The sequence below is a fragment of the Candidatus Diapherotrites archaeon genome (assembly GCA_040755695.1).
Taxonomy (GTDB): Archaea; Iainarchaeota; Iainarchaeia; order Iainarchaeales; family 1-14-0-10-31-34; genus JBFMAK01.
This window is the reverse complement of record JBFMAK010000003.1, coordinates 54305-110544: the sequence shown is the minus strand read 5'-3', so window position 1 is coordinate 110544 and position 56240 is coordinate 54305. Positions and strand designations below refer to the sequence as shown.

Genomic DNA, 56240 nt, shown 5'->3' with positions numbered 1-56240 from the left:
AGTGCATTTATAATAAACAGTTTTTGCGCCGTCTCCTGCGCTTAATGTCCAGCTTTTTGTTGCAGTGAAGGGCGTTGGGCTTCCGCTGTAATTTGAATTTGAGTCGTTTGCGTAATCGCAGTTTACGCTTTGATCGTCTGATGTTAGGGTTAAAGTTACTGTGTTGTTGTTTGTGTATTGTGCGCCTGAATTAATTGATATTGTTACGCTTAAGGCGCTTGCAGTGCCTATTAATTGGGTTAGTGTTAGAATGCATAGTGCAAGGAAGACTTTGTTCAATTTTTTTCACGCTTGAGAATTAAATGTTATATTTTAGGTGAAGAAAGCTTTTTATTTGTTGCCAATTCTTGGGCTATTTGTGTTTTCTTTGCCTGTGTTTTTTTGCGCTCCAGAAGAAGGCGGTTGCTGCTGCAATTATGATTATTATTATTATCATGTCCACTGCTTCAGTGAATTTGGTTAACTGCACCCAATTCTCTTTAAGTTTGATGCCTGCAAACACTAGGATTGAATTCCATCCGAGGGCGCCAAGGAATGTGTAGAAGCTGAATTTCAGTAAATTCATTTTTGCTGCTCCTGCTGGAATTGATATGAGGTGCCTTATTACTGGAATGAATCTGCTGAAGAATATTGTTTTTGTGCCGTGCCTGGAAAAGAATTTTTCTGTGAGCTCAAGATGGTGCAAATTCAGCAGTACATATTTCCCGTATTTTTTGATGAAGGGCTTTCCTAATTCTCTTCCAATCCAGTAAGATATAAGTGAGCCAATAATTGACCCTGCAGAGGCAATTAGTATTACTGTGAGTAAGTCCATTCTTCCTGCGCTCACAAGGAATCCGGCAAAGGGCATGACCAATTCTGATGGCACTGGTGCTGCAGTGCTCTCTAAAAGCATTAAAAGGAATACCCCCCAGTATCCTGCCATTGCAATTATTTCTGTGAATGTGCCTATTCCTATTCCTGCGAATGCTGTTATTGTGCTCATTGGATTTATTTTCTGGTTATGAAAAGCTTTTTATTATATTCGTGAGCAATAGGTATAACGGAGGTTTTGTTTAATGGCTTTTGATTTTGTTTCATTGATTTCAATTGTAATACTGGTCATAATAGTAATTGTAGTTCTAGTGCTAATAGCAATCTTCAACGGCCTTATAGTGAAAAGGAACAGGGTGAACAATTCCTGGAGCCAGATTGACGTCCAATTGAAGAAAAGGTTTGATTTAGTGCCTAATCTTGTAGAAACAGTGAAGGGCTATGCAAAGCATGAAAGGGAAGTATTTGAGAAGGTGACCCAGGCAAGGTCTCAGGTTGCTAACGCCCAGGGAATGAAGGACAAGGCTGCGGCAGAGAACTTTCTTACTGGGGCATTGAAGACTTTGTTTGCTGTGGCTGAAGCCTATCCTCAATTGAAGGCAAACGAGAACTTCAAGCTTCTTCAAGAGCAGTTGGATGGCATTGAGTCAAAGATTGCTTACGCAAGGCAGTTCTACAATGATTCAGTTTTGGATTACAATAATTCTATTCAGACTTTTCCTTCAAACATTGTTGCAGGAATGTTCCAGTTCACTCAAAAGGAATTCTTTGAGGTCGAAGCAGGTTCAAGGGAGCCAGTCAAGGTTTCATTTTAATTCCTCTCCCTTTTTCTTTTTTTTGTTTTTTAATTATTAATTGAATTACGGTTTAATGCAGTTCAAGTGTTTTTTTATGGCAGAAAATGTTTACGGCAGGATTTCCTCAAACAAGAGGAATTCAGTAATCCTTTTCGTTCTCTTTGTTGTATTAATTGCTTTTCTTGGCGTTGTCCTCGGGGCAGTGTGGGGAGACATATTTTTAGGAGCAGGAATTGCAATTGTTGTTTCAATAATTTTTGTTTTGATTTCCTACTATAATTCTGATTCAATTGTTCTGGCAATAAGCAAGGCAAGGCCTGCTGACCCAAAAGAGTTTCCTTTCCTTTACAACAGCGTTGAAGGCCTTGCAATTGCAGCAGGAATTCCAATGCCTAAAATTTATGTTATTGATGATACAGCAATCAATGCCTTTGCTTCTGGAAGGGATCCAGAACATTCAGTTATTGTAGTTACCACGGGCGCAGTGCAGAGGCTCAAGAGACTGGAATTAGAGGGAGTTATAGCCCATGAGATGAGCCACATAAAGAATTATGATGTCAGGTTCATGACAATAGTTGTTGTTCTTGTGGGAATTGCTGCCCTTGTCTCTGACTTGATTTTAAGGTCAATGTTCTGGGGTTCAAGAGGCTCAAGGAGGGAGGCAGAAAAAGGCTGGTTTGTTCTAGTAATAATTGGAATTGTGCTTGCAATTTTAACTCCAATTATTGCCCAGTTAGTCAAGTTCGCTATCTCCAGGAAGAGGGAGTTCCTTGCGGACGCTGACGGCGCTTTGCTGACGCGTTACCCTCAAGGCCTTGCTGACGCATTAAAGAAGATTAATGCAGACAAGGAACCGTTAGAGGCAGCGAACAAGGCAACAGAGCACTTGTACATCTCCAATCCGTTAAAGGCCCACGGCGGCTGGCTTGACAACCTGTTCAGCACTCACCCGCCAATACAGGAAAGAATCAAGGCATTGGAAGCAATGTAAAAAAATTATTTTTCATATATATTGTCGTGATGGTCAAAAATAAGCATTTTTACTGTTTTTAAATTTTCATTGATTTCATAAGTTAAAACAAAGCTTTTAAGGATGTGAACTCTGTGCTGGCCTGCAAGATTATATTTTAGTGGCTTGAATCTCTGCGGGTTTTCAAGGATTTCTGAAATCTTGTTTTTTAAGGCTTTTTCCAGTTCTTTGTTTTTCTTGCATGCTTTCTTTATTGCTTTCTTGCATGAAGGCTCAGATTCAAGAGAATAAGCCATTGAATCACTTGAATAATTTATCAACAGAACCTACTTTTATCGCTTTTTCTTTTTGTGCTTTCTTTATTCTTTCAATAAAAGATTTCTTGTAATTCATTTCATCTACTGGGTGCCAATCAATGGAGTCCATCCATTTCCAGTCCTCGTCAGCAATTTCTTTTTTTTCCATATACTTTTGCATTATTTCAAGTTTTCTCATTTTAGTCGCCTCTTCAATCATTGCCCTTCTTGCAATTTCAGTCCATTTTATTTGCGGGTTCCTTCTTATCTCTTTTTCCAAAACACCGCTAACAGACATAGTCACATTCATCTGACCACCACATAATTATGTTAATCAAATAATTATGTTAATAACATGATATAAACTTATGCCTTATTGTATTGCGCTTTTTAATGCGTCCTTGCATTCGCATTTCCTTTGCTCTGGGATAAGTGGAATTGCTTCTTTTACAAGCATTTGCATTTTGTGGACGTTCTCTTTCATTATTTTCACTACTTCTGCTCCTGTGGCATGGCTGTCCTTCCAGCAGTCGTAGTCTGTTACCATTGCTATTGCTGCATAGCATATTTCTGCTTCTCTTGCAAGGACTGCTTCAGGGCACAAGGTCATGTTTATTATGTCTGCACCCCATGATTTGAAGAGAATGGATTCTGCTTTTGTTGAGAACCTTGGGCCTTCAATTACAATGCATGTTCCTTTCTCGTGGAATGGCAGGCTTAGTTTTTGTGCTGATTCAATCAGTATTTTTCTCAGTTCTTTGCAGAAGGGCTCTGCAGTAGAAATATGGCATACTTGCGTGCCTTCATAGAAAGTGTTTTTTCTGCCTTTCGTTAAATCAATGAATTGGTCAACTATTACAAGCTCGCCTGGCTTCATTTCTTCTTTTAGTGAGCCTACAGCGTTTGCTGCAATTATTCTTTGGACGCCTAATTCTTTCATTGCCTGGATATTCGCCCTGTAATTCACTTGCGATGGGTTGATTGAGTGTTTTGCCCCGTGCCTTGGAATGAATGCAATCTTTTTTTCTTCAAATTCTCCCGTTGTAACCAAATCGCTTGTCGCACCGAATGGCGTGTGCACTTTTTTCTGCTCTGTTTTCTTGAGCATTGCCGTGTCATAAAATCCTGAGCCTCCAATCAATCCAATCATTTTTTTTCCTCCTATTTTTATCAATCATTCGCTTTCATAGTCTACAAGAGAGAATACATCGTATCCCTTCAGTTTTTTTCTGCCTTTAAGAAAGCTTAATTCTACAAGGCAGCATATGCCTGCAACTTTTCCCCCTAATTTTTCGACTAATTTTATTATTGCCTCTATTGTTCCTCCTGTTGCAAGAAGATCATCTGCTATGAGCACCCTGTCGCCTTTTTTTATTGAGTCCATGTGCAGTTCGAATGCGTCTGTTGAGTATTCTGTCTTGAATTCCTGCTTTATTGTCTTCCATGGAAGTTTCCCTGGCTTTCTCACCGGCACGAATCCTGCGTTAAGTTCATGCGCTAGCACTGCTCCGAATATGAAGCCCCTTGATTCAGCGCTTGCAACCTTGTCTATAGCAATCCCTTTTTTGGTGTAATACTCTTTAAATTCGTTTATTACTGTCCTGAATGCCTGCGCGTCCTGCAGCAGGGTGGTAATGTCCCTGAACATTATTCCTTTTTTCGGGAAATCCGGCACAGCCCTTATTTTCTCTTTCAGAAATTTTTCTTTCATTCTCTGCTCCAGTAATTTTTTGTTCCAGGAATGTATTAAAAAGCTTTTCAGATAAATTAGTTTTCTGTTATGCAAAATGGAATTGACTGTTTTCTGGTTGACATTGATGGGCCTGTAACTGGGGCCTTTGCCAATGTAAAGCCAAAAGCAGTACTTGAGTTCATGAAAAAAGCAAATGAGGGCCACAAGGTTTTCTTTGTTTCAGGGCGTTCGATTGACTGGGTTCAAAAAAACCTGCTGCCGGTAATCAATTCTTTTGAAGCAAAATTTCCTAATGCGGTGAATAACATTTCTTTTGTCGGCGAGCACGGCCTTGTTACAGCAAGAATTTCTGGCGGAAAATTAATCAGGGAAATTAACAGAAGAATTAGTGTTCCAAAAAATATAATGGAAAAGGTTAGAAGGCAAGTGAAATTAATTCCTGGCGTGTTTTATGATAAAACAAAACAAGCTGTTGTGACAATTGAGGCCATTCATGAAATCAAAAGAAAGAATCCAGTGCTTGTTGAACAAGGACTTAAGAAAACAGAAAAATTAATGAGAGAAATTTCTTTAAAACACAAAGGATTTCATGTAGTGAGAAGCCTTTATGCCGTTGACCTTTTGCCTTTTGCTGTGAGCAAGGCTTTTGCTGCAGACCAGGCTCTCGGAATGCTTGGGCCTCAAAGAAGGAGAGTAAGGTTTTACAGGCTTTTCGGGGACAGCCCTTCTGACTTGAGAATGATTGAGCCTTTAAGGAAAAGGAAATTAAGTTATGAATTCTATTTTGTAGGGGATAAAAGCAAAATTAAAACTGAGAAAATGAAAGAAATTAAAAGGATTCATTTAACAAAAAGAAAATTGTTTGAGGGAACAATTGAGGCATTCAGGGAATTCAGGAAAAGAAGGCTTTCCTAAATGTTTGCTCTCCAGTAGTCAAGCAGGTCTTTCAAGGTTTGCTCGAATGTTATTTCAGGCTTCCAGCCTGTTTCTTTTCTGAATTTGTTGCTGTCTCCCAGAAGATTTAGCACATCGCTTGGTCTCATTCTTTTTGGGTCTTGCTCTATTTTGATTTTTTTGTTTTTGCTCAGGTTGATCAATCTGTCTATGATTTCCTTTATTGCGTAGCTTTTGCCTGAACAGATATTGTATACTTCTCCTGGTTTGCATTTTTGCGTTGCAAGCCAGTAAGCCCTCACCATGTCTCTAACATCAGTGAAGTCTCTTTTTGCTTCAAGGTTTCCAACATATAATATTGGCTCTTTCTTTTTTGCTTCGATTTCTGCTATCTGGTGCGCAAAATTGCTTGTGGCGTATACTTCGCCTCTTCTTGGGCCCGTGTGGTTGAATGCTCTTGTCCTGACAATTTTCATTCCGTAGCTTTTGAAGTATTGATAGCCGAGCATGTCCATTGCTACTTTGCTGACTCCGTAGGGGCTTAATGGTCTTAGCGGGTTGCTTTCTTTTATTGGGATTTCGTCCTCTTTAACCAGGCCGTATTCTTCGCTGCTTCCTGCTATTTGGATTACCGGGTTGGAATTGCTTTTCCTTACTGCTTCAAACAAGTTCAGTGAACCCATGATGTTTGTGTTTAATGTCTCGAAAGGAGAATTCCATGAGCTTGGCACAAAAGCCTGTGCTGCAAGATGGAATATTACCTCTGGCTGAACTTCTTTTATTGTTTCAGAGATTGCATTTAAATCATTAATATCTGCTTCAATTAATTTAATTTTTTCTTTTATATTGGATAAATTTTTTAGTGATTCATGTTTGTTTCTTAAAACTCCATTCACTTCTCCTAAATTGTTGTTCAATAAAAATTCGCTTAGATGGCTTCCAACAAAACCATTGACCCCGGTAATTAAAATTCTTTTCATTTTTTTACCTCCTAATTTATTCCTTTCCATTCCTTTAGTGCTTTCTCGTATCTTTCGAAGGTGTCTGTGGGGAACCATTGGCCTTTGTAGATGTAGCCATAAAGCTTTCCTTGAGCTGCAAGTTTTGGGAAGACTGCTTTCTCTATCTGGGAAAAGCCTTTTGGCAGCATGTCAATTATTTCAGGCTTGAGTATATAGGCCCCAGCATTCACTAAGTTGGATTTAGGGTTTTTTGGCTTCTCTAAAAATTCTATTACTTTGTCTCCCTCTAGTTCCATTACACCGAAATTTGACGGGTCTTCAACAGCCTTTAATGCAATTGTAGCGAGAGCATTGTGCTTTTTGTGGAATGAAATCATTTCCCCAAGATTGATGTTTGTGAGGTTGTCTCCATTAAACATTAGAAATTCTTCTTTAAGCAGGTCTTTTGCTAATTTTAACGGTCCTCCTGTGCCTAAAGGCTTTTCTTCTTCAATGTAAGTAATTTTTACGCCGAATTTTGTTCCATTGCCGAAATATTCTTTTATTGAGTCGGTCTTGTGGCCCAAAGCGAATATTATGTTTCTCACTTCATGTTTTCTGAGCAGTTCAACCAGGTAATCTATTATGGGCCTGCCTTTCACTGGAATCATGGGTTTGGGTATTTCATCAGTAAAAGGCTTAAGCCTTGTGCCCTTGCCTCCGGCAAGGACGAAGGCAGTATTAATGGAATTCAGGTTCAATGCCTTTGTTATGAGGGACTCGAATGCATGGCTCCTGTTCCTTATCTCTCTCCCATTTATGATTTTATCCACTCTTAAGAGCAGTGCAGAGTCAATGTTTACTGTGACCCTTTCCTTTTCCTCTTTTTTCATAATTTTTCATAAATATTTTGAGTGCATTAATTTTTAAATTTAATGAAGTATTTCTTTCTCAGGTGCTTTGATTGATTGGATTGAGCTCTAGTTATTTTGCCACAAAAGGCTTTGGGTTGAGGGATTCAATTATCAATTGCTCTGAATTGGGTTTCAGTTTAATTGAATTGGGTGCAGCGCACAAGTATTCTGTAAGCGAAGGAAGCCCTTTTGCAGTAATTAAAAAAATTAGAAAGGGGTTCCCTGAAAAAGCTTTCACTATTCATGGCCTTTTTCCTCCCCTAGCAAAGCAGGTGTGGTTTAATCCTTCTCTGGGCCTCACAAAAGAAAACAAATTGATTGCAGGGGACATGCTTAAGGCAGCAAGGATTGTTGAAGCCGAAGCAATAGGCTTTCACCCAGGCTTTTTGTATGAAATGGGCCTTGAATGGAAGAAGGAAGGTTATGCTGAAGCAGTAAAATTGAGGGAATTAAACAAAGCAGAGTCATTTGAAAATTTGTTTGAGGTAATAGATTTCTTTTTCAAGAAAAATTCATCTGGAACAAGGATTGCGATTGAGAACATCAAGAGCCAGGACGGGGCATTAGTTTCAGGCTTTCAGGGATTCAAAAAAGTCTTTAAGGAATTCCCTGAATTAGGCCTGCTTTTTGACACTGGCCACGCGCAGTGCGACGGCACCTTAAGTGGGCTTTTGAAATTGCAGGAAAAGATTTTTGAAGTGCACTTGCATTCAAACAGGAAAGGCCAGGATGTTCACGCTCCAATAAATTCAAAATTTTTGTCCAAACTAAAAAGCATAAAGCGCATAAAGAAAATTCCAATTATCCTCGAGCACTTCAGCAACGTGAAGGAAGAAGAAATACTAAAAGAAAAAAGGCTTGTGGAAAACTGGATGGAAAAGAATTAATTTTATTTTCCTGTTTTTTCAAGTTCTTCGGCATAGATTGAAAGGCATATGAGTGCTGTTTGGGTTAGGCTCTTTTTGTTTTTTTCAATGAATTCTTTTATGCTTCTTGAATTTCTTGGAATTTTGGCGGCGTACTTCATTTCCCACGCGTCTTCTGCTTCTTTTACTCTTAGCATTCCGTTTGGAAGCTCACTAAATTTTTCTTTCAAAAGCTTGTCTGGCTCTTTTGTTTTTATATCAATCGCATATAATGGTTCAATTGTTCCATTGACAACATCCCTTACTATTGCAAGAGCAGGCGCTTTTTCTTTTGGAACAGTCTTAAATTTGGCTCCGTAAAAAGAGAACTTTCTTTTTGCAATTCCAATCTCTTTTGCTGCGCTCTGTACTTTAAACCACGGGAATTGTTTTATTTTTCCAGGGACTTTAAATCCAATTTCCTCAGCCACTTCTCTTGTTGCTGTTTCATGCGGCTTTTCATGCTGTCTCTGTTTTCCGGTGTGGGGATAAATATCTGCCATACCTGAAACAACATGATACTTGTTTGGGAAGGTTGCAACAGTTGCACTTCTAAAAGGAATAATTATCTATTTACCACCTATTGAAAGGACTCCTGCCCCTGCTGGAGCCAAGTGAGGATAAACTTTTTCAAGTTTTCCTTTTCTTAAAAGAATTTTTCTTCTCACACCTTGCCTTGCTAAATCTGTTTTTGCGTAAGCGTAAGGTGTATACTCTGATGAATAAATATGTATGGTTGTCCCATCCTTCCCCATAATAACTCTTTGTCTTTGTGTTTCTATGGCTTCAAAAACTTTTCTGGGTGGTTTTCCTTTTTTTATTCTTGTTTGCTGTCGCAGCTCAAAAATCTTTTTTCCCATTTCAATAGCCCTTGTTGTTCTTTTGGATTCTGGTAAGGCTTCTGGGTGAAACACAATTTTTGGGTTAATCCATGGGCCAATTGCCTGCGCATATCTCTGCCTTTTATCTTTTGCTCCTCCGCGCACGACATAAACATTTTTTGCTGAAATTTTTATTGAAGTGCCTTTTCGTAGTCTTAACATTTAATCACCTTTTTCAAAGCATCATTTTGGCTTTTTCGTAGTCTTCTCTTGTGTTGATGTTCAGGTACATTCCCTGGAAGCTGTAGCCGTGCAGTAAATTCTTTTCTGCTAGTTTGGGCAGAAGGTCTGATTCAAGTGAATGCATTTCCCTGCTCATGTGCTTGAATATTTCCGGCTCGAACAGCATGAAGCCCGCATTAACCAGAAAGCTTTCAGTGCCTTTCCTGGGCTTTTGCGTGAACTTCCTTATTTTTTCCCCTTCAAGCATTGCAACACCGTACTCCTTTGGATTGCTTACTGTTGTGAGGGCGATTGTTGCAATGGAATTGTTTTTCCTGTGGAAGGAAAGCATCTCATTCAAATTCAAAGAGCATAAGGTATCGCCATAGGCAAGGAGGAATGTGTCATTCAGGTAATTCTTTGCCCTTATAAGCGGCTCAATTGTGCCTGAGGGCTTTGCTGACTCAATGAATTGAAGGTTATAGGGCAGCCTTCTTTCTTCAAATTCTTTTTTTATTTTTTCTTTCATTGAGTCAGTGTAAACCAGAAAATTGCTTACGTGAAAGCTGTTGATTTGGTCAATAACCCTTTCAAGTAGGGGTTTGCCTTTTAAATCAAGAAGGAATTTTGCTGAATTTTTGCCGCCTGCAAGCACTAAAGCATTTTTGAGCTTGAAGTCAGAGAGGAGTTTTGTGAGCAGGAATTCTATTGCCTGGCTCCTGCTCCTTATGGAGAGGCCGTCAATGCTCCTGTCAACCTGTTTAAGGACATCATCCCTTATTGTGATTGTAATCCTGTCTCTCATACCTTATCATACTTAATATGATGTAATACTTTTTTTAAAGCTTTTCTTTCCCTTAATTCCTATTGTATTGTTTCAAGGTGATATAATTGAATGTTACTGTTGTCGGCACAGGATATGTCGGTTTGGTTTCGGGCGTTGGCTTGGCTTTAAAAGGCCATAAAGTCTATTGTTATGATAATAACAAGGATAAAATTGAATTGATTAGGAAAGGCAAGAGCCCTATTTTCGAGGAAGGCTTGGAAGAGGCAATCCAGAAGACTTTGAACAAAAATTTGTTTCCTGTAACTGATTTGAATAAGGCCTTGAATGATTCTGATGCGAGTTTTATTTGTGTTGGAACGCCCTGCGATGATGCAGGAAAATGTGACCTTAGCTTTGTGAAGAGCGTTGCAATGGGCGTAGGCAATTTTTTGAAGAATTCAAGTAAATTCCATATTGTTGTGATTAAAAGCACTGTTGTGCCTGGCACTACAATGGAGGAAGTAAAGCCTTTGCTTGAAGAATCCTCAGGAAAGAAAGCTGGAAGGGATTTCGGCTTGTGCATGAACCCTGAGTTTTTGAGGGAGGGCGTTGCATTGGATGACTTCCTTAAGCCTGACAGGATTGTTGTTGGTGTGGTGGGGGAGAAAGAAAAGAAGGTTATGAAGGAATTGTATTCGAATTTTAATTCTCATATTCTTTTCACTGACCCTACCGAAGCTGAAATGATCAAGTATGCTTCGAATTCTTTCCTTTCAACCAAGATTTCTTTTATTAATGAGATAGGCAATATGTGCAAGGCCTTAAACATTGACGTTTACAGGGTTGCAGAGGGAATGGGTTTGGACAAGAGGATTGGAAGGCATTTCCTGAATGCAGGTCTTGGTTGGGGGGGCTCTTGTTTTCCCAAGGATGTTAGTGCTTTGATCTCAAAAGCAAAGGAATTGGGTTTGGATGCTTCGCTTCTTGAGTCTGTGGTTAAGGTGAATGAAGGCCAGCCAAATAAATTGATTGAATTAGCGAAAAAGAAGCATTCGCTTAAAGGCAAAAGGGTTGGCCTTTTGGGGCTTGCATTTAAGCCTGGGACAGATGACGTGAGAGAGAGCAGGGCTATAAAGATTATTGAGGCATTGAATAAGGAGGGCGCAATAATTCTGGCTCATGACCCTCAGGCCGAAGAGAACATGAAGAAGTTCTTCCCTGAATTGAATTATTTTGATTCTGCCCAAAAGCTCGTGAAAGAGAGCGAGATAATTTTTGTTGTGACTGAGTGGCCTCATTTCAGTAAATTGGATTTTAAGGGCAAGCCGGTTTTTGACGGCAGAAGAATTTTTAAGGAGAAGTTCCCTAAGAATTACACTGGAATTTGCTGGTGAGCTTAATTGAAAAAGTCTTCTATTACTAAGGCAGTGATTCCTGCTGCCGGCCTGGGCACAAGATTTCTTCCCGCAACAAAGGCCCAGCCAAAGGAAATGCTCCCTGTTGTAGACAAGCCTGCAATCCAGTACATTGTTGAAGAAGCTGTTGCTTCCGGAATTGATGACATTGTAATTATCACTGGGCGGACTAAAAGAGCCATTGAGGACCATTTCGATAAAAGTGTTGAATTGAATTCTCTGCTTGAATCAAAGAGGAATCATTTAATGCTTGAGGAATTAGATAAGATTGAGAACATGGCAGACATTTATTATGTAAGGCAGAAAGAACCATTAGGTTTAGGCCATGCAATCCTCTGCGCCAAAAAGCATATTGATGATGAGCCTTTTGCTGTTTTTTTGGGTGATGACTTGATTCTTTCAAAGAAGCCTTGCATTCAGCATTTGATTGAATTGTATGAAAGATACCATTCTTGTGTTCTCTCTGTTTATGCTGTGCCCCAAGATAAAATTCCATTATATGGGGTAATTAAGTACAATAAAAGTAATGGAGACCTTTTGGTTGAGGATTTGATTGAAAAGCCTTCCGTAAAGGAAGCCCCAAGCAATCTCGCGATTGTTGGAAGATATATTTTAAAGCCGGAAATTTTTGGCATTCTTGAGAGCACCCCTTTCGGCGCAGGAAACGAGCTTCAATTGACTGACGCTTTAAGAAAATTAAACAAAAAGGAAAGGATGGTTGCATTCAATATTACTGACGGCCAATGGCTTACTGTCGGAGATAAAATAACCTACTTGAAGGCAACAGTGGAATTTGCTTTGCAGAGGCCTGACCTGAGAGAAGAGTTCTTGAATTACCTGAAGGAAGTTGTGGAAAGAAAATGAATTCAGTTCTTGTTACAGGCGGCGCAGGATTCATTGGAAGCCATTTGTGCGATGCATTAATTGAAGGGGGCAACAAAGTTGTTTGTATTGACAATTTGATTACAGGGAAAAAAAGAAATATCTCCCATTTAATCAAAAACAAAAATTTCAAGTTTATCAAGGCAGACATCTGCAAGCCATTAAAATTCAAGGAAGGGTTTGACGAAATCTTTAATCTTGCTTCTGTTGCTTCCCCTGTGCATTACCAGAACTGGTCTATTGAGACTTTGATGGTTGGCTCGATTGGAACAAAGAACATGTTGGATTTGGCTGTAAAGAATAAGACTAAATTCTTGCATACTTCAACCTCAGAAGTATATGGTGACCCTTCTGTGCATCCTCAGCCTGAAAGCTATTGGGGCAATGTTAACCCGATTGGCTTGCGGTCCTCCTATGACGAATCAAAGCGTTTCTCTGAGGCTTTGATTATGGCTTATTACAGGAAAAAAAATTTGGATACAAAGATTGTCAGGATTTTCAATACTTATGGCCCTAGAATGGATTTGGATGATGGAAGGGTTGTTCCTAATTTCATCATGCAGGCGTTGAAAGGAAAGCCTTTGACTGTTTACGGCAGCGGAAAGCAAACGCGCTCCTTCTGTTATATTTCTGACATGGTTGAAGGCCTCCTTAAAATGATGGATTCAAATGAATCGGGTCCAATAAATTTAGGTAATCCTGGCGAATTCACAATACTTGAGTTGGCTCAAAAACTAGTCGGGTTAACTAAATCAAAATCAAAGATTGTTTTCAGGCCTCTGCCTGCTGATGACGCAACAAAAAGGAGACCTGACATTTCAAAAGCAAAAAAGTTATTGCATTGGGAGCCCACAGTTAAATTAGATTACGGGTTAGCCCTCACCATAAATTATTTCAAAAGTATTAAAAGTCTTCTGTAAAAAATATGTGTTGGTTTACAATGTTTTTTTGTTGGTGGTAAAGCAATGAAAGTTTTGATTGTTATTCCAACTTACAATGAAAGAAATAATATAAGGCTTTTGATTAATGAAATTTTAAAGGAATTTAAAAAAAATAAAATCAAAGGAAAAATTCTTGTTGTCGATGACACTTCTCCGGATGGAACCGGTTTTGAGGTAAAAAAAATAATGAAATCAAACAAAAATGTTTTTTTGCTTGAAAGAAAAAAGAAGGAAGGCTTAGGGGTCGCTTATATTGCGGGTTTCAAAAAGGCTTTTGAGTTAAATTCTGACTTGATATTTGGGATGGATGCCGATTTTTCTCATAACCCAAAATATATTATTGATTTTATTAATAAGATCAACGATGGTTTTGATGTTGTTATTGGAACTAGATACAGTAAGGGGGGGGGCTTCAAGAACAGGCCTTTTTACAGGGGCATAATGAGTAAAGGAGCTAATTTTTTGGTTAAACTTATCTTAAATTTGCCGGTTACAGATGTCACAAATGCTTATAGGGCGTATAAGACAGATGTGCTTAAATCAATAGATATAGATGGAATAGAATCAAGGGGTTATGAATTTCTTTCAGAGATACTTTTAAGAATTAACAAAAAAGGCTTTAAAATAACTGAGATTCCAACCATTTTTGATGCAAGGAGGGGCGGAAAATCAAAACTCTCTTTAAGGGAAATTCCCTTCTTTTTTTATCGCGCCATAAAGCTAAGGGTTAACAGTAAAATAAATTAATTTTGAGTGCTAATTAATGATTTTTAAAAAAAGATTTTTTGTCATAATAGGTTTGCTTTTGTTTATTTATATTTTACTTAAATTAGATATTTCAAAATCTTTTTCATATATCTACAAGATTAATCTTCTGTTCTTTTCCTTTTATCTTTTTTTAACCTTTTTTGTTTTGTTTATTAAGGGGTTAAAGTGGAGAGTTTTAATTTTGCCTTTTGGAAAGAATAAATCTGTTTTTTACTGTGTCAAGTATTTTCTTGTTGGTTTTTTTTGGGGCATTATTACCCCTGGCAGAATAGGGGAATTTGTTAGAACTTTTTATTTGGATAAAGAATTGAATAATTTAGGTAAGTCTTTCTCAACTGTTTTTATTGACAGGTTGTTTGATATTGTTGTTTTGTTGCTTTTAGGTTTGGTTGCAATATTGTCTTTTTCTTTTTCTTTTAATTTAGTTTTAATTTCTACACCCATCCTATTTGCTATCGTGTTGGCTGCTTTTGTTTGCATCATTTTTTTCTTTAAAAAGAAATTTATGAAAAAAATTTTGAGGCCATTTTTTTATTTTTTTGTTCCTCAAACCCATAAGAAAAAAATAAGGGTAAATTTTGATTCTTTTTATCACGGTTTAAGTATTTTAAAAAAGAAACCAAAATATTCAATCTTTGCTTTGATTTTGACTTTGCTTATCTGGTTGTTTTCAATTATAGCAGATTATTTTCTTATTTTGTCTTTGAATATTCAGGCAAGTTTATTTTTTGTTGCGTTAATAATCCCAATAATTAGGTTGGTTGATATAATTCCTATTTCTATTTCTGGTATTGGCACCAGGGATGCTGCCTTGATTTTTTTGTTTAGTTTTATTGGGTTGGCTAAAGAGCAGGCAATTGCTTTTTCTTTGGTTTATCTTTTTGTTGGCTATTTTTTAATAGCTTTAGCTGGGGGTTTGCTGTTTTTTAGGGAGTCAATTAAGCCGAATTTTAGTTTGACTAATAACGGTTAGTATGCTATTAATTTACCTTAGCTTGTAGACTTCAAAATTTTTATCTGAAAATATTAGTAATTCTTTTTTTAACTCCCAGTCAAAGTCTTTTTTGTTGATTATCACATACTTCACATCTAATTTGTACAAACAAGCCGTACATTTTTCAGTTAATATTTTTTCTGTTTGTTCATGTTTCATAATTAATTCTTTATATCCTTGGTCTTGCCTCACTTGGATTTCATCATAAGGCAGAAACCAGCCTTGCATTGGGTCAAAGGGAATTTTATTGGAATATTCTGCAATTTTTGCGGAGTTTTTACTTGCTATGAAAACCCTTTCCAAGCGCGAGTCCATTTTGTAAAATTCTAACGCAAAATTATATTCTTCTTTCGTGATCTTGCTTCCCATACGATATTTAATTAGTTCTCCTGAAAAAAAGCTTGAAGTAATTGTTCCAAAAAAAACAATGCATATTACGAGAACGGCAATGCTTAATTTTTTTGGTTTTTTTTCCGTAATCACTAAACCGACAAAACCGGCCACCCCTATATTTACAAGCTCAAAAAATTTTGAGGTATAAAACATTCCTAAACCAGCTAATCTCATTAAAGCGAATAATGTTACTGGCAAGGCAAAAGTAATCAGGAAAAATAACTTTTCTTTTTTTACTTTCTTCATGTTTTTGAAAAATAATAAAAAGGCTGCTAACAGTAGGAGCATTGGGAATAAGCCTATCCAGAAAGGTATTGCTATGGCAGTGGATAAAATGTTTTCAAAGCTTATTTTTAATTGATTTAATGCGCCGCTCCCAAGAACTGGATAGTTTATAAATAATGCCGGTAACACAAGGAATAAACTTAAAGGCAAAATTAAATTTTCTTTTATTTTTTCTTTGTAAAAAAAAAAGTAAATGAACAAAAATATTAGTAGAAGTATTGCTATGCCCGGGTGTAGAGCAAATACAACTGGAAAAAATAAGAATTTTAGTTTACTGTTTCTATGGATCATTATTATTGTTAAAATAAGAAAATTTAATCCTAAAATAACTCCGTAGCTTCCTAATAAGCTGTCGCGAAAAATTGTTTTAGCTCCAAATAATACTGCTGCACTAACAAGCCCTGCATTAGTGTTTTCCGTTATTTGTTTAACTAAAAAATAGGCAAGTACTGGCAATAAACCCATGAATATGACCCCAAATAACCAATTATAAAAATAATCGGGTAATATCGGCAACAAGTCATTAAATTGTTTTACGAATAATTGGAACCCAAACTGATAACTAAAACTTAGATTTGAGTAAGGTTCAAATGTTTGAGGTATCTTGTCTTTTAGTGCCCTTAATATAATAGTTTGAGCTGGGTCTGCGCTGGCATCGTAAAAAGGATGCAAAAACAAGAGAGGGAATGCTGAAATTAACATCATCAATAAACTTAATGCCCAAACTGAATTGGGAATTTCAAATTTAATTTTTGTTTTTCTGATTAACAAAAAGGCAATAAATATACTGGAGATAAGAATTAGGGCTGAATTAAGCCAAAAAATTCCAATATTTAATGAAACTAATGTGCTGACAGCTGCAAAAACGTAGAATCCTATGAGAAACATACTAAATTTACTGCCTTTATTCACTGTTTGCTCCTTTCCATTAAATTAATCTGCTCCTAATAAGATTTTTTCTTTTTCTTTGCTCCACTTGAAGATTTTTTCTTTTTTCTTCATAGCTTTTTTGAATTTTTTTTCTAAATTATTTGAATAAAAATAGTCGATTGCTTCAGCAAGCTTTTTAGGGTTTTTCGGTTCAACAAGCAACCCCGTCTTTTTATTTTCAATAAAGTCTGGATTGCCACCGACTTTGGTTGCAATTATTGGGGTATTTAATGCATAAGCTAGTTGAATTATTCCAGATTCACTGATATAAGTGTGGGGTATTACAACAGCATCTGCAGCAGTAAAATAAAGTACTGCTTCTTCATTTGAAACATACTTATCTACAATTAATATTTTTTCTTTTATTCCAAGTTTTTCTATTTTCTTTAAATACTCATTTTTGTTTTCCCAGAACTCGCCAACAATCATTAATTTTACATCATGCTTTTTCAAAATTAGAGGCATTGCTTCAAGTAGGTATCTTAGCCCTTTATAAGACCTAATAAAACCAAAAAATAATAAATTTTTTTCCTCTTTTAAACCAATTTTTTCCCTGGCTTGTTTTTTACTGACCTTTTTTTTTGGTTTAAATTCTTCTAAAAAAGTTTGTTCAATTAGACATTCTACTTTTGCATGAGGCATTAAAGAAAGCAATTTATTTTTATCTGCATTTGATCTCACCAAAAAATTATCTATTTGCCTGAAGAACATTTTTGTTAAAAATTTATTGATTACAAAAGATACATAAAAGTTTCTTCCAGTTTCTTGCTGGGGCAGTACATGGTGTGTTATTGCTGAAATTTTTGTTTTTCCTTTTATTTTTCTTGCAATAAAATAATAGCAAGGGGCTAAAAAAGTAGTCCACCATTGGAATATAACAATATCGGGCTTTTCTTTTTCTATTAATTTGACCGCTTTCACCCAGCTAAACGGATTTAATGTGTCTATAATCCATTCTATGTTAATATTTGGTTGGGGGACCTTCTCTTTCTGGAACCTTCCGGGAAACAAAAGCTTTGGAAAAAGTCTTTTGAATGAAATTACTTTTACTTTATGTTTTTTAGAGAGGGTTGTGCAAGTGATAGTATTTGAATGAGATATTCCCCCTCTGAACGGTTTGATTGGACCAATTACTATTACTTTCATTTTTTGGAATCACTTTGTTAATTTTAAATTGGGCAGACAGGGTTATTTTAAAATTTCTTTGAAAGCTTTGGTTATATAATCTAAATCTTCAATTGATAAATATTGATGGCAGCCCACATAGAAGCCGTTTGTGCCCACATATTCCGCATTTTTTAATTTTCCTTCATATAAATGTTTTAGATTTGCATATGCTTCCTGTTGTATTGGTATGCAGCCAAATAATGGTCTTGTTTCAATACCTTTTTCTTCAAGTTTTTTTCTTAATTCTTTCCTTGAAATCTTTTTTGTTTCTTTTATGACCAAAGGGTAAGCAAGATAACTTACCTTGTCAGAATACTCCGGTAGTTGAATTATGCCATCGAGCCTTTGGAGTCCTTCATTTAAGTATTTCACATTAAACTGTCTTTTACTGATAATTTCATCAGCTTTCTTTAATTGGGCTAGACCTAAGGCTGCCTGGAATTCGGTTGTCTTAAAGTTATAGCCGATTAGATCGTGTTTAAATCTTGGATCAAAATCTTCGCCTTTTTCATTTTCTCTGCTTCCTTTAAGTTTTGGGCAGAAGCCTTTAGGTCTTGTGCAAATGCTGCAATCGCACATTCTCCCGTGGGCTTTGATTTTTTTTACGAGCCTTGCAATTTCTTTGTCATTGGTGGTAATTGCCCCCATTTCTCCTACTTGAATGTTGTGGGCAATGTAAAAAGAAAAGTCAGACAAAAGAGAAAGAGAGCCGGTTTTTTTTCCTTTATAAATTGTTCCATGGGCTTGGGCTGAGTCTTCAAAAGTAATCAAATCGAATTCTTTTGCTATCTTGTTTATTTTATCCATGTCTGCAGGGTAGCCCATTAAATGGACTGGCAGTATAATTGAATACTCTTGCGGGTCTTTTGAGTTTTCTAATTCTTCTTTTATATTTTTGGGGTTTATTACAAATTTTTTGCTGTCAATATCAACAAAAACTGGCTCAAATTGTGTATTTACAATAGCATTAGTTGTAGCAATATAGGTTATAGGGGTTGTAATAATTTTCTTTCCTTTAAGTTCCTTAAAATATTTTAGGGCTGTGAGTCCAGCCATTAATGCTGAAGTCCCTGAGTTGACTGCAATGCAATATTTGGTGCCAACAAATTGACTCCATTTTTCCTCAAACTCTCTTGTTTTTGGGCCTTCAGAAACCCACCCGCTGTCAAGCACTTCATTTACTGCTTTTTTTTCTTCTTCTCCTAAAACAAACTCACCTACTTTTATCAACCTCATTTTTTTTATCACCAACTTTTATTACTAACTAATAAACACAAATTTTATTGCCAGGTCATCTTTTTTATTTTATAGAGTAATTCCTCTTCAATTTTCCTGTTATATTTTATCATTTCCGCAATTAACCCTATGACAATAATTTGAAATCCAAATATCAAAAGTACTGCTGTAAGAATTGCTGTTGGCAGGTATGGCGAAACCAATCCAGTGTTAAAATAATGAATTAATACCCTTGAACCTAAAAGTAAACCCAGCAAAAAAAATATGCTTCCAATTCCTAAAAAAACTTTTAATGGTTTATAATTTAAGTATGCAATTAAAATGGTTAAAAAAGCTTTCTTTGCATAAACAAAAATGTTTGATATGAGCCGTGAGCTTCCTTTTCTTTTTCTAAAATCTATGGGGGCCTCTCTTATTATTAATTTTTTTTCTGCTGCTTGAAGTATTGTCTCTTGTGTGTAAGTATAGTCAGAGAAAATGTTTAATTGTAAGGCGGCTTCTCTGCTGAACGCTCTAAAACCAGTTTGGGCATCAGAAATAGGTAAACCAGAAATATTTCTAACAATCCAGGAAACAATCCTGTTGCCTATCTTTTTTTGTAAAGGCATTTCTTCAATCCATCCCTTAAATCTTGAGCCCAGCACAATGTCTGCTTCATTGTTAAGTATTGGTTTGATTAAAAGAGGGATTTGCTTTTGGTTGTACTGAAAATCTGCATCTGTGTTAATTATTATATCCGCCCCTAAATTCAAAGCATTTTCAAGGCCTTTCTTGAAAGTTCTGGCCAAACCAAGTCTCTTTTTATTGATTAAAACTTGTGCTCCTGCTTTTTTTGCTGCTTCGGAAGTTTTGTCTGTGGAGCCGTCATCAATCACTAGAATTTCTATTTTTGAAATGCCTTCAATTTTTTTTGGTATTTCTTCAATAACTTTGGCTACTGTATTTTCCTCATTGTAAGCTGGAATTGTTATTATTAGTTTCATTTTATATCTTCCCCTATATAAAAAACTTCCCCGAATATATTTTAAGGTTTTGGTACATTGCTTGGAATATACTTATATATTTCTAGATAATGCGGTTTATCAGTTTTAAATATTAATTGCAGGCTTTTTCTGTTTTCTATAATAAAACCTTCAACTGCCTTTCTTTCTTTGTCCACAATTGTTTTCTGCCTTAAACTTTCGCTGCCTCTCCTATTGCTATACTCCAAATTAATTATGTAAGTTTTATCATCAAAAAACTTTTTCACATCAAAATTTTTCATTGTTGGACCCAAATCATTTTCCGCATCAATTCTAATGTATCTTCGCTTTTCAAATGCCCCTCGGAGGGTGTACATGCAGTCATCACTGCCACCAACAAGCAAGGCATTTTTTGGGGTGTTAGAATAAATTTGTTGGAAAACAGTGTATCTATCTTTTAAAAAATTTGAATGATAATATGAGGCCACTGTTAAAACGCAAAAAAGAAACAAAATAATTAAAGCAAAAATTTTATTACGATTTAAAAATTTTATTTTCATTGAAATTTTTTTCAGTATTGTTTCAAATAAAGGAATGTATATAATCAAAAGCAAGCCAAGGGCAGGGATTATGTAGCGAATTTGGGTTGTAAAATTTTTAATTATGTTAAAATCATATGATAGAACGTTATATGCCTTTACATAAAATAATAAATAACTTAATAAAACCAGTGAGATTTCAATTCTTCCCTGCTTTTTATAAAAAATGGGGCTTAAAAGCATTAAAGGGTACATTACTGTGATAACAATTAATGCAAATAGTAAAGTGTAAAAGGAGCTGGCCAGATTTAATTTGTGTGAAATTAACGTGCCTATGTTTCCGTACCCTGCAGTAAAAAAATTTCCGTAAAAATAATTATTATATGCTAAAATAAATAGTGCAGGCAAAACTATTCCGCTTATTAATGCAAAAAATTTTTTCTTATCTTTAAAAAGAGAAAACAAGGCAAAAGGCCAGAAAGCAATTAATGCATCGTATCTTACAATGCAGGCAAAACCGAAGAAAAGTCCTGAAAGATAGTTTTTCTTTAATTCTTTTGATAAGTAAAAATAAAAGCCCAGCAAAAGAAACATTAACACTAATAGCTCTGTGTTTAAGGTCCGCATATCCCAAATAAAAGCTGGAAATAACAGATAAAGCAGGGAATTTATTGGGTTAAATTTCAGTTTCTTTAAAATTAAATAGAATAAAAAGAAGTTTATCAGGTGGATTATTAATCCGGAAAGCATTAAGGCACTAAACCCTATAAAAGTGAATGGCAATAAAAATAATGATTTTCCAATATAATAATTTGAAATAAATCCTTGGCCATTAAATGTCCCCCTGCAGGCCTTTAATGGGTCCTCTGTTATCAAGGAACCTTGTTTTAAAAGATAAGCATTTTTTGCATATTCATGTTCATCAATAGATGCATAAAAAACAGGGAAAAAAATTAAATATATGGAAGAAAAGATTAAAGCGCAAAAAATTAATATTTTTTCATTGTAACCTAACCTGCTCAAAAAATTTGAAGATTTTTTTTTCATTATTTAAAACCGCATTTTACTTAAAAACAGTTATTTTTGTTAAGGCAATAAAAATAAATCTGCTATAATCTATATATATTACAATATGAGTTTAAAACATTAATTTTTATGTAAATCAAGAGTTTTTTAAATAAATACGTTTTTAACAGGTTACCCAAAATTTTATTTTAAGGTAATAAAATAATGATTTCAATAAAAAAAAATAAAAGTAAAATTTTAAGAATAGTTATCGGGGCAGTAATCCTGCTTCTCATTTTAAAATGGGTTGGTTTCAACAATGTTTTTACCGAACTGCAAAAAATAAACCCGCTTTTCTTTGTTCTTGCTTTTTTAATAGTATTCTTTATTATATTCCTAAATTTTATTTGTGTAAAAATTTTTCTGGATAAAATTAAAAAAATTGATTCAAAACACTTTTTTTATAATTATTGTTATTCTTGGGCACTCGGGTTTTTGGCGCCGGGCAAAATAGGGGATTTTTCTTTAGCATATTTCCTGAGAAAAGAATTTAAGCCGGGTCAGATAGTTGCCTCAATGATTTTAGATAAGGGCATAACAATTGTTTTGCTGTCTGTTTTCTTAACTTTTTTTATTTTTTTCTTTTCTCCTGAAAACTTATTTTGGAATGTTATTTTTCTGGTTTTATTATGGGGGGCAATAATATTTGGTTTTTATTCTGTTTTTTCTTTAAGCAAAAATAATTTTTTAATGAGGTTTATTTTCAAAAATGTAACCCCCTTCTTTGGTGTTTTTCATGAAACTTTACTTTCATTAGCAAAAAACAAATCAATTCTTTTATGCAACTTTGTTATAACCTTTTTTAGAATAATACTGCAGGGCGTGTTGATTTTTGTCCTTTTATTGGGTTTGGGTGAAATGGCAGCCCCTTTTATTATAATTCTCATAAATTCTTCTTCTCTTATAGTTTCCTATATTCCAATTTCTATTGGGGGGCTTGGCATTAGAGAAGGCGCTTTCATATTATTTTCACAGCAATTCGTGGTAAATTTAACAACCTTGGCGGCAGCTCTAGGTTATGCCTTAATATTAAATTTTGTGGCAATGGTAATAATTGGTCTTTTATACTTTAAAAAAACAATTTTGTCGAACACAAAAAAATAAATGTGTATGTTAAAGCCCAAAATATTTGTTCCAATCTTCAAGTAAAATAATATTTGAATAATTTAGGAAAATTACGAAGTATATCAAAATGATCAAACTAATTATAAAAAATTTTAAATTTTTGTTATTAACCGAATCAATGCTTAAAGCAACAAAAAACATAGAATTAAAGATAAGAAATGTATAATATCTGAAACTTCCTAACATTGGTGCAATAATATATAAAAAAGCAGACAATATAATGCTTAAAACAAATGTTATCAGAAAGAATTTTGGTTCTCTTTTTCTCGATTTAACAGTCAAGATTAGGCCGTAAGAAAATAAAATAATAAAGATAAAAATTACTATTGCTGATACAGGGAGGATCATTAAGTAAAAAAACGAATTAATATTTATTCCAATAACTAATTTGTATATATTGTAAAAAAGGGCAGTCAAATTGTTTTCAGTTTTTGCCCCAAATAAATGACTGCTTTCAAATTTTTTAATTTGTGTTGGGGCAAAAATAAAAATAGGCATTATTAAAATAATAAAAACAGCAATAATTTTCCAATACTTTTTCACTTCTGCAAAAGATTTTTTGAATACAAAAAGGAAAAGAAAAATAAGTTCAGAGAAAATTATAAAGAGCGCCGTAACATAATGTAAGTATACAAGCATAACATAAGTTAAAGACAAAAACCAGAGAATTTTTCTTTTTTCTTTAATATCTTTTAAACGTAACAATCGTCCAATTAGGTAAGCGCTCAAAGCGAAAAGAGTTATTAATATTATATAATGCCTCAAATGGCTTGAGTAAGCTATATGCAATGGGTTAAATACAATTAACAAAATACTTATCCATACTAGTTCTTTATTTTTTGGGAAAAATTCTTTCAATGCAAACCAAAAAAAAGCTATGCCTGCTAGAGCAATCAGAATAAAAATAACCCTCAAAGCAATAACAGAAAAAAACCGTCTTAAAACGAATATTATTGCATAAAATAATGGGGGGTAATAATCGTTTTTTAGTGCATAGTCCATTGCTTTAAATGATTCAGAATATTTGAATGTTATAACTTCATCGACGCCAAATTTTTTTTGGTCAATATTTATTGCCCTTAATAGAAAAGCTACAATAAACAAAAAAATTAAGATTTTGGTCTCTTTTTTCATTTAAATCTAAATGACTAAAAAATAATTTAAAACTTTAACGCAAAAACCTTACTATCTTTAATTTTTTTGCTTACTTGCTAAAATATAACTAATCATGTTAAAAGGTGAAAGAAAAAGCAGTTTATCAATAATAAAAAGAAAGTTTGATATTTTTTCTGATAAAACAGAAACTGGGAGGGAAAACAAGTATAAGGTTCCGCTTTTATTTATTTTAAAACCTTCTTTTTTCAGTATTTTTGTAACATTAAAATTATTTAACTGTTGGATATGTTGTTCTTTAAGTGAATAGTCTTTAGGGGCAAGCGTTTTGTCAAAAACAGCTTCTGCAAGTGGCCATAAAGACATATTGTTTGGGAAGGATATAAGCAGGTAGCCGTCTTCTTTTAAAATTTTCTTGCACTCAATTAAGGCTTTTGAAGGGTTATGGATGTGTTCCAAAACATGCGATAAAATCACTAAATCAAAGGCCCCCTTTTTGAATGGGATATTGTCCAAATCGCCGACCAAAACTTTTACTTTTGTATACTTAATGTTGGTTGATTTTTTTAGATATTTGGCTGCTTCAAATGATAAATCCATACCAAAAATAGATTTATAATAATTTTTTGCCGCTAATTTTTTAATAATTATCCCCGAACCAAAACCTATTTCTAGAACGTTTTCAATTTTTTTCTTTGGCATTAAATCTATTAAAAATTTTTCTCTTGTTTTATAAAAAAAACGTTGAGATTTATGCATTGAGTTATGTGCTTTTTCATAGTAGTCTCCAGATATTCCAAGATATGTTTTATTTAATGGTAACATAAATAACGTCTTTTTACGCTTGAGAATTTATTAAATGTTCACCCTGTGTCGCAAGTAATCTGCGTTAGCGGACCGCACTTTTAGTGCGGGGTGAATTGCGACACAAAACTTTTTCTTTTACTCTCACTTATTTCTTTTATCGAGCGCAGTGCCCTAACGGGCACTCTTTGATGGCTCGATAGGAGAACTTTTTATGAATCGCGATGTTTTGAATAGCTATCCGCACGCAAAAGCGCAGTGCGTTTACCACTTGCAGTGGTGCACTAAATACAGATACAATATGTTAAGGAAAGACAAGTATAAAAAAATATATGAAGAAATCTTGAAAGAAATAGCCAAAAGGCATGAAATGCTGATTTTGAGTTTGGCAATCCAACCAGAACACACACATATTGTTGTAAGCACTAGGCCTTGCATTCCCCAGTCAAAAGCATTACAGTTACTGAAAGGCGGTTCAAGTTATGAGTTGTTCAGAAGACAGCCTTTGTTCAGGTTAAGGTATCCTAAAGGGCATTTCTGGAGCCCAGGAAAGTTTGCTAGAACAGTTGGGAACGTTGACTTGGAAACAACAATAGATTACGTTGAAAAACAAGCAAACCAAACAATGCTGTCAGCTTTTTACTGACTGCAGAAACTCCGAGTCGCCCGCAGGCGACCTCGCCCCGCAAGGGCGAGCCTTTAGGTCGGAGAGAATGTCATATTAGTAGGCAAATCCATTTATTTATCTTCCGCTATAGTAAACAATTAAAATACTTTTAAAACAAAGTTTAATCAGGTACAATGAATAAAATAGATTTTAAACCAAAGATTAGTGTAGTTATCCCTGCTTATAACAGAAATGAATTATTAAAAAGAACTTTGAAAGCTTTGCTTAATCAATCAATTAAAATAAAAGATTATGAAATAATTGTTGTGGGGTGTAAAAAAAATAAAACCAAAAAAGTTTTTGATGAAATTAAGACAAAAAATATATTTTTTTATGAGATTGATTCAGATTTTCCAGATAGAAAAAGAAATTTTGGCATTTTAAAGGCCAAGGCTGATTTAATTGCTTTTACTGATGACGATGTAACCCCCAAAAATAATTGGCTTGAGGAATTAATTGTTTTGTTCAAAAACCCGGAGATTGCAGGAATCGAGGGCAAAACTGTTGGCCACTCTAAAGGCGTTTTTTATCATTCTCCCCAAAACATTTCAGGCAACTATTTTCCTGCTTGCAATATAGCCTTTAGAAAGAATATTTTAAGGAAAGTCAAGGGATTTGATGAAAACTATAATTTCTTTAGGGAGGATACTGACTTGGCTTTTAGAGTTTTAAGTAATAATAAAAAAATTGCTTTCGCCCCCAATGCAATAGTTTATCATCCCCCGAGAAAGATTAGTAGGCTTTCAATATTAAAAGAATTATTCCTAATAAAAGGGGATGTAAGACTTTACAAAAAGTTTCCTCAATTGTACAAAAAAACTTTTGGGTTTATTTGTAGGGGAGGCTTAAAGCAGGCGTTATTTGCTTGGCCCTCTTTTTTGCTTTTAATATTTTTTTCATTAAATAATCATTGGATTTTTTTCTTTGGTTTGTTGTTAATAATAATTTTTGTTAAATACTTAATTGGATTAAAAGGCAAGAAATATTCTTTTTTTGATGCATTTTCTTATATATTAATTTCTTATTTAAGAGACCTATTGTTTCCTTTTTTCTTTTTGTTTTATTATTTTAGCGTTTCATTAAAATAAATTTTGGTAGTTATATTTTTTTATGAATGTAGCTATTGTATCCCCATATGCTGCACCTGAAAAGGGAGCTTGTGTTATTAGGGTTAGCAGTTTTAGAGAATATTTTTATAGTAAAGGGCACCAAGTAAAAATTTTTGCCCCTTTAAGGGGGGGCAATGTAAAAGAAGTTAGTGGTGTCAAAAGATATAAAAGTGTGGGGGAATTAATAAAACTTATAAATAAAAATTTTGATTTAGTAATTGGGACTTCCCCCCCAATGACTAATTCATTTTTTGCTTTGATTAAATGTAAAATTCTTGGCATTCCTTTTGTGCTGGATGTTCGGGACCCGTGGACTTATGCTGTTGAATCACTTAAACTCCATTCAAAAAAAAGCATAAAATTAAAATTATTTAAAACAATTGAATTTTTTTGTTATAAATTTTCCAATAAAATTTTTGTGGTTTCGGATTTCTTAAAAAATTTTATAGTTGATAATGGGGTCCCCGCAGGCAAGGTTATGATTATAAGCAATGGGTCTGACCCGGTAATGGTAAAAAAATCTAATCCTGAAAGAAAAAAAATTAGAAAGAAACTTGAGATAAAACCATATGACAAAGTTCTAATTTATGCTGGTACAGCAGGGGGAAAAGAATTGGATGAGATTTTATTATCATTAAAAGATTTAATAAAAGAGTTTAATTTGCATTTAATTTTCATTTTAAGTTCTGATTTATCTAAAGAAAACGAAAAAAAATTAAGGGAGATTGTTTTGCTTGTTAAATCTCTTGGCATAAAAAATAATTTCCATTTAATAAAATCTGTTGATTATAATAAAATTTACAAATATTTTTCTGCTGCAGATATTGGGTTGAATCCTCTTCCTAATTTGATGGAGTATTGTTTGCCTGCAAAGACATATGATTATATGGCTGCCGGCTTACCAATTATGGCTAAAGGGCCTAAGAATGGGGCATTACATAATTTTTTTAAAGAATACAAAGTAGGATATTTTGCTGTTTCTTGGAACGAATTCAAACTAAAATTAAAAAAATCATTAAAGAACTATAAAAAGTTTAAAGTAAAGGGAATTAATGGAAGAAAATTAGTAATTCAAATGTTTTCAAGAAAAAAAGCTAGTGAATTAGCATTGAATGAATTAATTAGGTTGGTGAAATAATGGTTAAGGTATTGCTTACCTTTGCAACTTCTTCTTTTATTCCAGGGGGCGTTGAAGTATTTAGTGATCAGCTCAATAAAGTTTTTGGTGATATTATTACTATAAGTTTAAATAATACAATTAAGAATTCGGCTTCTTACAAATTTTATTTTCCCCCTTTAAAAGAACCAAAAATTGCTTATTTAATTGACAAATATTTTATAGATAAATATAAAGAAATATCTCCAGAGCTAATTTTTGTTAATGGAATGTATGGGTGGGCGCTTCCAGAAAAAAAAACTAGGGCCCCAATAATAAACATTTTGCATGGCGGTTATGCGCCTTTTGCAGATAGTGCTTTACCTAAATTTAGTTTAGATTACTTTAGAAATAGATTTATTTATTCTTTTTTTGAGAGGTTAAGCGCAAAAAAGGCAAAATTGAGAATTTCAAATTCAAATTTTACAAGAGATCAAATAAAAAATTATTATGGCTTAGACAGTAAAGTTGTTAACCCAGCAATTGATACAAATATTTTTAGACCTATTAACAAAAACAAAGCAATAAAAAAATTGAATTTGCCTCAAAATAAGAAGATTGCTTTATTTGTCGGAAGGCCTAATTATGCAAAAGGTTTTGACATTATTGTAAAACTTGCAAAAATGTGCCCGCACATTAATTTTGTTAACATATTATACCCGCCAGTTAATTCAACAAATAAAAATATGATTATAAAATCTTTTGTACCCCATCAAAAAATGGTTGAATATTTTTCTGCTGCAGATTTTTTGCTTTGGCCTTCAAGATTTGAAGGCTTTGGTTTTGTTCCATTAGAGGCTCTTTCATGTAATATCCCAGTAATTGCTTTTAGAACAGGCATATTAAATGAAATAAACATAAAAGGTATTTACTATGTTAAAAATAATCTGGCTGAAGAATATTTAAAAATAATAAATTCAAGGGTTTATAATCAAAAAATTAGCTCTCGCAAGTATATCAAAAAAAATTTTTCTTTTAATAAATTTAAAAGAGAATTTAAAAAAATTGCAGGGGAAGTCTCTAAATGAATTTTAATTATTTTTTAGTCCGTTTAATGCAGCCTTTCAATATAACCCCCAAAGATTTTATTGTTGAAACAACTAATATCTGTAACTTGAAGTGTGTTGGCTGTGATAATAAATTAATAAAAAGCAAAGGGGAACTGTCTTTAAATAACTACAAAAAAATATTAAAACAATTGGAAAAATTAAAAGCAAAAAGTATCGCCTTTGACTTGGGTGGAGAACCACTCCTAAATGAAAACACTCTTAAAATGGTTAAACTTGCCTCACAAAAAGGAATTAAAACCTTTTTTAGTTCAAATGCAACTTTTTTAGATAAATTTGAAACGCAGGTATTTGATTCAGGACTTGATACAATAATGTTGGATTTAGATGGTATGTCAAATAGAACATATTCAAAATTCAGAAAAAACGGAGATTTTACAAAAGTTATTAATAATATAAAAAACTTTTGTCTAAAGAAGAAGGCGCTCAAAACAAAAAAACCCCAAATAATACTAAATTATATAGTCACAAAATATAATGAAAAAGAAATCCCAAAGGCAATAAGTTTTTGTAAAGAATACAATATAAATTATTTGTTGCTGAAAAAATTGCATTCAATGATTATAGAGCCAGCGAATGTATTAAAGTTGTTGCCCGAAAACAAAAAATTTCAGAGAGATACAAAAAAAACAAAAAGAACAATTTGTGATTTTATTTTTAATAAGGCTGTAATTCGATGGAATGGGCAGATGGGCTTGTGTTGCTATGATATAAAAGGGGAATATAATTTTGGAACAGTTAAGGGGAAAAAAATTATAGAACTGCTTAAAAGCAAAACATGCAAAGAACGGCAGAAAAAAATTGTTAATAGGGAATTTCCGCTTTGCAAATCATGCACCCAGGGGCAAGATTTTGGCGAATTCATAAAAATTGATTAGTGTGTATAATTTAAACTCTGCAAATTATTTTTTTAACTAGGTTTTAATGCATTCCATTATTATGATTTTGCAGAATCTGGCCGTAAAATCCCTTATAATTTTTCCCCTTTCAAATGGAGAGGGGGATATCCCGAATTCCTGTTTAATTTCAAATTTATTTTTGTTTAGAATTCTTTTAATTTTAGAGTAACTTATCGGCTCAAAAATTTCCCAAGCTTTTTCTTTTTTACGTGTGAACCGCTTTGCCAGTAACCAGACCCCAAAGAAACTTTCCTTATTTCGAAAAGAAATAATTAATTTTCCGTTAGGTTTTATTATCCTGTTAAGTTCAGAAATTATTTTTAAATCTGGGAGGGCTTCAAGTTTTTGAAAGCAGAGAATCATTTCATAACTGTTAGAATTGATTTGCAGAGTTGGAAAATTTGATATTATTGGGGTAATCTTTTGTTTCAAATTATCTGCTTTAATTCTTTCATTAATAAATATAATTGGCTGCCTGGACATTTCGATTATTTTGTATTCATCAAATTTTTTTTCTTTTAACAATCTGACCATATGTGTACCATTATAAGGTAGCAGCTCTACAACTTTTTTATTGTTTAAAAGATTTAATACTATTTTTATTTCGCTTTCAAACTCTTTTTTTGTTCCGTACGAAAAAGAGTTGGCGTTAGCAGATGTTTGTCTTATTGTTTTATCTCTGAATTCGATTATCTGTTTTGTATTCCATTCTGTTGGGGAAATGCTTAGTGGGAGCCCACATCTGTTAAATTCAAATTTATTAAATGAGATTATTTCTTGTGGCTTTTTTCTTTCAGGAGCAATTATTTTTTCATTTGAATAACCTAACAATACAAATGAAACAATCAAATAATATTTTGGTATTCCTAAGATTTTTTTTAGTATTTCTTCTTTGCCTACATGTGATACCCATACACTTGAAATGCCTTCATTTTCTGCTGCTAATAAAAGATTTTGTATTGCTGCAGAAGCACTCATTAAGTCTGCATTTTCCTCAGTTGCAATGTTTTTTTCATAAATAATTAGAATTGTTGTAGGAGCCTTCAATATTAATGGAGAAGATTTGGCTTTTTCTACTATTTTTTCTTTTATTTTTTTTTCGTTTAATACTATAAATTTCCAGCCTTGTTGATTGCATGCACTTGGAGCCCACTGGGCTAATTCAATTAATCTAAATATTTTTTTCCTGGGAATTTTTTTATTAATAAATTTTCTTATGCTTCTTCTTCTTTTTATAGCTTCAATAACATCCATTATTTAACCCCCATTGAATGTAAGATACTGCTCCCAAACTGTCGTAAAGTAAATGTATCAGGGCACAATAATGATATATTCATTACAAATCTTTTTAATGTTTCATTTCCGCTAGAAAAATATCTTTTTTTATCAAAAACCCTGTTCCCGCTTATTTGAATAAATTTTTCATTCTCATAAAATATTCCATCCAAACAATTGATTTCTACCTCGCTTTCTGCACCTATGTTAATCTCAGTATCTTTTTCAATCAATTCAGAAAAAAATCTTAAACTTTTGTCATTCCATCCAACAACATGAATTACATCTTTCCAGCTAAGCTTAGTTTGTTTGTTAGTTTTCTTATTTTTTAAGTTCATTCCAATACTCGTTCTTATCCCTCCATTTAAATCAATATTTTTCATTAGCCAATTAATATGTTTTTTTATGTTATACTTTTCGTATTTTTCTGTTAATTTTATTGACCTAAGAATATCGCCAGCCCCAGCAACAAAAATAGGGTATTTGTATAACTTAAACTCATCATCTTTTTTTTGATATCCAAAACAAAAGCCACCATCTTCATTTTCCATTTTTTTAATAAATTTAATAGCATTAATGGCTGAATCTACATACTTTTGATCTTTTGTTTTGTCAAATAATTTTAAGAGGGCTGGAATGCAGCGAGCAGTATAATATGTAATAATTTTTTCCTTTAATTCAGTTTGATAAATACCCCCCGCAAATTCTTCTTCATTTTGTTGTGATATTATAAAATTCCCGTTTTTTATTGCCAATTTTAAATAAAGTTTATTTTTTGTTAATTCATGCATTTCAAGCAATAGTTCTATTATAGTTGCTATTTTGTTTGGAACAAAAACACCTTTATTTTTTAAGGCATACTTTTTTTTATATTGAAAAAATAAGCCAGTTTTTTTATCAAATAATTGATTGAAATGATATAACTCAATATTTTTTGTCAGGACTTCAAAATACTTATCCCAATTAAACTTATTTTCTTTTAATAATTTTATTAAATCTACTAAAGCCAAACAAACAGCTGTTTCATGCGGGATTGCCCCCCCTCCAAGGACCGGATTAGCTTCGAATCCTGAATTCAAGAAGTTCCCGTTATCAAGCTGACTTGATATTATATGGTTGCCTCCTCTAATTGCTAATTTAAAAAACTGCTGGTCGCCAGTTTTTTTGAGTAAGGTTATGTATGAATTGATTAATCCTTCATATCTCCAGTCAATTCCAGGCCCTATATAATTTAATGAATCTTGCCAGTAGTGCACTACTGGACCACCATAACCTTTTTTCTGTTCCATTGTATTAAGCCAAAAAATAATTTTACCTATTTCTTCTTCCATTTTATTGAACCTTATTTATTTTTACTAAACATTGACCTTATCGTTATTTTATTGATTACTTTTTTCAATATTTTTGAGTCATACTTATCGAATCTAAAAAACTCTTTTGTATCAATAGAGATTAAATATTTGATTTTTAAAATGTGCCTCCTAATCAAAAAATCGAGGGAAGTGGCAACCAGATATCCAATTGCAATTCCTATTAACCCAAAAGGAATTATAAAAATATACATCAAAAAAAGCATTAAAAGTAATGAAAAAATATAGACTTTTGTGAGGGTTTTTTGTTCTTTATAAGCAAAGTAAATCGGCCTGATTGAAATATTTATAGCCCCAAACGGTAAAATTAAAATTAAAATTAAAAAAACAGGAATGCTTTCAATATATTTTGAACCAAAAAATATTATTGCTGCAGTTGGCACTACGGTAAATGCGAGTATAAGCATTAAAATTGAGAGCCATAAGCCGTATTTTGAAATTTTCTTATAAATTATCTTAACTTTTTCTTTTGTGGTTATTATTGATGCTATAAGAGGGGCAAAAATCATATCGATTGCATCAATTATAATCAAGAAAAAATACTGTAATTTAACCGCTGTGGAATATATAGCCACCGCATTTATACCTAATATTAAGTTTATTATCCAGTAAGGCAAGTTAACCTGCAAGTTTTTTATTTGCCCAATGATAACATTGTATTTTCCGTGGCCTTTAATTAAATTAATGAATAGATTTGCTTTTATTCTAGGGGTATTTTTTAAATAATAAAGAGTTTTAATAAAAAATGGTGCTGAAATAAAAATGCTAACCAGCCCGGCAATAATATATGCAAGAATTACAAACTCAATTGTTCGAATGTGAAATATGAAAAAAAAGATGCATATTAGACCAAGGCGGCTTAAAGAATCCCCACTTTGAAGTAAAGTTAAGTAATTAAACTTAGAATGAGAATTAAAACATACAATAAAAATATTTTTAACTGCAAAAATTAGAAGCATAAAAGAAATTAACTTTAAAATAGTGGTAATATTTTGGATTACTGGAAAAAATCCTGCTAAATCTGATGAAAATAAAAAAGTAATTAAAAATAATATCCCCGCAAGCAGTAATTGCATCTGGGAAAATCTTAAAATTAGTGATTTTACCGCTCCATATTTTTTTTTACCAATTTCTACAGCAATATCTGAAATTAGGACGCCGCTTATACCAAAATCAATGATCATCTCGATCAAAGAAATGGCAGACAAAGCCAGAGTAAGCATACCGAATTCTGTAACACCTAAAAATCTAATGAAGATTAATGTTGTTAGGAAAGCAATAAAATTGGTAAACAACGTATTTGAAATAACAATTAAGCTATTTTTTATAATGAGTTTTTCTGTAGACATAGATTAAACCAATTTATAAATATCAATTAATTGTTTGATCTTATTTTCCCATCTAGCATGGCTGGCTTTTTCTTTTGCTTTTTTTTTTATTGCTTCTCTGTTCTTGATTTTAATTATTCTTAAAATTTTTCTTGCTGTTTCTTTTGGATTTTTGAAATCAACAATAAAACCATTTTTTTTATTCTTTATAATATAATTGAAACTTCCGATGTTGTTCACAATTGGTATTAGCCCTGCGGTCATCCCTTCTAAAACACTTAAACCAAAGCCTTCATAAGCACTTGCTGAGACAAGAAAGTCTCCTTCAGAATATATTTTTCTTATTTCTTTATCAGTTTTTCCGCCGAGAAATTTAACTTCTTTTTCCAGCCCCAGCTGATTCCTTAATTCTGTCAGACCTTTTTTTAGGGCACCCCAATCCTCTCCAACTATGACTAACTTGAACTTTGTATGCGGGCTTAATTTTTTTAATTCACTAATAGCTTTTATTAATAAATCGATTTGTTTATTTTTTGAAATTCTGCCCACGAAAATAAAATTAATGCCGTTATGTTTTTTATTTTCTGTTTTTGCCCAAAAATCAAAATCAATTCCATTCTCGATTAAAGTCATTTTTTTTCTTCGGGTAATTTTTTCAAAAAGATCATAGTCATTTTTGCTAACTGCAATCACCCTGTCTGCTTTTTTCAATAATTGTTTAACCCAAAAATTAAAATAAAATTTCTTTAAAGTCATTATTTTTTTTGTATGGAAAATTCCGCCATGGGTGTGCAAAACAATTTTTTTCTTGTGTAAATACTTTGTCAAAACTAAGAAATCAAGGAAAAAACCTAAACCATGAATATGTAATATATCATAGTCTTTTACAAAATTAAGTGCTTGCGGCGCTATCTTATAATATTTAAGTTCAATGAAATTAATTCTGTGAATTTTTATTCCCTTAAATGTTTCAAAGTCTTTTAATTTTTTTTGTCCTTGACCACACTTGTTTAAGCACAACACTTCTGCTTGAATGCCTTGCTTTTTTAATCCAAGGCAAATCTGCTCTACTACCTTTTCTACCCCCCCAATGCATGGCCAGAAACGATTGCTTATATGTAATACTTTCATTTTTCTACCCCAAGAATGCCAGCAATTAATCCAAAACAAAATACAATATTCCTAAGGCTTACAATAAATGGGCTTATTATTCCAACTTTTAAATCCTTCTTTAATGAAAAAACAGTGAAAGGAAATAAGGAGATAATGTAAATCAATAACAAAACAGCATTTATTTCTGCATAAAGTATATTAAATGCACTCAATATTGAAAATAAAAATATTCCATAAACCATTCCTATTTGAAATTTCATAATTTTGGGCGTATAAGAATCTTTCACAATTTTTTGTTTATGTTTATTGTACAGCGGAATTCTGTAAAAAGCTCTGTAAAATTTTACTTTCAAGTAATAAAATAGGCTCTCCGGATGCTTATGATATACTATGGCCTCCTGATTAAAAACTAGGTTTAATTTTCTTTCTTGCATCTTATAACTTATGTCGGGGTCTTCCCCGCTGGCTGAAGGAAAGTTTTCATCAAACCCCCCTAATTTAATAAATATATCTTTCTTATATGCTGCCGCATAACTTCCAATCCAATCAACAAATTTTTCTTTTCTCATTTTTTCGTACCTGTCCTCAATTTCTATTTGAACATATCTTGCTATTATGCAGTCCTGTTTTGTTTTATAGGCTCCCTGAACGCCAGCAATATTTTTGTTTTTAAAAGGTTTTAATATTTCCTTGAGCCAGTTACTTTCAGCTTCACAATCAGAATCAGTAAAAACTAAAATTTCTCCCCCGGCTTTTTTTGCTCCCAAATTCCTTGCTTTCGCAGGACCCGCATGACTTTGTTCAATTAATTTTATTTTTTTGTTTTTCCCGTATTTTTCTCTGATAATATTTTTTGTGTTATCTGTGCTTCCATCATCAACCAAAATAACTTCATAATTCAATTCAATTTTTTGATTTAGTATTGAATCAATACATTTTTTAATAGTCTTTTCTCCATTGAACATGGGAATAATTACTGAAGCCATTATATTATTTTTATTTAATTGCAATGACAACCATCTCCTCTTGAAGTGGTTGGGGAAGCAAGGGATGAATTAACTCTCTTAAAAAAAATAGTTTTTTGTGTTTACTTCCATAATTACTTTCTTCAGTGTATGGAAAACATTGAAATTTTAGTACTTTAAACCCATTTCTTTCTATTATTTTAATTAATTCTCTTTTCCCAAATAAATTGAAATGAAGTTTTGCATTGTAAGATTTGGTTATAATGTTAATTAGACTGTACTTGTTTGGGGTTGTGATAATTAGTACGCCGTTTTTTTTTAGAACTCGATAACTCTCTTTAATAAATTTTTCAGGGTGCTTTAAGTGTTCAATCAGTTCCCCGCTTACAACAGTATTAAAACTTTTATTGGCATAAGGCATTTTCTCGGCATTACCTTTTTTGTAATAATTGTTTTCTTTTTTTGTTTCTGTATCAAGACCGTAAATATTTCTTTTTCTAACTTTTTTTATGAGTTGCTGGTGTAGGGTGCCGCACACATAACCCACATCAAGAATTTTGCCTTTTGTGTAAGATAAAATTAAATCAACCCTTGTCTGCATTAATTTCACTTATTCCTTATAATATTTGCCTAAAGTAATAAGATACTTAATAATTCATTTTTTCTCAAGTAACTCTTTTGTTTTAATGTTTGCGTGAAGCAGGTCATTAAAGTCTCCTGCATCAAGCCATTTGCCTTTGAGTTTGCTTGCTTTCAATGTCCCCCTTTTTATGTATTCGCTGTTTACTTCTGTTATTTCTGTTTCTCCTCTGGAGCTGGGCTTCAATTTTCTTATTATGTTAAATACTTCGTGTGTGTACATGTAAATTCCAATTGAAATCAGATTGCTTGGGGGCTCTTCTGGCTTTTCTATTAATTTTATTACGTTTTCTCCTTCTATTACTGCAACGCCTGATTTTTTTGCTTCCTCTTTTGTGCCCTCATAGAGCATTATCCTTGCTTCCTCCTTGCCTTTCTCGAATTCCTTGACAAAAGGCTTGAGCGACTCAAATATTATGTTGTCTCCGTTGATTGAGACAAATTTGTCTTTGTCCACAAAATCTTCTGCTAATGCAATTGCGCTTGGAATGCCCCCGGAATCATCTTGCACCCTGTAAGTGAATTTCACCCCAAAATTTTTTCCTGAACCAAGAAGAGAGAATATTGCGCCTGCATGGTATGTGCCTGTTACAACCATTATGTCTGTTATGCCTGCGCTTTTTAATGCCTCTAATGGATAGTAAATCATTGGCTTGTCGTATATTGGAAGCAGGTGCTTGTTTGTAACCTTTGTTAAAGGCATAAGCCTTGTGCCTGTACCTCCTGCTAAAATTACCCCTTTCATTTTTTTCACCTTTTATTTTACTAGCGGATTCCACCACCATTCATTGTCCTTGTACCATTTTATTGTTTCTCTTATTCCTTTCTGGAATTCTGTTTTGGGTTTCCATCCAAGCCTTTTTATTTTGTTGCTGTCCAGTGAGTATCTCCTGTCGTGGCCTAGCCTGTCTTTCACGTATTCAATCATTTCTTTTCCTTGTTCTAGCTCTTCAAGAATTGTTTTTGTTAATTCAATGTTTTTTATTTCATTGCCTGCGCTGATATTGTATACCTCTCCATTTTCTCCTTTCTCTATACATAATTGTATTGCCTCGCAGTTGTCTTTGACGTAAAGCCAGTCCCTTACATTCAGGCCGTCGCCGTACAATGGAACTTTTTTTCCTTTCAGCAGGTTCGTTATAAATAACGGAATGACCTTTTCAGGGAACTGGTGGCTTCCGTAATTATTGCATGACCTTGTAATTATCACCGGCAGGCCGTACGTAGCATGATACGAGTATGCAAGCCTGTCTGCTCCTGCCTTGCTTGCGGAGTAAGGGTTGCGCGGCATCAAAACGCTTTTGTCCTCAAAAAATTTTCCCTCTTCAATGCTTCCGTAAACCTCATCTGTTGAGATCTGAATGAACTTCTTAACTTTGTTTTTTTTTGCCTCTTCAAGAAGGACATATGCGCCTAGTACATCTGTTTTAATGAAGTCTGCAGCGTTTTCAATGCTTCTGTCCACATGGCTTTCTGCCGCAAAATTCACTACAATTTCCGCTTCATCCATTGCTTTTGATACTGTTTCCTTGTCGCAGATGTCTCCTTTGATGAATTTGTAATTGGGGTTTTTTTCTATTTCCCTTAAATTTTCGAGGCGCCCTGCATAGGTGAGCTTGTCCAAATTCACAATTTTTGCTTTCGGGTCATAACCCAGCAAGAATTTTATGTAGTGGCTTCCTATGAATCCTGCCCCGCCTGTAACCAGATAATTCATTTAAATTTTCCTCCTAAAAATTTAAATATTTTAACAGTAGTTGAAATCATTTTTTTTACCTTATAGAAGTATGCCTGAAAAAGCTTTTTATTAAGTTATTTGCCGGCTTGTTTAAATTGCTTATGGTACAAAAAAGAAACAATTCTAGGGATTTTTTTCGTACCATTTTATTGTTTCTCTTATTCCTTTTTCGAACGGTGTCTTTGGCTTCCAGCCCAAAATTTTTTTTGCTTTTTTTATTGAGACATTCTTTTCTGTTTCCTCTTTTTCTGCTTTCCTGTTGAATTCAATTTCAGCTTTTGAGCCCATTAAATCAATAATTTTTTTTGTTATGTCAATAATTTTCTGCTGGCTCCCTGAAGCAATATTGAATGAATGGCCTCCGATTTCTTGGATTTTTTCTATTGCGCAAGCAAAGGCTTCGGCTGTGTCTTTTGCGAAAATGAAATCCCTTAAGGTTGTTCCGTCACCGTTTATTGTGGGGTTCTTTTTTTTAAGGACGCTTTTTATTGTTCCAGGTACAAGCCTGCTGAAGTTATAGTCTTTTGGGCCGTAAACATTTGAATTCCTCAGTGAAACAGTTGGAATGCCAAAATCATAAAAATAGTTTCTGGTTATTGTTTCAGCACAGGCTTTTGTGGTTGCATAAACCTTTGCCGGATTCAAGCAGGCTTCCTCTGAAATTATTTCTCCCTTTTGCTGTCCGTAAACCTTAGTGGTTGAGGCAAGCACAAATCCTTTCACCTTATTTTTCCTGCAGGCTTCAAGCACGTTCCAAGTGCCCTTAACATTGGTTTCAAAGCATTCAAGGGCATTTTTTTCTGCAAGAGAAACCCTTGCATAGGCCGCCAGGTGAACGCAGTAGTCAGGCTTAATTTTTCCAACAATTTTTTGGGCTTCAGCAAAATTCGTGATGTCAGCCTCAAATAAGCGTTCACTTTTCTCCATTGCATTTTTTTCCATGCCGTAAACCTCTTTTCCTTTTTCCTCAAGCAATGGCACAATCCATCTCCCGAGGAATCCGCTGCTTCCTGTTACAAGGATTTTTTCCTGAGACATTTTTTTCTACACCAAAAGTTTTCCGAATTTTATGCTGCCATAAAGCCTTGCGGTTTTTACTAATATTACGTAAAGGGTTCCGCCCAAAACTATCATTAAAGCGTGCAAAGGGCTTTTATTTTCAATAAAAGTAATTCCTCTGGGGCTACTTAAGTTGAAATTGCCTTTTTCATTCCAGAGGCCTGTTGCAACCCTAAAATCTTCCAGTGGATTAACAAAAAAACCTCCCTTTACATGTAAGAATTTTTTACACAGTTCATTCGGGTGTTTTTTGTATAAAAGCGCATCGTTTGTGTGGTATTTAAGTCTTTGCAGTACATATTTTGTTAAGCCAATTAACCCTTTTGGTTTAACTGCCTTGTGGTCATGTTCATATTTTGCATTCACTAACTTAAATTTATAGCCCAATTCCATTATCTTGAAACTCAAGTCAGTGTCTTCCCTGTAATATTTGTATTCCTCATCATAACCACCCACTTTTTTTAGTAAATCTCTTTTAAAGGCAGTTGAAGTTCCACCGTAATAACCGTACGAGCTTACTACACCTATTTCTTTAGAATTAAAATCTTTTACAAGATCTAAAGCCCACGTCTTTATTGGTATGCAATCATGATCCATGTTGATTATTATCTCATTTTTTGAGGCGTTTATTCCTGCATTTCTGGCCTTACAAACACCGGCATGCGGCAAACTAATTAATTTTATTTTTTTGTTTTTCCCGTATTTTTCTCTGATAATATTTTTTGTGTTATCTGTGCTTCCGTCATCAACCACAATTACTTCGTACTGGGAAGGGTATTCAAGGTTTAACATTGCACTGATTACCTTTTCTAATGTTTTTATGTTATTATAAGTTGCTATAACTATACTTAGATTAGGCCATTTTTTCACTTAAAAACCCCTCTATCAACTTAATAATTTTCCCGCCCTTTTCTTCTCTTTTAGGATTAAAAAATTTTATCTTCTTTATGGCATCTTTGAGGTCATTAATTCTTAGAACTGCGATTGCTTTGCCTTCTTCTTCAAGCTTTTTTGCTAGTTCCAACTGGTGGTCGTTTGTATGTTCATAAAATTTTTTTAATCTTGGAACAATAATAATTTTTTTGTTTAATTGAAGAGCTGCCCCAATTGAACCGGCTCCGCCATGGGTAATAAAGAGATCAGCTTTTTTTATTAAAATATTAAATTCTTTTGGGCTAATAAATTTTTTATATTGAAAATTTTTTGGTTTATACTTGGAAAACCCTGTTTGCGCGAAAATTTTTTCTTTTAATACCGTTTGTTCTTTTAATTTATCAATCTCTTTTAATAATCGATTGAATTGTTGCGTGTGGGTTCCAACACTAACAAAAATCAAAATATTGGCCCCCCAAGAACTGATTTTTTGTAAAATTTCTCTAGGCCTTCCCATTGAACAATAAATAGGTCAGCAATGGGATAAATTAGCCTTCCGCTAAGTGAAGGGCTTTTAGTTCTACAGAAGCTTTCAATAAATATTATTTTTTTTCCAAACAGTTTTGCCAGGTAACAGGTTGGCACTGTCACGTCAGCGCCAATACTTATTACCAAATCTGGCTTTTCTCGTAGAAAAATAACTAGCGATTGAAAAAAATTAACTATGAACTTTAATGGATTGCGGCCAGGCCTTTCAACAAAATATGCTTTTTCATTTTTTTTTAACTCCTCTGTATCATATCTCTTAAAGGTAACAAAGTAATGATTGTATTTAGAAAAAATCCTTTTCAATTGAAGTATTTCGCTTAAATGACCTCCGGCTGAGCAAGTTAAACAAATTTTCAAAAATTGATCGCCCCAATAAAATTCAAATAAAAGTATATTAGCGTAATGGCGGCTATAATGCACTGCAAAAAAAGAATGATTGAAACTACTCGAATTTCTGTAAACTTGCCCCTGCGCATTATCCATTGTGTTAGAGAACCACCTCGCGGGTCTGCCTTTAATGTTCCGTCTTTTTGAGGTATCCCAAAACATTGCGACTGAAACCTGTGTTTTGCTTTAAACAAGAGCTCTATAAAAAATAAAGCTATTAGTATAATCCCAATCTTTTCCATGTTCCCAATAATAACAATTGATGCAATCAACGCCCCATTCATCAAGGTGAGTGAATCGCCAGGAAAAATTTTTGTGGGGTACCAATTAAATTTAAGAAAAGCAATCAATGCACCCATTATTGATGCAATCAGAATTATTGATTCAAGACTGTTTCCAACATACAAGGGATTTAAAAAGTTGACAATGCTTATAACCAATAATGTAAAAAAAGAAATTAAACCCAATCCTACCTCTAATCCGTTTAACCCTGCAAGCATGTTAAATGCATTGCTTGCTCCAGTTATCCCGAGAGGGACGAAAATTAAAGAATAATAAACACCAAAATAGACTGCCCCTATCAGAGGAAAAGTCATTTCATTAACCCCTGCCTTTACTGCCATTAAGGGCAAAGCGGCTACCAAAGGAAATAATGCGTGTTGCCATTGCCGTATTCCTTTTTTCCAGCCAATCAAATCGTCAACTACCCCTAACAGGCCTATTAAAAGGGCAGTGCAAAAAACAGCAAAAATTATTGTTAAATTTATGCTAAAAAATTTTAAATAAGTATTAATGAATATAGAAAGTATTATCCCCAAACTAAAGCCAAATAAAACTGTGACGCCCCCCATTTCTGGAATTTTCGGTTTGTCATATTTATTTAAATCTGTTCCAACAATGCCTCTCCTCACCAGTTTTTCAATTAAAAAAGGGATTACCAAATAAGTGCTGATAAAACTGCAAAAAAAAATTAATATAATAGATAAAATTATGTTTATGTTAAGCATTAAACCCCCTGTCTGTTCAACCCATATTATTAACCTACTTTGAACACTTTTACAGTAGTGTTGGACCCGCTAGCAGAGTAAACTTCTTTAATATTCTTTATGGAAGGATCATCAAACCAGATTCTTGCTAGTATTGTTTTGTTGGCTGCTGCATTTAATACATAAATATCTGAATTATTTTCAGTTCTGTACATAAATAAAGGCATGGATTCTGAGTACAACTGGTTAGGTGTTGTAATGTAAACATATGGCAACTGCAAAAAGACACTTTCGGGTATTTGGTTTTGCCCGCAAGTGTAGGATACTTCATTGGTTATTTTATTTGTTTCTTTACTGCAAGGAACTCTATTTACAAAGTATTTGTTTATTTTTGGGTTAGAATAATCTAACTTTGCTTCATTGGCATAGAATGCCATTGAACCTAAACTTTCTAAAGTGTCACTTGACCCGGCAATTATATAATCAGAACCATATTTTTTAATTATGTTTAAAGCTTCATCTTCGCTTTCACTAGTAGAAAATTTTCCAAAAGCAAAATTTGCATTAAGGTCATTATTTCTATTGTCCGTTGTTACCATTCTCTGCCCAACAAAAGTAATCCAGTGCCCTTCATTCCACCAATTAAAAAATTTTGCATCTTTTTCAGTATTGTTCTTCACCCAATTCAAAGCATCCTTCCAGCTGTTATCATACTCTATGTTGGGCGGGTTTTGGGTCATAAAAAAAACTGCCGAGGCAACCCCTAAAAGCATCATGAACCCAATGAATAAGCCTATGACTTTTTTTTCAATTGAAGGCCTGCCAGCCGAAAAAATGTAAAGGGAATAGGTTACAACTGCCGCAGCTGCGGCAACACCTAAGCCAAAAGCATAAGTCATTTGAAGCCTGTTTACTGCCATATACCATGTTCCAACAACCCATAAGAAAATAAGTAATAAGGCAAAATCATTTTTCTTTTTCCATAGCCAGACAGGGGCTATAACCAGCAATAATATGGGGAAAATAAATAGTGCGTTGTACTTGGTTCCGAAAGAAGGCCAGCCAGGGCTTTGCTCACCAACTGTTTGCGTAAAGATATCAGAAGCAGGCCTTTCTTTTAAAGTGTAAAATTGAATATAACCAGTAAATCCATCTGTCCAGAACCCCCAACCTTTAACTAGATTAAGTGCAGAGAATATTCCGATAATTATTATAATTAAAACAAACAAGTCAATTATTTTTTTTGTTTTGACGCCCCTGACAAACATTAACACCGGAATTAAAATTAGACATCCAACAATCACATACATTGCTATCAAATACCAGCCTCCGCCCGCCCACAAAGACAACGATAAAAATATTCCTGCAAGCACTGAATTAATGATGGCACTCCTTCTGTCATCCAACCTTTTTATCATTCTAACAGCAAAATAGAATCCTAAAACCATTGGAAAGAAGGTCATTGAGGCTCCCTCAAAGAACCCTGCCATTGTCCTATAAACAAATGCTGGAGTTACAGCAGCAAAGAATGCTCCAAGGTATCCTGCCTTCCTGTCATTGTATAATTCCTTGAAGAGGAAGTACATTGCTATTGCAGTCATTGCGCCCCAGAAGGCAGGAATCAGTTTAACAAAAAATATCCATGTGGCTTCATTGTATGGCCCCCATAAAGTGAAAATATTGTAAATTAATGCAGAAGAATACCACCATATTGGAAACATCCTCCAGCTTATTACAGAGCCGCCCATCTGATAGTAAGCCAAAGGGTCTCTTGCAGGAACTGAACCAGTCTGAATGACATATGATACAACCCTTGCATGCCAGTAAGAGTCAAACTCAAAGAACAATTCAAACCTGATTAGATATGCCCTTATCCCGAAGGCCAGCAGGAAGAGCAAGAAAAGAATGAATACGGTTTTCTTGTTTTCCATAATCTTTGATTTAATTGAACCTAAACTTAAGTCCATACAATATTTTTCCCCGGCAAAACAATTTAAATTGTTTCAATTCCACTGCAGTGGATTGAAAATTTTCAAGCAAAGCTTGAAACCTTAATATTATTCTAAGGCATACAAATTAAAATATAAGTTTTGGTACAAAAGCAGTATTTTTTGATTAAATTTTTTCTAAAAAAAGTTTGTTACTGAAAGCCGTTTTTGATCAAACTTTTATAAAAAGTTTGTTGTTGAAGGCTGTTTTTGATCAAACTTTTATAAAAAGTTTGTTGTTGAAGGCTGTTTTTGATCAAACTTTTATAAAAAGTTTGTTGTTGAAGGCTGTTTTTGATCAAACTTTTATAAAAAGTTTGATTGGCAGCGTCTAGGATGCTCCGTTCGAAAGAACAGTGCAAGCCTTTTCGCTGAAGATCTTAACTTCCGGGTTCGGGGCGAGTCCGGGTGTTTTCCCTTCGCTTTGACCGCCAATCAAAATAAATTGTGTTTGAAAGCCTTTTTATTTCTTTCTTTTCTTCTTGCCTTTTTTTGCTTTAGGTTTTTTCTTGGGCTTTGCCTTCCTTGCTTTTTTCACTTTTTTCTTCTTGCCTTTTTTTGTTTTCTTTTTTGCTTTTGTTTTTTTTGTAGGCTTTCTTGCTTTAATCTTTTTCTCTTTCTTTAATTCTTTTTTTCTAGGAATTTTTGTAGGCTTTTCTTCTATTAGTTCTTCTTCTAATTCTGCTGGCTTTTTCTTTTTGTTTATTGCGCTTATGAGGGCTGCTGCCTTCTCGAGGCCTTTCCTTAGGAGCTCTTCTCTTTTTGCTCCAGCGCAGATTACCTTTCCGTTCTTGAATAACAGTAAAGTCAGTTTTGGTTCATCAATTCTCAGGATTGCTCCAGGGAATTGCTCTGGCTCGTATTCAACGTTATCCAGACTTAATGCTGTCTGGAATAAGTCTAATGTTTGGTTCAAATTCGCTGTTGCAACCAAGTTGACGACATTGTATTCCACTTCTCTCAGCACTTTCACTTTTGGCTGTATTTCGTGGATTATCTTTGATGCCTTTATTATTGCTAAAGAAATCTCTTTTTCGTTTGATGCCCCTGAGCAGATGACTTTTCCGTTCTTGAATAAAAGCATTGAAACCTTGGGCTCCTTTAATTTGAGTATTGCTCCAGGGAATTGCTCTGGCTCGTACTCAATGTTTGGAACGCTTATAGCCAAATTATAAAGGTCTAGAGTTGCATTCAGGTTAGCTGAAGCAACCAAATTAACGATATGGTATTCCATTCAATTTGCCCCCTAAAAATTCTGAAATTATGTTTAATTTATTTAAAAGCCTAAATAAAAAGAGTTACGGAAGCCTTAAAAAGCTATTTAAAAAAGCCAAAAAAAACAAAAAACAGACGAAAACATGACAGAGCCCGGAAAAGGGGCTGGCCTTGCACTTAAACTCATTTCTGCACCTAATTAAAATTTGGTTCAGGCAAAAGGAGATAAGGAAGGTTTAATTTTTTGAATTAAGGGGGTTCCCAAGAGGGATACGCCCCATCTAATAATCGTCGTAGTTTGCCACTTCTTCTCAGTTGCATATATTTTAGCCCTGCCTTTTCACCAAGTATTTGGCAAGCCGTGATTTGGTCAAATTTACTAAAGTTATGAAACCTGGTGAGGTCAATTTTCTTAAGAATTTTACAAAATTCCTTATCGCTCATAATTTTAATTTTTGGAATTCTGCTTACACGATAACGGCTTTTTTTTCTTGGGGGCATCCTTCCTACCATTTATTTTCCTCCGCTGCAAAAGCAATACACATAATATGTTTGAAGTTATATAAATTCATTCCTTAAATGTCAAAAAAGAAAGAGAAGGCTTTATTAGGTTGTTTTTATATATTTTTCGAGGCACTAATTTCTGTTATTAATTTACCGTGATTTAGGTATTTACATAAGGATGTGGTTTTTTTTGCCTGGAAAGAAAGCAAGGGGGAAGAGGGCAAAGCAGAGGGACAACCTCAAGAAGAGGAAGAGGGCTACAGTGAATTCCCTGCTGGCTGAATTAAAGGATAATGCTACAGTGCAGGTGAGCATTGATTCCAGCGTTCATTCAGGTCTTCCGCACCACAGGTTCCAGGGAAAGACTGGAACAGTAATAGAAAAAAGAGGCTCCTGCTATAAGATTAAATTGAGGGACGGCAATAAGTCCAAAGAGCTTGTAGTGCATCCTGCTCACTTGAAGGAATTGAAGTAGAAGAATTGGAGTTGATGGATTGTGTTGGAGGAAAAGGTTCTGGGAAAAAAGGCTGTGACTTTGGCTGAAGTAAAGGAATTGCTTAAGGAGAGGGCAAAGGAGTCAGAATTAAGCTATGAGCAGGGCGTTACCTTGAAGTATGCAGAAAAGTTTGCTCATCTTGCTAAGACAAAGGCAGCAAAACTGGTTGAAGAACTCCAGGAAATCGAGGGCATGACTTATGAGTTTGCTGTGAAGCTTGTTGACGTAATGCCCAAGACAATGGAAGTATTTGAATTGATGGTTCCAAAGAACGTAAAGCTTTCAGAGGAAAAAAAGAAGGAAGTATTTAATTTAATTAAAAAGAATTCTTGAATTAATTTGCTGGGGAGGCTCAAAAGATTTTTTTTGAATTGAAGAGTGATTGAAATGCCTAACGAAGAATATGCAATTGTATTAGACTATTTACCTACAGGAAAGAGCGACTCCTATAAAAGCGACCCTGTGGCGCAGGTGATAGGGAAAGAGCATTTAACCCTGCTTGAAATAATCCCTAAAACTCAATTGAAGTCAGGCGAGATAATATACATTGGAAAAGAGGAAAGGGATAAAGTGCAGTACACCAAGAGAAGGATTTCTTTCTTTGACCTTACAAGCAATTCTTTGTCTGAACTGAACAAGGCAGTAGAAAAAATTGTTTTGGACAACGAAAAGCAGTTCATTGAATTCTTCAACAAGGCAGGGCCTATTACCATTAGAATGCATCAATTGGAGCTCCTTCCAGGCCTAGGAAAAAAGCACATGTTCAATATCCTTGAGGAAAGGCGGAATAAGCCTTTTGAGTCTTATTCGGACATAGAGAAGAGGGTGCATTTAATGCCTGACCCTGTCAAGACAATAATTAAGAGGATAATGATTGAATTGGAGGACGAAAAGCAGAAGCATTATCTTTTCGCTAGGCCTCCCTCAAAGCACGAGGAAGAAGAAAGATTCAGGTATAAGAGGAAGTATTGAATTCTGTTTATGCAGGACTTGTTCGCTGAATTGAATGACTTAATGGTCAGGTATCATTTTAGGCCCCAGAAAAAATTATCCCAGAACTTTCTCTTGGACGAAAAAATTATTGAATTAATGGTTGATTCAGCTTCTCTTTCCCCTTCTGATACAGCCCTTGAAATAGGCTGTGGGACAGGCTTTCTCACGCGGAAAATCCTCGAGAAATGCAGGGCAATAGGAGTAGAATTTGATGCCCCTTTAATTGAACTCCTGAAAAACGAAGTTAAGTCAGAGTCCTTCACCTTGCTTGAAGGAGACTTCCTTTCCCTTGAAATCCCTTCATTCAACAAAATTGTTAGTTCTCCTCCTTACGCTATTTCTTCAGAAATAATGTTCAGGCTTTTTTCCTTGAAATTTGAACTTGCAGTATTATTATTCCAGGAGGAGTTCGCAGACAAATTGCTGGCCCAGCCTGGCTTCAGGAAATACAATGCCCTTACAGTTGCATGCAATTATTTCTGCGATTGCAAGATGATAAAGAAAGTGAATGCAGGCTCCTTTTTTCCAAAGCCTCCATCTGAATCCTGCATCCTAAAACTTGAATGGAAGAAAAGCAAAGAGCAGGCAAAAAATGACCCTCAATTCATTGAATTTTTAAAGGAAGTATTCCGCCTCAAGAACAAGAACTTCTCTAATGCCCTGCAGAATTCCCTTCCCTTCCTGAATAAGAAAATTGAATTCAACGAAAAAGAGGTTGCAGGAAAGCTTTCTTCCCTTGAGTTCGCGCACGAAAAAGTCTACTTGCTTGAATGCAATGATTTCGTGAAAGCATTCAATGAATTGTTCTGATTTTATTTTATTTCTTCTAGGATGATTTCCTGCAATTCAATGGCATTGTTTTTTTGGGCGTATTTTGCTGCTAATTCCAGTTTCCTTCTGTTTTCTGCGTAGATTTCGTATAGAACGTCATTCACTTTGATTTTTTGACCGTCTTCTGCCTTGAGCATTACGCCTGCCTTCTTGTCTGCTGGAGCTCCAGCAATCCTTGCAACCTCGTTCAGTATCTTCACGTTAATGCTGCTTATTTCTCCTTCTTTTTCTGAGAGAATTTTCTTTTTTAAAGGGCTTAATTTTATTTGGTCTGAAGACAGGATTTTTCCTCCTTGGGCTCTGATTATTTCCTGCATTTTCTTGAGTGCTTTCCCGTTCTTGAGGATTTCTTTTGCTTTTATTGCTCCCATTCCCTTCCTTTCTTTTCCTGCTAGCTCTAATAGAATGCCTGAGAGGTCGCAGGCTTTTTCTGCCAGTTCATCAAAGACTTTTCCTTCAAGTATTTCCATTACAAGCCTTGCTTCTAATGCTGGGCCGAATGCTTTGCCGCACGGCTTGCTTCCGTCTGTGAGGACAACCTCAACCTTCATTCCAAGATTTTTTCCCACTTCAATGAATTTTTTTGCCATTGCCTCTGCTTTCTCTCTTGTTTTTACTTTGGTGTGAGGCCCTACAGGAATGTCTATTACAACATATCTTGCTCCTACGCTTGCCTTTTTTCCCATTACTGATGCAATCACTTGACCATTAGGGTCCAGGCTTAAAGGATGCTCGATTTTGATTATTTTGTCGTCTGCTGGAGCCAGGTCTAATGCCCCTCCCCATGCAATTACCCCCCCTAATTTTTCAGTAATTTTTTTTATTTGCTCTAATGAAAGGCAGACATTTGAAAGGATTTCCATTGCGTCTGCTGTTCCTGCAGAAGAGGTTATTGAGCGGGAGGATGTTTTCGGGATGTAAAGCCCTTGGGATGCAATTATTGGCACCAAAATCATTGTGGTTCTCCCGTTCACTCCTCCAATTGAGTGCTTGTCTACAACTGGCTCTCTCTCTAAGCGCAGTCTTTCCCCGTCTTTCACTAATGCTTTGGTCATTGAAATTGTTTCTCCCAAGCTGAATCCATTAATGTATATTGCTGAAACAAAAGCGCTTGCCTCTATCTCGCTCAGCTTGTTCTCGCTTAAGTCTTTCACTACCTCCATTATCTCTTTTTCTGTTAGTGCCTGCTTGTCCATTTTTTTCTTTATTAATTTGACGCTTTCAGGCTGGGGAACAGCACTTACATGGAGAACATCTTTTGCTTTTGCTCCAATTATTTTTCTTACGTCTTCAAATAATCCTATTTCGTTCTCTTTTACTACAGAATCAGTGAGGTCTACTACTGTAACTATTTTTTTCCTTGTCCTTGGATTGAATATCTCCACTCTGTCCAGGGGGAATACAGCTAATTGTTTTGCGTCGCATTCATGGATTACTGAAATGTATTTGCCTGCCTCTATGTCGAAGAGTTTTGCCTTCATTTTTTGCATGTAAGCCATTAATTCACCTGGGCAGAAAAATTAGCTCTTTTGAATTTAAAATTCTATCTCTTTGTTCAATTCTTTCAGTGCTTTTACTGCTGCTCCGACGTAATCTTGGCTTCCGTCTTTCTCGAAGGCATAGTTTATTGCGCTTGAAGAATTAATTCTCACAATTGAAATGTCGTAATTGTTTTCCTTTAATGCGTTCTTTACTTCTTTCGCTGAGCCTCCCTGCGAGCCAACTCCTGGAATGAGCAATGGAACAAAATTCTTGTTCGATGAATAGAAAGCGCTTAATTCCTTTAATTCTTGGATTGATGTTGCTCCTACTACTGCCCCCACATTTCCTTTTGCGTTTGCGCTCCATTCAATTATCTTTTCTGCTGTCTTCAAGTACAAGGGCTTTCCTTCTATCATTAAGTTCTGGAGGTCTGCTGCGCCCTTGTTTGAAGTCCTGTTTAGAATGTACACCCCCCTTCCTTTTTCTTCGCTGTACTTAATGAATGGCCCTACAGAATCAGAGCCCATGTAAGGGGCAATAGTAACGCAGTCTGCTTTCCAGAAATCGAACACTTCTTTTGCGTATGCTCCGCTTGTGCTTCCTATGTCTCCCCTCTTTGCGTCCAAAATGCAGGGAATCTTCTCCATTTTCACTTTCTTTATGACTTTCTTTAATGCCCTCAATCCATCAAAGCCGTACTGCGCAAAGAAAGCGTAATTGGGCTTGATTGCTGCAGGCATTGTTCCTTCTGCTCTCATTGCATTCAATATGTCTGAATAAAATTTGAGTAATATTGCTTGTGTGTTCTTTGCCTTGCACACCTTCTCTATTTTCTCTAACTGCGGGTCAAAGCCAACGCACGCAATGCTGTTGAATTTCATTGCAGAATTCTTGAGGAATTTCACGTAATTCATTTTCAACCACCTTTATTTTTTTTATTTTTTTTTACCACACTTTAATTTTAAGATTTGGAACTTGGCTGAAATGCTTTGCATTCCTTGTTACTAACGTTGCATTGTTTGCAATGCAAATCCCTGAAATCATTTCATCAAATAAGCCAATTGCTTTTCCCTTTTTTCTTAATACCAATTGAACCTTAATGCCCTCAATAACAGCTTTTTCATTATAATTAAATATCTTAATTGATTGAAAAAACATTTTTGCTTTTTCTATTGCTATTTCATCTTTTTTTAATACCATTCCAAACAAAGTTTCTTGATAATTAAAAACCGTTGTTGTAATTTCTTCCCCTTTTAATTGAAGGTTAAGCAAAAAATTTTTTGTCTGCTGATTACCTCTAAACAATTCTATTAAAAAGTCGGTGTCAAGAACTTTCATGATAAAATCCTTCTAAGTCTTTCCTCAAAATTTTTGTCTGCACTCTTACGCATTTTTTTTATTTCTCTTTCGATTCCTTTCTTTTCCTTTTCACTGATTTTCCAGATTCCCGCATACTTTAGTAGGTCTGGTTTCTTTTCTGTAAGCAATCTTTCAAACATTTCGCTGAAGCTTTCGTCATCCTCTTTTGCTCTAATCAGTGCGTCATAAACGTCCTTTCTTATAGTAAGAGTTTTTGATGCCATGATATCACCAATAAACATATGTTTAAACATATGTTTAAATATATATTTATTTGATTTTTCTTTTGATTCCTATTGCTTTTCTTAGTTCTTTTCTAAATGTTGCACCATATCTTAATGATTCTTTCCTTGTTTTTCTATACTCATTTAAATTTGTCATTTTAAGTTTTTTGGAATATATTGTTTTACGGTAATGAGAGTCGCGGATTACCCTAAAAGCTGGTTCAGGGCCTTTCCTCCAGTAAAAATCACTTGCTGGAGACAGCAGGCTCGGGTTAAGAGAAAAAACTGCACTTTTCATATCTTTTGCTCCAATTGAAACAAAAAATCCTTTTATTTTGGAAAAAGTTTTTCCTGAAGCCATAAAATCGTCCAGAAATAAAATTGGTTCATTAATTCTATGCAATAAGCCTGGCCAGCGTTTTCCTAAATATTCCTTTGCAGAATCATAGTATTTTTCATTCCTTAAATCAAATTTTTTGTGGAGTTCTCCTAATACGTAAAATTTTGGCGGAGGATTTTTTTCATAGTTTGGATGTAATTGTTTCCATTTTTCTCTTATCATAAAGGCAAAGGGCGAAGCGCTTATTCCCGGGTGAACAATTGTGGTTATTTTTGATTTTCTAATGAATTCAATCGTTGCTTCAACTGCTTTTCCATATTCTTTTTTTTCTTTCTCCCAGTACGTAGCTCTCTTAAATTTCATTCACTCTTTCACTCCATACTCTTTCAGGTAAGAATCCATCCTTCCTTTGATTTCATTGTTCAGGTAGATTTTGCCGCCCAAATCGTAGTTATGTAGAAAACTGACTATTTCGTGGACGTTCACAATTGATTTCACTGGAATGCCGTATTTTGCCTCGAATTCTTTTATTGCGCTCTTCCCTTCTGCTCCCACTTCCTTTCTGTCCACTGCAATGAGGACGCACTTGTAGTCCACTTTGGCTATGTCTTTGAGCAATGCAATTGTTTCCTCTTTTGTTTCTCCTGTAGTAAATACGTCGTCCAGTATTATTATCTTGTCTCCGTCCTTTAATTCTTTTCCCACTATTACCCCCTTGTCTCCGTGCTCTTTTGCTTCCTTCCTGTTGAATGCATAGCCTTTGCTTACATTGAATTTTTCTGCTAAGGCAATTGATGTTGCCAGCGCAAGAGGAATTCCCTTGTATGCTGGGCCGTAAACTACATCATACTCCTTTTCAATAAATTCTTTTGCTATTGCGCTTGCGTAATATTGCCCTAATTTTGCTATGCTTTTCCCGTCATTGAACATTCCTGTGTTGATGAAGTAAGGGCTCTTCCTGCCGCTCTTCAAGGTGAAGTCTCCAAACTTTAATGCCCCGCTTTCAACCAGGAATTTAATGAATTCCTTTTTGTATTCTTCCAATCATACCACCTCTTTTCCCCTAAATTTTTCATTAAAATATTTTCTTTCATTATCCCAAATTATTTCTCCGCCAATAATTGTTTTTTCTGGAAGGCCTTTTAATTTCATTCCCTCGAAAGGGCTCCATTTGCACCTGCACTTCAATTCCCTCCTCCTGATTTTCCTTTCTTTCTTTAAATCAACAACAATCAAGTCTGCATCAAATCCTTTTGCAATGAATCCCTTGTTTTTGATTCCATACACTCTGCAAGGGTTTTCTGAGGTCAATTCAACCATTCTCCGCAAGCTTATTTTTCCTTCATTCACTGCATTCAAAAGCAATGGCAGCATTGTTTCTACTCCTGTCACTCCGCTTGGGGCGCCCCAGTAATCTTTTTCCTTTTCTTCTTTCGTATGAGGCGCATGGTCTGTTGCAATCAAATCCACAGTTCCAGCGTTAATTGCTTTTCATAGGGCAGAGCAATCCTTTTTTTCCCTTAAAGGGGGATTCATTTTTCCGTAATTCTTTAATTGCCTTAAATTCCCTTCATACAAAAACAAATGATGCGGTGAAACCTCACAGCTTATCTTCCCCTTGCCTTCCTTCTTTGCTTTTTCAATTTCTTTAATCCCGGCTGCAGTGCTCACATGGCAGAAATGCATTTTGTTTCCAATTTTCTGTTGAATTTCAAGTGCTTTCTTTATTGCTTTCACTTCTGCTTCACTGCTCCTAATTTTGTTGTGGTATTTTACTGAATTCCAGCCTTTCTCTTTCGCCTTCTCTGCATTTTCCTTTATAATCTGCTCTTCTTCTGCGTGCAGGGTTACAATCTTGTTTTTTTCTTTTGCTTTCAAAAACACTTTTTCCAGTGTTGCAGTGTCTTTAATTAGAAGGTTTCCTGTGCTTGCTCCCATGAAAACTTTTATTGAGGCAATGCCTTGCGCTTTTTCTATTTCGCTCAAGTTCTCTTTTTCTGCCCCGAAGTGTATTCCGTAATTGCAGTAGGCCTTCTTTCCCGCAATTTCTTTTTTTTCTTTCAGTGCCTCAATCGTGCTTGTTGCAGGAATAGTATTAGGCATTTCTATTACTGTGGTAATCCCTCCACATGCTGCCGCTCTGCTTTCTGTGCTCCAGTCTCCCTTGTGTGTCATTCCTGGCTCCCTGAAGTGCACGTGGCAGTCTATTGCCCCAGGCAGTATTATTTTTCCTTTCGCGTCAATTGTTTCCTCTGCAAGCATTTCTTTTGATGTAATCCCAGAAATTTTTCCGCCTTCAAGAAAAAGATTTTTTTGAATCAGTTTTCCATTTAAAAAAATTTTTGCGTTTTTTATGAGCAGGCTCATTTTTTTGCCTCGTGCGCGATTCCCACTAATTCTTTTATGTTCGAATAATTGTTTTCTTTCATCCATTCCTGCATTTCACTGCAGATTAATTTGAAGGCGTTGTTTCCCCTGTAGTATAATGCTGATCCTACCCCAATTAATTGCGCTCCGGCCATTAATGCTTCTACTGCGTCTTCTCCTGTTGTAATTCCGCCTGTTGCAAGGATTGGAATATTGATTTTTTCGTATAATTTCCAGACGCTTGCGATCATTACAGGCTTTATTGCTTTTCCGCTCACGCCCCCAAACTTGTTTGTAAGAACTGGCTTTTTTTGCTTCAAGTCAATAAGCATTCCTGGGCCAACAGTATTAATTGCATTTACTGCGTCTGCACCTGCTTCCTCTACTGCCTTTCCTATTGCTGTAATGTCTTCCACGTTAGGGGAAAGCTTCACTATTAATGGTATTTTAGTTTTGTCTTTTGCTGTTTCTGTTACTTTTACTGCGCTTTCCCTGCTGCACGCGAAAGGCTTACCGAATTCTTCTTCCACGTTAGGGCAGGAGATATTCAATTCAATGAATTCAGGCTCTGCCTCGCTTGTCTTCTCCACTATTTCCCCGAAATCTGAAATTCTTTCAGCGAAAACGCTTGCAATTATTGGTGCACTGCATTTCTTTTTGAATTCCTTTATTTCTTTTATCATTTCTTCCATTCCAGGATTCTTCAGCCCGACAGCATTGATGAATCCTGCATCAAATTTCTGCATTACAGGATGCTTGTGCCCTTCTCTTGGCTTCAAGGAAAAGCTTTTTGTTGTGACTGCCCCAGCGCCATTCACTTCAATTACTTCAATCATTGTTTGGGCATTCAAGTTGAATAGAATTCCTGAAGCCAGCACAGTAGGATTACTGAAATTTACACCCAAAAATTGTGTTTCAAGCATTTCATTCAACCCTTTCTTTTTCTATTTCTATCAAGTGAATTTTTTCGTACTTCAACTTATATTTTTTGAATAGTTTTTCTATTTCTTTTTCTGCTTTGCTTGGGGTTAGAATGCTTCCTTTCCCTAATTTAATTCCTTTTACTTTTTCTATGACTCCTAAATATTTGTAAAGTTTATATTTTTTTCCTATTTTTTTTCTTGATTTTTCGCCGTATAATTCCCTGTTTATTCTTGCCCTATTCTTGTGGCTCATTTTTGAAAGAGTAAAAGAATAGACTGTTACGGCTTGTTCCTTTAATGCCAATGGAAGTTTAATTAATGCTTTGGGGTTTTTGTAAAGAACAATGCCATCTCTAAGAACATCAAATAAATAGTAGGGGCTTTTGCTTAATTCCTTTTCTGTTATAACAGTTTGAACTACTTTTCTTCCAATTTTCTGGTTTTCAATTATCTCGTTTATTTTCTTCTTTAATTTTTCATTGCTTTTTTCGGCGATTATCAGTAAGTCTATGTCGCTTTTTTTTCCTTGAGCCTTTTTTGCGTAAGAGCCATATAATATTATAGCATAAATCTCAGGAATTCCCGCAAGTCTATTTGTCAGCGAGGAAAGTCTGCCTAACATAGATTTCCAACTCTTTTAACATTTTAATCATTAATTCTTTTGCCTTCTTTGCGTTTTTGCCGTTTTCAAGCCTGTAGGCCCCTAAATACATTCTGAGCAATTCAGCAAAGTTCTTGCCAAACTCTGTGCTTATTTTATAGGAAAGATCCTTTGACTGCCAATGGTCTCTTGGCAAAGCAAGCCTTTTTTCTATTGCATAAACAGACAAAGCGAACTCTACTGCCTTGTGGGCGTTCTGTATTACTACGGCTGATTCATTTGAATTTAAGGCAAGCCTTGCAAACTCTTTTGTTGCACTGATATACTCTTTTTTCATTTCAAAAACCTTTCCGTTAATAATAACGGAAAACAAACAATTTTAAGCCTTTTCCGTTAATTTGAACGGATTCATTTTATTGCTTTCATTATTTCTTCTTCTTCCATTGCTGTCTCGCAGTAATAGCATGTTGCTTCAAGCGGCTCTTTTTTTGTTATAATGAATTTGGTTGGAATGCTCTCGTGGTTTGTGATGCAGTTAGGGTTAATGCATTTAATGATGTCCTCCACTTTTTCTGGTAAGCCCAAAACCTCTTTTTTTGCTACCTTGTAGTTTTCTATTACGTTGTGCGTTGAATTTCTTGCAAGCAGTTTCACTTTCTCCAATTCTTTTTCAGTAAGGAACCTGTCCTCCAATAGCACTAGGTCTTTTCTTCCCAGCTTCCTGCTTTCAGTGTTTATTGCCAAGGCTGCTCCCTTGTCTTTCTCGAAGCCCAATAATTCAATTATCCTCAGGCCGTGCCCTGAAGGGATGTGGTCCAATGCAGTTCCATTTCCAATTGGGGTTACCCTCATCTTCAACTGCTGGATTTTTTTCTCTCGCTTTGCATCTTTTTCTGTGTTCATTTCTTCGCCTCGCTTAAAATCCATAGTAATGCTTCCCTTACTGGAATTCCTGATGCAGTCTGCTGGAAATAAATGGCGTGCTCTGTTCCGTCTACATTCGTGGAAATCTCGTTCACCCTCGGCAGGGGGTGCATTATCTTCAATTCTTTTTTTGCTTTGTTCTTCTCAAGGAATTCTTTTGTG

General features: G+C 34.7%; 65 protein-coding genes and 1 rRNA gene (2 of these 66 running past the window's edge). 19 read left to right on the top strand and 47 right to left on the bottom strand.

The features are described from left to right. Positions 1–279, bottom strand: the 5' end (the start) of a protein-coding gene (locus AB1467_05755) for a hypothetical protein (GenBank protein ID MEW6295764.1). Its footprint begins 1956 nt before the window's first position; the window shows 279 of its 2235 coding nt (coding positions 1–279); its start codon is at positions 277–279; its stop codon lies off the left edge, out of view. 73 nt (positions 280–352) lie between these two features. Beyond that, positions 353–985, bottom strand: a complete 633-nt coding sequence (locus AB1467_05750; GenBank protein ID MEW6295763.1) for a DedA family protein — start codon at positions 983–985, stop codon at positions 353–355. A gap of 73 nt (positions 986–1058) precedes the next feature. Here AB1467_05750 and AB1467_05745 point away from each other — a divergent pair, with 73 nt between their 5' ends. Beyond that, on the top strand, positions 1059–1628 hold the full coding sequence (locus AB1467_05745) for a LemA family protein (GenBank protein ID MEW6295762.1): 570 nt from the start codon (positions 1059–1061) through the stop codon (positions 1626–1628). A 76-nt stretch (positions 1629–1704) separates the two neighbouring features. After that, a complete protein-coding gene (locus tag AB1467_05740; GenBank protein ID MEW6295761.1) occupies positions 1705–2601 on the top strand; it encodes a M48 family metallopeptidase in 897 nt (298 codons plus the stop codon). A gap of 5 nt (positions 2602–2606) precedes the next feature. On the opposite strand, the gene AB1467_05735 is transcribed toward AB1467_05740, so the two are convergent. The 4 genes from AB1467_05735 to AB1467_05720 form a co-directional block, all read right to left on the bottom strand. Further along, a complete protein-coding gene (locus tag AB1467_05735; GenBank protein ID MEW6295760.1) occupies positions 2607–2876 on the bottom strand; it encodes a type II toxin-antitoxin system RelE/ParE family toxin in 270 nt (89 codons plus the stop codon). Between the two features lie 4 nt (positions 2877–2880). After that, positions 2881–3186 carry a hypothetical protein gene (locus AB1467_05730; protein ID MEW6295759.1) on the bottom strand — a complete coding sequence of 102 codons (306 nt, stop codon included), beginning with the start codon at positions 3184–3186 and terminating at the stop codon, positions 2881–2883. Positions 3187–3249: 63 nt separating this feature from the next. Further along, a complete protein-coding gene (gene mtnP / locus AB1467_05725; protein MEW6295758.1) occupies positions 3250–4026 on the bottom strand; it encodes an S-methyl-5'-thioadenosine phosphorylase in 777 nt (258 codons plus the stop codon). A gap of 24 nt (positions 4027–4050) precedes the next feature. Beyond that, a complete protein-coding gene (locus AB1467_05720) occupies positions 4051–4587 on the bottom strand; it encodes an adenine phosphoribosyltransferase (protein MEW6295757.1) in 537 nt (178 codons plus the stop codon). 69 nt (positions 4588–4656) lie between these two features. On the opposite strand from AB1467_05720, the gene AB1467_05715 reads away from it, so the two are divergent. After that, a complete protein-coding gene (locus tag AB1467_05715) occupies positions 4657–5484 on the top strand; it encodes a hypothetical protein (protein ID MEW6295756.1) in 828 nt (275 codons plus the stop codon). Here AB1467_05715 and AB1467_05710 read toward each other — a convergent pair. Next, positions 5481–6443 carry a GDP-mannose 4,6-dehydratase gene (locus AB1467_05710; protein ID MEW6295755.1) on the bottom strand — a complete coding sequence of 321 codons (963 nt, stop codon included), beginning with the start codon at positions 6441–6443 and terminating at the stop codon, positions 5481–5483. The genes AB1467_05715 and AB1467_05710 overlap by 4 nt on opposite strands. Positions 6444–6454: 11 nt before the next feature. Then, the gene (locus tag AB1467_05705; GenBank protein ID MEW6295754.1) at positions 6455–7297 is read right to left on the bottom strand and encodes a nucleotidyltransferase family protein; all 843 of its coding nucleotides are present in this window, start codon (positions 7295–7297) and stop codon (positions 6455–6457) included. A gap of 71 nt (positions 7298–7368) precedes the next feature. On the opposite strand from AB1467_05705, the gene AB1467_05700 reads away from it, so the two are divergent. Further along, positions 7369–8205, top strand: coding sequence for a TIM barrel protein (locus AB1467_05700; GenBank protein ID MEW6295753.1), 837 nt, complete (start codon positions 7369–7371; stop codon positions 8203–8205). 2 nt (positions 8206–8207) lie between these two features. Here the strand turns inward: AB1467_05700 and AB1467_05695 are convergent, their stop codons facing one another. The 3 genes from AB1467_05695 to AB1467_05685 all read right to left on the bottom strand — a co-directional run bounded on the left by AB1467_05695 (position 8208) and on the right by AB1467_05685 (position 10071). Next, positions 8208–8726: a hypothetical protein gene (locus AB1467_05695; GenBank protein MEW6295752.1), complete on the bottom strand. Its 519-nt coding sequence runs from the start codon at positions 8724–8726 to the stop codon at positions 8208–8210. Positions 8727–8792: 66 nt separating this feature from the next. After that, on the bottom strand, positions 8793–9266 hold the full coding sequence (locus tag AB1467_05690) for a hypothetical protein (GenBank protein MEW6295751.1): 474 nt from the start codon (positions 9264–9266) through the stop codon (positions 8793–8795). 13 nt (positions 9267–9279) lie between these two features. Then, complete coding sequence (locus AB1467_05685) at positions 9280–10071, bottom strand: sugar phosphate nucleotidyltransferase (GenBank protein MEW6295750.1); 792 nt, start codon at positions 10069–10071, stop codon at positions 9280–9282. Between the two features lie 86 nt (positions 10072–10157). Here AB1467_05685 and AB1467_05680 point away from each other — a divergent pair, with 86 nt between their 5' ends. From AB1467_05680 to AB1467_05660, 5 genes are read left to right on the top strand one after another with little or no spacing between them, the layout of a single operon-like run. Continuing rightward, positions 10158–11426 carry a UDP-glucose/GDP-mannose dehydrogenase family protein gene (locus AB1467_05680; GenBank protein ID MEW6295749.1) on the top strand — a complete coding sequence of 423 codons (1269 nt, stop codon included), beginning with the start codon at positions 10158–10160 and terminating at the stop codon, positions 11424–11426. A 6-nt stretch (positions 11427–11432) separates the two neighbouring features. After that, positions 11433–12311, top strand: coding sequence for a UTP--glucose-1-phosphate uridylyltransferase GalU (gene galU / locus AB1467_05675; protein ID MEW6295748.1), 879 nt, complete (start codon positions 11433–11435; stop codon positions 12309–12311). After that, complete coding sequence (locus AB1467_05670; protein ID MEW6295747.1) at positions 12308–13249, top strand: UDP-glucuronic acid decarboxylase family protein; 942 nt, start codon at positions 12308–12310, stop codon at positions 13247–13249. Before galU ends, AB1467_05670 begins: the two co-directional genes overlap by 4 nt. A gap of 45 nt (positions 13250–13294) precedes the next feature. Beyond that, positions 13295–14017 (top strand): polyprenol monophosphomannose synthase, encoded by a 723-nt coding sequence (locus AB1467_05665; GenBank protein MEW6295746.1) that lies wholly within the window; start codon positions 13295–13297, stop codon positions 14015–14017. Positions 14018–14033: 16 nt separating this feature from the next. After that, on the top strand, positions 14034–15011 hold the full coding sequence (locus AB1467_05660) for a lysylphosphatidylglycerol synthase transmembrane domain-containing protein (protein MEW6295745.1): 978 nt from the start codon (positions 14034–14036) through the stop codon (positions 15009–15011). Between the two features lie 12 nt (positions 15012–15023). Here AB1467_05660 and AB1467_05655 read toward each other — a convergent pair whose 3' ends face one another. The 5 genes from AB1467_05655 to AB1467_05635 are packed head-to-tail and all read right to left on the bottom strand — an operon-like array spanning position 15024 to position 21591. Then, positions 15024–16622 (bottom strand): hypothetical protein, encoded by a 1599-nt coding sequence (locus tag AB1467_05655; GenBank protein MEW6295744.1) that lies wholly within the window; start codon positions 16620–16622, stop codon positions 15024–15026. A 21-nt stretch (positions 16623–16643) separates the two neighbouring features. Next, positions 16644–17786: a glycosyltransferase family 4 protein gene (locus AB1467_05650; GenBank protein ID MEW6295743.1), complete on the bottom strand. Its 1143-nt coding sequence runs from the start codon at positions 17784–17786 to the stop codon at positions 16644–16646. Positions 17787–17828: 42 nt separating this feature from the next. Continuing rightward, positions 17829–19043, bottom strand: a complete 1215-nt coding sequence (locus AB1467_05645) for a DegT/DnrJ/EryC1/StrS family aminotransferase (GenBank protein MEW6295742.1) — start codon at positions 19041–19043, stop codon at positions 17829–17831. 44 nt (positions 19044–19087) lie between these two features. After that, on the bottom strand, positions 19088–20026 hold the full coding sequence (locus AB1467_05640) for a glycosyltransferase family 2 protein (GenBank protein MEW6295741.1): 939 nt from the start codon (positions 20024–20026) through the stop codon (positions 19088–19090). 41 nt (positions 20027–20067) lie between these two features. Then, positions 20068–21591, bottom strand: a complete 1524-nt coding sequence (locus AB1467_05635) for a hypothetical protein (GenBank protein MEW6295740.1) — start codon at positions 21589–21591, stop codon at positions 20068–20070. Between the two features lie 183 nt (positions 21592–21774). Here AB1467_05635 and AB1467_05630 point away from each other — a divergent pair, with 183 nt between their 5' ends. Continuing rightward, positions 21775–22713 (top strand): lysylphosphatidylglycerol synthase transmembrane domain-containing protein, encoded by a 939-nt coding sequence (locus AB1467_05630; GenBank protein ID MEW6295739.1) that lies wholly within the window; start codon positions 21775–21777, stop codon positions 22711–22713. A 9-nt stretch (positions 22714–22722) separates the two neighbouring features. Here the strand turns inward: AB1467_05630 and AB1467_05625 are convergent, their stop codons facing one another. Both AB1467_05625 and AB1467_05620 read right to left on the bottom strand, forming a co-directional pair. Further along, entirely contained in the window at positions 22723–23868 is a 1146-nt protein-coding gene (locus AB1467_05625; GenBank protein ID MEW6295738.1) for a hypothetical protein, read from the bottom strand. A gap of 57 nt (positions 23869–23925) precedes the next feature. After that, on the bottom strand, positions 23926–24672 hold the full coding sequence (locus AB1467_05620) for a class I SAM-dependent methyltransferase (protein ID MEW6295737.1): 747 nt from the start codon (positions 24670–24672) through the stop codon (positions 23926–23928). A 193-nt stretch (positions 24673–24865) separates the two neighbouring features. On the opposite strand from AB1467_05620, the gene tnpA reads away from it, so the two are divergent. From tnpA to AB1467_05595, 5 genes are all read left to right on the top strand, one after another. After that, positions 24866–25297 carry an IS200/IS605 family transposase gene (gene tnpA, locus AB1467_05615; protein ID MEW6295736.1) on the top strand — a complete coding sequence of 144 codons (432 nt, stop codon included), beginning with the start codon at positions 24866–24868 and terminating at the stop codon, positions 25295–25297. A 155-nt stretch (positions 25298–25452) separates the two neighbouring features. After that, positions 25453–26406 carry a glycosyltransferase gene (locus AB1467_05610; GenBank protein MEW6295735.1) on the top strand — a complete coding sequence of 318 codons (954 nt, stop codon included), beginning with the start codon at positions 25453–25455 and terminating at the stop codon, positions 26404–26406. A 22-nt stretch (positions 26407–26428) separates the two neighbouring features. Then, on the top strand, positions 26429–27565 hold the full coding sequence (locus tag AB1467_05605; GenBank protein ID MEW6295734.1) for a glycosyltransferase family 4 protein: 1137 nt from the start codon (positions 26429–26431) through the stop codon (positions 27563–27565). Next, positions 27565–28611: a glycosyltransferase family 4 protein gene (locus AB1467_05600; GenBank protein MEW6295733.1), complete on the top strand. Its 1047-nt coding sequence runs from the start codon at positions 27565–27567 to the stop codon at positions 28609–28611. Before AB1467_05605 ends, AB1467_05600 begins: the two co-directional genes overlap by 1 nt. Next, positions 28608–29528, top strand: coding sequence for a radical SAM/SPASM domain-containing protein (locus AB1467_05595; GenBank protein MEW6295732.1), 921 nt, complete (start codon positions 28608–28610; stop codon positions 29526–29528). Before AB1467_05600 ends, AB1467_05595 begins: the two co-directional genes overlap by 4 nt. A gap of 36 nt (positions 29529–29564) precedes the next feature. On the opposite strand, the gene AB1467_05590 is transcribed toward AB1467_05595, so the two are convergent. From AB1467_05590 to AB1467_05515, 16 genes are all read right to left on the bottom strand, one after another. Beyond that, positions 29565–30803 carry a nitroreductase family protein gene (locus AB1467_05590; GenBank protein MEW6295731.1) on the bottom strand — a complete coding sequence of 413 codons (1239 nt, stop codon included), beginning with the start codon at positions 30801–30803 and terminating at the stop codon, positions 29565–29567. After that, positions 30803–32155, bottom strand: a complete 1353-nt coding sequence (locus AB1467_05585; protein MEW6295730.1) for a hypothetical protein — start codon at positions 32153–32155, stop codon at positions 30803–30805. The genes AB1467_05590 and AB1467_05585 overlap by 1 nt, the downstream gene beginning before the upstream one ends. Positions 32156–32166: 11 nt before the next feature. Next, the gene (locus AB1467_05580) at positions 32167–33543 is read right to left on the bottom strand and encodes an oligosaccharide flippase family protein (GenBank protein MEW6295729.1); all 1377 of its coding nucleotides are present in this window, start codon (positions 33541–33543) and stop codon (positions 32167–32169) included. Between the two features lie 3 nt (positions 33544–33546). Next, positions 33547–34653: a glycosyltransferase family 4 protein gene (locus AB1467_05575; GenBank protein MEW6295728.1), complete on the bottom strand. Its 1107-nt coding sequence runs from the start codon at positions 34651–34653 to the stop codon at positions 33547–33549. Next, positions 34650–35621 carry a glycosyltransferase gene (locus AB1467_05570; protein ID MEW6295727.1) on the bottom strand — a complete coding sequence of 324 codons (972 nt, stop codon included), beginning with the start codon at positions 35619–35621 and terminating at the stop codon, positions 34650–34652. The genes AB1467_05575 and AB1467_05570 overlap by 4 nt, the downstream gene beginning before the upstream one ends. A 10-nt stretch (positions 35622–35631) precedes the next feature. Further along, positions 35632–36201, bottom strand: coding sequence for a methyltransferase domain-containing protein (locus AB1467_05565; GenBank protein ID MEW6295726.1), 570 nt, complete (start codon positions 36199–36201; stop codon positions 35632–35634). 54 nt (positions 36202–36255) lie between these two features. Continuing rightward, positions 36256–36984 carry a sugar phosphate nucleotidyltransferase gene (locus AB1467_05560; protein MEW6295725.1) on the bottom strand — a complete coding sequence of 243 codons (729 nt, stop codon included), beginning with the start codon at positions 36982–36984 and terminating at the stop codon, positions 36256–36258. Between the two features lie 12 nt (positions 36985–36996). Next, positions 36997–37956, bottom strand: coding sequence for a dTDP-glucose 4,6-dehydratase (gene rfbB, locus AB1467_05555; GenBank protein ID MEW6295724.1), 960 nt, complete (start codon positions 37954–37956; stop codon positions 36997–36999). Between the two features lie 144 nt (positions 37957–38100). Further along, a complete protein-coding gene (locus AB1467_05550; GenBank protein MEW6295723.1) occupies positions 38101–39015 on the bottom strand; it encodes an NAD-dependent epimerase/dehydratase family protein in 915 nt (304 codons plus the stop codon). A gap of 6 nt (positions 39016–39021) precedes the next feature. After that, positions 39022–39906 carry a glycosyltransferase family A protein gene (locus AB1467_05545; GenBank protein MEW6295722.1) on the bottom strand — a complete coding sequence of 295 codons (885 nt, stop codon included), beginning with the start codon at positions 39904–39906 and terminating at the stop codon, positions 39022–39024. Then, positions 39890–40426, bottom strand: a complete 537-nt coding sequence (pssE, locus tag AB1467_05540) for a PssE/Cps14G family polysaccharide biosynthesis glycosyltransferase (GenBank protein MEW6295721.1) — start codon at positions 40424–40426, stop codon at positions 39890–39892. The genes AB1467_05545 and pssE overlap by 17 nt, the downstream gene beginning before the upstream one ends. Continuing rightward, positions 40369–40878 carry a PssD/Cps14F family polysaccharide biosynthesis glycosyltransferase gene (gene pssD, locus AB1467_05535; protein ID MEW6295720.1) on the bottom strand — a complete coding sequence of 170 codons (510 nt, stop codon included), beginning with the start codon at positions 40876–40878 and terminating at the stop codon, positions 40369–40371. The genes pssE and pssD overlap by 58 nt, the downstream gene beginning before the upstream one ends. After that, positions 40812–41852: a glycosyltransferase 4 family protein gene (locus AB1467_05530; GenBank protein MEW6295719.1), complete on the bottom strand. Its 1041-nt coding sequence runs from the start codon at positions 41850–41852 to the stop codon at positions 40812–40814. The genes pssD and AB1467_05530 overlap by 67 nt, the downstream gene beginning before the upstream one ends. Before the next feature lie 29 nt (positions 41853–41881). Further along, positions 41882–43798: an STT3 domain-containing protein gene (locus AB1467_05525; GenBank protein ID MEW6295718.1), complete on the bottom strand. Its 1917-nt coding sequence runs from the start codon at positions 43796–43798 to the stop codon at positions 41882–41884. Positions 43799–44138: 340 nt separating this feature from the next. Next, positions 44139–44255, bottom strand: a 5S ribosomal RNA gene (rrf, locus tag AB1467_05520). Between the two features lie 27 nt (positions 44256–44282). Next, positions 44283–45053 carry a TATA-box-binding protein gene (locus AB1467_05515; protein ID MEW6295717.1) on the bottom strand — a complete coding sequence of 257 codons (771 nt, stop codon included), beginning with the start codon at positions 45051–45053 and terminating at the stop codon, positions 44283–44285. 675 nt (positions 45054–45728) lie between these two features. Between AB1467_05515 and AB1467_05510 the strand changes: the two genes are divergently transcribed. The 4 genes from AB1467_05510 to rsmA are packed head-to-tail and all read left to right on the top strand — an operon-like array spanning position 45729 to position 47837. Beyond that, complete coding sequence (locus AB1467_05510) at positions 45729–46013, top strand: 50S ribosomal protein L21e (GenBank protein ID MEW6295716.1); 285 nt, start codon at positions 45729–45731, stop codon at positions 46011–46013. A gap of 24 nt (positions 46014–46037) precedes the next feature. Continuing rightward, on the top strand, positions 46038–46367 hold the full coding sequence (locus AB1467_05505; GenBank protein MEW6295715.1) for a hypothetical protein: 330 nt from the start codon (positions 46038–46040) through the stop codon (positions 46365–46367). Between the two features lie 54 nt (positions 46368–46421). Beyond that, the gene (locus AB1467_05500; GenBank protein MEW6295714.1) at positions 46422–47006 is read left to right on the top strand and encodes a DUF655 domain-containing protein; all 585 of its coding nucleotides are present in this window, start codon (positions 46422–46424) and stop codon (positions 47004–47006) included. A 9-nt stretch (positions 47007–47015) separates the two neighbouring features. Next, on the top strand, positions 47016–47837 hold the full coding sequence (rsmA, locus tag AB1467_05495) for a 16S rRNA (adenine(1518)-N(6)/adenine(1519)-N(6))-dimethyltransferase RsmA (protein ID MEW6295713.1): 822 nt from the start codon (positions 47016–47018) through the stop codon (positions 47835–47837). A gap of 2 nt (positions 47838–47839) precedes the next feature. Here rsmA and AB1467_05490 read toward each other — a convergent pair whose 3' ends face one another. The 13 genes from AB1467_05490 to pyrB all read right to left on the bottom strand — a co-directional run. Continuing rightward, a complete protein-coding gene (locus tag AB1467_05490; GenBank protein ID MEW6295712.1) occupies positions 47840–49357 on the bottom strand; it encodes an AMP phosphorylase in 1518 nt (505 codons plus the stop codon). Positions 49358–49393: 36 nt separating this feature from the next. Then, positions 49394–50254, bottom strand: a complete 861-nt coding sequence (gene pyrF / locus AB1467_05485; protein MEW6295711.1) for an orotidine-5'-phosphate decarboxylase — start codon at positions 50252–50254, stop codon at positions 49394–49396. A gap of 31 nt (positions 50255–50285) precedes the next feature. Then, entirely contained in the window at positions 50286–50678 is a 393-nt protein-coding gene (locus tag AB1467_05480; GenBank protein ID MEW6295710.1) for a type II toxin-antitoxin system VapC family toxin, read from the bottom strand. After that, positions 50675–50923, bottom strand: a complete 249-nt coding sequence (locus AB1467_05475) for an antitoxin VapB family protein (protein ID MEW6295709.1) — start codon at positions 50921–50923, stop codon at positions 50675–50677. Before AB1467_05475 ends, AB1467_05480 begins: the two co-directional genes overlap by 4 nt. A 46-nt stretch (positions 50924–50969) precedes the next feature. Next, entirely contained in the window at positions 50970–51626 is a 657-nt protein-coding gene (locus AB1467_05470) for a hypothetical protein (GenBank protein MEW6295708.1), read from the bottom strand. Then, complete coding sequence (pyrE, locus tag AB1467_05465; GenBank protein MEW6295707.1) at positions 51627–52307, bottom strand: orotate phosphoribosyltransferase; 681 nt, start codon at positions 52305–52307, stop codon at positions 51627–51629. Next, positions 52308–52748: an amidohydrolase family protein gene (locus tag AB1467_05460; GenBank protein ID MEW6295706.1), complete on the bottom strand. Its 441-nt coding sequence runs from the start codon at positions 52746–52748 to the stop codon at positions 52308–52310. A 6-nt stretch (positions 52749–52754) separates the two neighbouring features. Further along, the gene (locus AB1467_05455) at positions 52755–53696 is read right to left on the bottom strand and encodes an amidohydrolase family protein (protein ID MEW6295705.1); all 942 of its coding nucleotides are present in this window, start codon (positions 53694–53696) and stop codon (positions 52755–52757) included. Beyond that, positions 53627–54553 (bottom strand): dihydroorotate dehydrogenase, encoded by a 927-nt coding sequence (locus tag AB1467_05450; protein ID MEW6295704.1) that lies wholly within the window; start codon positions 54551–54553, stop codon positions 53627–53629. Before AB1467_05450 ends, AB1467_05455 begins: the two co-directional genes overlap by 70 nt. Position 54554: 1 nt before the next feature. After that, positions 54555–55175, bottom strand: a complete 621-nt coding sequence (locus tag AB1467_05445) for a nucleotidyltransferase domain-containing protein (protein ID MEW6295703.1) — start codon at positions 55173–55175, stop codon at positions 54555–54557. Then, positions 55144–55491, bottom strand: coding sequence for a hypothetical protein (locus AB1467_05440; protein MEW6295702.1), 348 nt, complete (start codon positions 55489–55491; stop codon positions 55144–55146). The genes AB1467_05445 and AB1467_05440 overlap by 32 nt, the downstream gene beginning before the upstream one ends. A gap of 71 nt (positions 55492–55562) precedes the next feature. After that, complete coding sequence (locus AB1467_05435; protein ID MEW6295701.1) at positions 55563–56057, bottom strand: aspartate carbamoyltransferase regulatory subunit; 495 nt, start codon at positions 56055–56057, stop codon at positions 55563–55565. Beyond that, positions 56054–56240, bottom strand: partial view of an aspartate carbamoyltransferase gene (pyrB, locus tag AB1467_05430; protein ID MEW6295700.1) — the 3' end only. 806 nt of this gene lie beyond the right edge of the window; the window shows 187 of its 993 coding nt (coding positions 807–993); its start codon lies beyond the right edge, outside the window; its stop codon occupies positions 56054–56056. Before pyrB ends, AB1467_05435 begins: the two co-directional genes overlap by 4 nt.

Bases quoted from the DNA above. Each gene is read 5' to 3' on its own strand.
- AB1467_05550 (MEW6295723.1), bottom strand. From the start codon at position 39,015: ATGTCTCAGGAAAAAATCCTTGTAACAGGAAGCAGCGGATTCCTCGGG.
- AB1467_05730 (MEW6295759.1), bottom strand. From the start codon at position 3,186: ATGAATGTGACTATGTCTGTTAGCGGTGTTTTGGAAAAAGAGATAAGA.
- AB1467_05565 (MEW6295726.1), bottom strand. From the start codon at position 36,201: ATGCAGACAAGGGTTGATTTAATTTTATCTTACACAAAAGGCAAAATT.
- tnpA (MEW6295736.1), top strand. From the start codon at position 24,866: ATGAATCGCGATGTTTTGAATAGCTATCCGCACGCAAAAGCGCAGTGC.
- AB1467_05600 (MEW6295733.1), top strand. From the start codon at position 27,565: ATGGTTAAGGTATTGCTTACCTTTGCAACTTCTTCTTTTATTCCAGGG.
- rfbB (MEW6295724.1), bottom strand. From the start codon at position 37,956: ATGAATTATCTGGTTACAGGCGGGGCAGGATTCATAGGAAGCCACTAC.
- AB1467_05560 (MEW6295725.1), bottom strand. From the start codon at position 36,984: ATGAAAGGGGTAATTTTAGCAGGAGGTACAGGCACAAGGCTTATGCCT.
- AB1467_05650 (MEW6295743.1), bottom strand. From the start codon at position 17,786: ATGAAAGTAATAGTAATTGGTCCAATCAAACCGTTCAGAGGGGGAATA.
- AB1467_05625 (MEW6295738.1), bottom strand. From the start codon at position 23,868: ATGAAAAAAGAGACCAAAATCTTAATTTTTTTGTTTATTGTAGCTTTT.
- AB1467_05490 (MEW6295712.1), bottom strand. From the start codon at position 49,357: ATGGCTTACATGCAAAAAATGAAGGCAAAACTCTTCGACATAGAGGCA.
- AB1467_05660 (MEW6295745.1), top strand. From the start codon at position 14,034: ATGATTTTTAAAAAAAGATTTTTTGTCATAATAGGTTTGCTTTTGTTT.
- AB1467_05450 (MEW6295704.1), bottom strand. From the start codon at position 54,553: ATGCTTGAAACACAATTTTTGGGTGTAAATTTCAGTAATCCTACTGTG.
- pyrF (MEW6295711.1), bottom strand. From the start codon at position 50,254: ATGAATTACGTGAAATTCCTCAAGAATTCTGCAATGAAATTCAACAGC.
- AB1467_05630 (MEW6295739.1), top strand. From the start codon at position 21,775: ATGATTTCAATAAAAAAAAATAAAAGTAAAATTTTAAGAATAGTTATC.
- AB1467_05640 (MEW6295741.1), bottom strand. From the start codon at position 20,026: ATGAAACTAATAATAACAATTCCAGCTTACAATGAGGAAAATACAGTA.
- AB1467_05715 (MEW6295756.1), top strand. From the start codon at position 4,657: ATGCAAAATGGAATTGACTGTTTTCTGGTTGACATTGATGGGCCTGTA.
- AB1467_05705 (MEW6295754.1), bottom strand. From the start codon at position 7,297: ATGAAAAAAGAGGAAAAGGAAAGGGTCACAGTAAACATTGACTCTGCA.
- AB1467_05685 (MEW6295750.1), bottom strand. From the start codon at position 10,071: ATGAGAGACAGGATTACAATCACAATAAGGGATGATGTCCTTAAACAG.
- AB1467_05645 (MEW6295742.1), bottom strand. From the start codon at position 19,043: ATGAGGTTGATAAAAGTAGGTGAGTTTGTTTTAGGAGAAGAAGAAAAA.
- AB1467_05480 (MEW6295710.1), bottom strand. From the start codon at position 50,678: ATGAAAGTTCTTGACACCGACTTTTTAATAGAATTGTTTAGAGGTAAT.
- AB1467_05530 (MEW6295719.1), bottom strand. From the start codon at position 41,852: ATGCTTAACATAAACATAATTTTATCTATTATATTAATTTTTTTTTGC.
- AB1467_05595 (MEW6295732.1), top strand. From the start codon at position 28,608: ATGAATTTTAATTATTTTTTAGTCCGTTTAATGCAGCCTTTCAATATA.
- AB1467_05635 (MEW6295740.1), bottom strand. From the start codon at position 21,591: ATGAAAAAAAAATCTTCAAATTTTTTGAGCAGGTTAGGTTACAATGAA.
- AB1467_05710 (MEW6295755.1), bottom strand. From the start codon at position 6,443: ATGAAAAGAATTTTAATTACCGGGGTCAATGGTTTTGTTGGAAGCCAT.
- AB1467_05515 (MEW6295717.1), bottom strand. From the start codon at position 45,053: ATGGAATACCATATCGTTAATTTGGTTGCTTCAGCTAACCTGAATGCA.
- AB1467_05525 (MEW6295718.1), bottom strand. From the start codon at position 43,798: ATGGACTTAAGTTTAGGTTCAATTAAATCAAAGATTATGGAAAACAAG.
- AB1467_05670 (MEW6295747.1), top strand. From the start codon at position 12,308: ATGAATTCAGTTCTTGTTACAGGCGGCGCAGGATTCATTGGAAGCCAT.
- AB1467_05590 (MEW6295731.1), bottom strand. From the start codon at position 30,803: ATGGATGTTATTGAAGCTATAAAAAGAAGAAGAAGCATAAGAAAATTT.
- AB1467_05720 (MEW6295757.1), bottom strand. From the start codon at position 4,587: ATGAAAGAAAAATTTCTGAAAGAGAAAATAAGGGCTGTGCCGGATTTC.
- AB1467_05455 (MEW6295705.1), bottom strand. From the start codon at position 53,696: ATGGATGAAAGAAAACAATTATTCGAACATAAAAGAATTAGTGGGAAT.
- AB1467_05470 (MEW6295708.1), bottom strand. From the start codon at position 51,626: ATGAAATTTAAGAGAGCTACGTACTGGGAGAAAGAAAAAAAAGAATAT.
- AB1467_05745 (MEW6295762.1), top strand. From the start codon at position 1,059: ATGGCTTTTGATTTTGTTTCATTGATTTCAATTGTAATACTGGTCATA.
- AB1467_05610 (MEW6295735.1), top strand. From the start codon at position 25,453: ATGAATAAAATAGATTTTAAACCAAAGATTAGTGTAGTTATCCCTGCT.
- pssE (MEW6295721.1), bottom strand. From the start codon at position 40,426: ATGGGAAGGCCTAGAGAAATTTTACAAAAAATCAGTTCTTGGGGGGCC.
- AB1467_05580 (MEW6295729.1), bottom strand. From the start codon at position 33,543: ATGTCTACAGAAAAACTCATTATAAAAAATAGCTTAATTGTTATTTCA.
- AB1467_05435 (MEW6295701.1), bottom strand. From the start codon at position 56,057: ATGAACACAGAAAAAGATGCAAAGCGAGAGAAAAAAATCCAGCAGTTG.
- AB1467_05500 (MEW6295714.1), top strand. From the start codon at position 46,422: ATGCCTAACGAAGAATATGCAATTGTATTAGACTATTTACCTACAGGA.
- AB1467_05605 (MEW6295734.1), top strand. From the start codon at position 26,429: ATGAATGTAGCTATTGTATCCCCATATGCTGCACCTGAAAAGGGAGCT.
- AB1467_05665 (MEW6295746.1), top strand. From the start codon at position 13,295: ATGAAAGTTTTGATTGTTATTCCAACTTACAATGAAAGAAATAATATA.
- AB1467_05740 (MEW6295761.1), top strand. From the start codon at position 1,705: ATGGCAGAAAATGTTTACGGCAGGATTTCCTCAAACAAGAGGAATTCA.
- mtnP (MEW6295758.1), bottom strand. From the start codon at position 4,026: ATGATTGGATTGATTGGAGGCTCAGGATTTTATGACACGGCAATGCTC.
- AB1467_05440 (MEW6295702.1), bottom strand. From the start codon at position 55,491: ATGAAAAAAGAGTATATCAGTGCAACAAAAGAGTTTGCAAGGCTTGCC.
- AB1467_05445 (MEW6295703.1), bottom strand. From the start codon at position 55,175: ATGTTAGGCAGACTTTCCTCGCTGACAAATAGACTTGCGGGAATTCCT.
- AB1467_05475 (MEW6295709.1), bottom strand. From the start codon at position 50,923: ATGGCATCAAAAACTCTTACTATAAGAAAGGACGTTTATGACGCACTG.
- rsmA (MEW6295713.1), top strand. From the start codon at position 47,016: ATGCAGGACTTGTTCGCTGAATTGAATGACTTAATGGTCAGGTATCAT.
- AB1467_05570 (MEW6295727.1), bottom strand. From the start codon at position 35,621: ATGGCTTCAGTAATTATTCCCATGTTCAATGGAGAAAAGACTATTAAA.
- AB1467_05585 (MEW6295730.1), bottom strand. From the start codon at position 32,155: ATGGAAGAAGAAATAGGTAAAATTATTTTTTGGCTTAATACAATGGAA.
- AB1467_05575 (MEW6295728.1), bottom strand. From the start codon at position 34,653: ATGAAAGTATTACATATAAGCAATCGTTTCTGGCCATGCATTGGGGGG.
- AB1467_05620 (MEW6295737.1), bottom strand. From the start codon at position 24,672: ATGTTACCATTAAATAAAACATATCTTGGAATATCTGGAGACTACTAT.
- AB1467_05695 (MEW6295752.1), bottom strand. From the start codon at position 8,726: ATGGCAGATATTTATCCCCACACCGGAAAACAGAGACAGCATGAAAAG.
- AB1467_05750 (MEW6295763.1), bottom strand. From the start codon at position 985: ATGAGCACAATAACAGCATTCGCAGGAATAGGAATAGGCACATTCACA.
- AB1467_05735 (MEW6295760.1), bottom strand. From the start codon at position 2,876: ATGGCTTATTCTCTTGAATCTGAGCCTTCATGCAAGAAAGCAATAAAG.
- AB1467_05690 (MEW6295751.1), bottom strand. From the start codon at position 9,266: ATGTTAAGACTACGAAAAGGCACTTCAATAAAAATTTCAGCAAAAAAT.